This is a genomic window from Pseudomonas brassicacearum (assembly GCF_918698105.1).
Taxonomy (GTDB): domain Bacteria; phylum Pseudomonadota; class Gammaproteobacteria; order Pseudomonadales; family Pseudomonadaceae; genus Aquipseudomonas; species Aquipseudomonas brassicacearum_F.
Map to the genome: position 1 here is coordinate 1 of NZ_CAKKMI010000037.1, position 57,671 is coordinate 57,671.

Genomic DNA, 57,671 nt, shown 5'->3' on the forward strand with positions numbered 1-57,671 from the left:
CCCCAGGTACAAATGGACGAATTCATCGCTGCCGCCCGGGGATGGAAAATACCGGGTCATCGGCCAGAGCGCAGCGAAGGCAAGCCCAGCTTCCTCCTGCGCTTCACGATGAGCAACTTCTTCCGGTTGCTCGTCCTTGTCGATCAGGCCGGCCACCAATTCCACCAGCCAAGGGTTGGCGACCTTGCCCATGGCGCCGACGCGAAACTGCTCGATCAACACCACTTCATCGCGCTGCGGGTCGTAAGGCAGCACGCACACCGCGTCATGGCGCACGAACAATTCACGGCTGATTTCGCGGCTCATGCCACCGGCAAACAATTCGTGGCGCAAGTGCACGCGGTCGAGTTTGTAGAAACCCTGGAAGCAGCTCTCGCGCTTGACGATCTCCACGGCGTTCGGTGTGGCGTTGGCGAAATCGGTCATGACAATCCTCGTGTGCAGTCGATCAATACGAGGTTCCAACCTCGGCTTCGCGCCATCCTAACGCGCCCGCACCCTTTGATGCAGCCCCTTTCCACTCATCGGGATGGACGGCAGAAGGTGAAAGAACTCTAATGAGCTTAGTGGCGAACTGATTGTCCTGCTGGCAGTCGAAGCGGGTAACTTTTCGCCTTTCCCTGTTCCATGAAGGACGCCCATGTCGCTTTTCAAAACTGCCTCCGTGGCCGCCATTGCCCTGACCCTGGGCGCTTGCCAAAGCCTGTTCCAACCCAATTACCGCGCGCCGCTGGAAACCACCCGCGATGCGTCGGAGCAACTGCAACCAGGTTGCGCCAGTGCCGACTGCCCGTTGGTGAACATCGATACCCTGCACTTTCCCACCGAGCCGGCCCTGGACGGCATCGTCGAAAAACGCCTGCTGCAAATGACCCGCACCACCCCGGACGCCCCGGTAGCGCCGACGCTTGCCGCCTATCGCGAGCAGTTCCTGCGCAGCGCCGCGCCCCGCAATAGCAGCTATTTGCAGGCCAAGGTACGTGAGCAACATGACGGCCTGGTGATCATCGAATTGTCCAGCTACCTGGACACCGGCGGCGCCCACGGCACACCGGGTCGCGGCTTCATCAACTATTCGCGCCAGCAACACAAGGTGCTGACGCTGTCGGACATGCTGCTGCCGGGCCAGGAAGAAGCGTTCTGGAAAGCCGCCCAGGTCGCCCACAACAGTTGGCTGATCAGCACCAAGCTGGATCAGGAACCCGAGTTCCTGAAACAGTGGTCCTTCCAGAAAACCCCACACGTGGCGCTGACCTACGGCGGGGTGATCCTCAAGTACGAAGTGAGCACCATCGCGCCATACGCCCTGGGCCACATCGAATTGAAGATCGCTTACCCACGCCTCAATGGCATCCTCAAGCCCGAGCTGTTCCCTGGCCGTAGCTGAAAGCCCGGCCCAGCAACAGTTGCAGCAACCCTGCCAGGATCAGCGACGGCAGGGTGGCGCCGATGTCCGGATAGAAGTTGGCCAGCAAGTGATAAGTGCTCACCCCGCCCAACCAGGCCAACAGCGCCGGCCAGCGCAACGCGGCTGACAGCACTTGGCTGCTGCGCTTGCGCAGGATGAAGTGGTCCACCAGCACCACGCCGAACAGCGGCGCGAACACCGAGCCGATCAGCAACAGGAAGTTCTGGTATTGCGCCAACGGCGCAAAGCACGCGATCAAGGTGCAGAGCACGCCGATCGCCAAGGCCAGGTGTTCGACTTTCAGGCCCGACAACATGCCACTGGAGACCGCCGCCGAGTGAATGTCGGCGAAGGCGTTTTCCGACTCATCCAGCAGAATCAGCAGCAGCGGAATGCCCAACCCGGCGCCTGCAAGGGCCAATAGCAACGCGTTGACTTCACCGCTTGGCGCGAACGCCAGGGTGTAGGCCACGCCCAGGCTCATCAGCCAGACGTTACCGATGAAGAATCCCACGGCAGTACCGCCGAAGACATTCTTGGCGCGCTTGCCGAAGCGCGAGTAGTCGGCGATCAGCGGCAACCACGACAGCGGCATCGCAATGGCGATATCGAAACCCACCGCCAGCGGCATCGAGCCGTCGCCCGCTTGGGCCCACAGCGCGGCCAGGTCGGCCTTGGCGAACAGGTTCCAGGTCAGCCAGATGCACGCCGCCAGCAACAACCAGATGCCCCACTTGCGCAGGACCTTGCGCACGAAGGTCAACGGCCCGCTGACCGCAAGCAGGGTCGCCAGGGCGCCGAAGAACAGTGTCCACAGCAGTGGGTTGGAGCCCAGGCTGCCCTCGCTGAAGGCACGGGCACCGAGCAGGCTGGCGGCGTCACGCATGACGATGATTTCGAACGAGCCCCAGCCGATCAGTTGCAGCAGGTTCAACACCGCTGGCACGCTCGCGCCCTTGCCGCCGAGGCTGAGCTTGAGGGCCGCCATCGCCGACAGGCCGGTGTCGCTACCGATCACGCCGACGGCTGCCAGCAGCAGGACGCCCACCAGCGTGCCGAGGAAAATCGCCAGCAACGAGCCACTCAAGCCCAGGCCCGGCGCGAGCAAGGCGCCGACCTGCAAGACCATCAGGCCGATGCCGAGAGAGAACCACAGGGAAAACAGATCGCGGGCGCCGAAGACGCGCTTGTCCAGGGGGACGGCGGTGTCGGGGGAATAGGTGCTGGGTTGGATGTTCACAGAGATATCTCAGGGGAGATTATTGTTTTGGGTCGCTGATGTGGCGAGGGAGCTTGCTCCCGCTGGCCTGCGTAGCAGGCCCAAAACCAGTCACCGCGTTCTGGTAGCCAGAATGGTGGTGCCTGGTTTTGCGGCTGCTTCGCAGCCGAGCGGGAGCAAGCTCCCTCGCCACGGGGTGAGCGCCGCTTAAACTTTCTTGTAAAGCTGACTACCTTCCTTCTTGAACCGCTCTGCCTGCTCCGCCAAACCCTGGGCAACGTCCACGTCCACCGCCTCGATGCGCTGGTTGGCCGCGTACTCGCGCACTTCCTGGGTGATTTTCATCGAGCAGAATTTCGGCCCGCACATCGAGCAGAAATGCGCGACCTTGGCCGAGTCCTTCGGCAGGGTTTCGTCGTGGTACGAACGGGCGGTGTCCGGGTCCAGGCCGAGGTTGAACTGGTCTTCCCAACGGAACTCGAAACGCGCCTTGCTCAAGGCGTTGTCGCGGATCTGCGCGCCCGGGTGGCCCTTGGCAAGGTCGGCGGCGTGGGCGGCGATCTTGTAGGTGATGATCCCGGTCTTGACGTCATCCTTGTTCGGCAAGCCGAGGTGTTCCTTCGGCGTGACGTAGCAGAGCATGGCGCAACCGAACCAGCCGATCATCGCCGCACCTATGCCGGAGGTGATGTGGTCGTAGCCCGGCGCAATGTCGGTGGTCAGTGGGCCGAGGGTGTAGAACGGCGCCTCGTCGCAGCACTCGAGCTGCTTGTCCATGTTCTCCTTGATCAGTTGCATCGGCACGTGGCCGGGGCCTTCGATCATGCATTGCACGTCGTGCTTCCAGGCGATCTTGGTCAGTTCGCCGAGGGTTTCCAGCTCACCGAACTGCGCTTCGTCGTTGGCATCGGCAATCGAGCCCGGACGCAGGCCATCGCCCAGCGAGAAGCTGACGTCGTAGGCCTTCATGATTTCGCAGATGTCTTCGAAGTGGGTGTAGAGGAAGTTCTCTTTGTGGTGCGCCAGGCACCACTTGGCCATGATCGAACCACCACGACTGACGATACCGGTGACGCGCTTGGCGGTCATCGGCACATAGCGCAGCAACACGCCGGCGTGGATGGTGAAGTAGTCGACGCCCTGCTCGGCCTGCTCGATCAGCGTGTCGCGGAACAACTCCCAGGTCAGGTCTTCGGCCACGCCACCGACTTTTTCCAGGGCCTGGTAGATCGGCACGGTGCCGATCGGCACGGGCGAGTTGCGGATGATCCACTCGCGGGTTTCATGGATGTGCTTGCCGGTGGACAGGTCCATGACCGTGTCCGAACCCCAGCGGATGCCCCAGGTCAGCTTCGCCACTTCTTCTTCGATGGACGAACCCAGCGCACTGTTGCCGATGTTGCCGTTGATCTTCACCAGGAAGTTACGGCCGATGATCATCGGTTCCAGTTCGGTGTGGTTGATGTTGGCCGGGATGATCGCGCGACCACGGGCGATTTCATCGCGCACGAATTCCGCGGTGATGACTTTCGGCACGCTGGCGCCGAAGCTGTGGCCAGCGTGTTGCTGGTCCAGCAGGCCAGCGGCGCGGGCGACCTCCAGCTTCATGTTTTCGCGGATGGCGACGTATTCCATCTCGGCGGTGATGATGCCTTTGCGCGCGTAGTGCATCTGGCTGACGTTGGCACCCGGCTTGGCGCGACGCGGGTTATTCACGTGGGCAAAGCGCAGCTTGGTCAGCTCGGGATCGGCCAGGCGTTCCTGGCCGAAGTTGGAGCTCAGGCCCGCCAGGCGCTCGGTGTCGCCACGGGCTTCGATCCACGGCGAGCGCACGTCGGCCAGGCCTTTGCGCACGTCGATGATCACATTCGGGTCGGTGTAGGGGCCCGAGGTGTCGTACACCACGACCGGCGCGTTGATTTCGCCGCCGAAGTCGGTGGGGGTCACGTCGAGGCTGATTTCGCGCATGGGCACGCGGATATCCGGGCGGCTGCCCTGGACATAGATTTTTTGCGAGCGGGTAAAGGGCTGAACCGATTGCTCATCGACCTTGGCCGAATCACTGAGGTTGGTCGCGTTTTTTGATTTTGTCGTCATCACGGGCTCTCCAGACACACATCCAGGCAGTGGATTTTTGTCGGAGCGAACCTGTAACGAGTGGACGCGTCCCTGCACGAAAGTGCGGACGCTGTGCTTGCTGCTCGAGCATGCTCGAAAATCGAAAGTCGATGGTCGAACAACATCCCGGACGAAGCACAAGAGGACTCGCCGGGTGACGAGAAATCTTGTTCCCTACGCAGGCGCTAACCTGATCAGGTTCAACGGGATCCGAAATTATTCGATCTCAGCCTCATAGCAAGGCACCCCGACAAGAACCCGGCCAGTCTAGACACAACCACGAGAGAACGCCATCGCCAGGGCAAAAGGCGTGATGAATGGCGCATATACAGGATTGTTGCCGTGCCCAGGCGCAACTACACTCGCTACGCCGCGCCTCTTGTGCGCAATCATTTGAGAAGTAGGGATCGCCTCATGCTGCGCAAACTCTCACTGGCCCTTGCCGTGTCTTGTGCGTCCAATGGAATGGCCTGGGCTGCCGAAGCGCCCATCACCACCAAAACCGATCTGGTGAGCGTGTATCAGGAAGCGGTGGACAACAACGCCGACCTTGCCGCTGCCCGCGCCCAGTACGGCGCCCAGAAGGAAGTGGTGCCCCAGGCGCGTGCCGGGTTGTTGCCGAATCTCTCGGCCGGTGCCGACCTGAACAACACCCGTACCGAGCTCGACCAGCCGGCGATGACCGCCAACCGCAGCTCTACGGTTTACCAGGCCACGCTGTCCCAACCGATTTTCCGCGCCGATCGCTGGTTTCAGTTACAGGCTGCAAAGTCCGTCGACGAACAAGCGTCGCTGCAACTGTCGGCCACCGAACAGAACATGATCCTGCAAAGCGCCGAGAGCTATTTCAATGTGCTGCGCAGCCAGGACAACCTGGCCTCGACCAAGGCCGAGGAAGCGGCGTTCAAGCGTCAGCTCGACCAGTCCAACGAGCGCTTTGACGTGGGCCTGTCGGACAAGACCGATGTGCTGCAATCCCAGGCCAGCTACGACACCGCCCGGGCCAACCGGATCCTCGCCCAGCGCCAGGTCGACGATGCCTTCGAAGCCTTGATCACGCTGACCAATCGCCAGTACAACTCGCTCCAGGGCATCGTCCACACCTTGCCTATCCTGCCGCCAGCGCCGAACGATGCCAAGGCCTGGGTTGATACGGCGGCCAAGCAGAACCTGAACCTGCTGGCCAGCAACTACGCCGTCGATGCCGCCGAGGACACCCTGCGCCAACGCAAGGCTGGCCATGCGCCGACCCTCGACGCGATAGCCCAGTACAGAAAAGGCGACAACGACGGCCTCGGTTTCACCAACCCGAGCCCTACCGGCCAGCGCTACGGCGGCGATGCCGAGCAACGCACCATTGGCCTGCAACTGAGTATCCCGCTCTACAGTGGCGGACTGACCAGCTCCCAGGTGCGCGAGTCCTACTCGCAACTCACCCAGACCGAGCAGCAACGCGAAGCCCTGCGCCGGCAGGTGGTGGAAAACACCCGCAACCTGCACCGTGCGGTCAACACCGACGTGGAGCAGGTCCAGGCCCGGCGCCAGTCGATCATCTCCAACCAGAGCGCGGTGGAAGCCACGGAAATCGGCTACCAGGTGGGCACCCGCAACATCGTCGACGTGCTCGATGCCCAGCGCCAGCTGTACACCTCGGTGCGCAACTACAACAACGCTCGCTACGACTACATCCTCGACAACCTGCGCCTCAAGCAAGCGGCCGGAACCTTGAGCCCAGCGGACTTGCAGGACCTGTCGCGCTACCTCAAGCCCGACTACAACCCGGACCGCGACTTCCTGCCGCCGGACCTGGCCGAGGCAGCCTCGCAGCAGTTGCGCTCGCGGCCGGCGCAGTAGTGCACCGAGCTCACAAGTAACAGTTGACCTTTGTGGCTAGGGGATTTATCCCCGCTGGGGTGCGGAGCGCCCCCAATTCAAATTACCTGACACACCGTACGGTCAGGTTTTGGGGCTGCTGCGCAGCCCAGCGGGGATAAATCCCCTCGCCACAGATAATCCCTGCCATAGGTGCAGGACCCGCGCTCAGTCGAGCAACCGCCCCAACCCCTCCAGTAACCGCTGCAACGCACCCTGGTTGCGGCGCATCACCGCAAGTCCTGCCTCGGCCATACGATGGGCATCGCGGGGTAGTTCGAACAGGCGCTGCACCGCCAAGGCCAGGCTTTGGGCATCGTCCACTTCCGCCAGCGCACCGGCAGCGCGCAGTTGCGCGGCGATTTCAAGAAAGTTGAACAGGTGCGGTCCGCTGAGCACCGGTTTCGCCAGCGCCGCCGGCTCGAGCAGGTTGTGCCCACCGTTGGGCACCAGGCTGCCACCGACAAACGCGCTGTCGGCCAACGCGTAGAGAAACAGCAATTCACCCATGGTGTCGCCGAGCAACACCGAAGCCTGCGCGGTCACGGGCTGCCCGCTGGAGCGCCGCACCGTGGCCAACCCTTCGCTTTCACACAGTTGGTGCACTGCGTCGAAGCGCTCGGGATGACGCGGCACCAGGATCAGCAACGCATCGGGGTAACTGTCGAGCAACTGACGGTGGGCCGCCAGCACTACTTCGTCCTCACCCTCATGGGTACTGGCGGCGATCCACACCGGGCGCTCGGTTGCCTGCCACTGACGGCGCAACGCGCTGGCGTCTTCGAGCAGTTGCGGGGCGATGGTCAGGTCGAACTTGATCGAACCGGTGACCTCGACGGTTTCCGCCCGCGCGCCCAACTGACGAAAACGCTCGGCTTCGGCTTCGGTCTGCACGGCGAACAGGCTCATTTCGGCGAGCATCGGCCGGGTGAGCTTGGGAAAGCGTGCATACCCCCGCGCCGAGCGCTCCGACAACCGCGCGTTGGCCAGGGCCACTGGAATGCCGCGCCTGGCGCATTGGTGGATATGGTTGGGCCACAGCTCGGTTTCCATGATCACCGCCAGGGACGGCCGGACCCGGTCAAGAAAACGCTTGGCGGCGCAAGGCAAGTCGTAAGGCAAGTAGCAATGCTGGATGCGCGGCTCGTTGGCGAACAACGCCTGGATCCGCTCCGAACCGGTGGGCGTCATGCACGTGACGGTGATCGGCAGCTGTGGATAACGTTGCAGCAAGGCGCGGACCATTGGCGCGGCGGCGATGCTCTCGCCCACCGATACGGCGTGGACCCAGATGCCCCCCGGCACCATGTCCGGCAGCCCCCAGGAGAACCGCTCGCCAATGCGCCGGGCATACGCCGGTGCCTTGCGGGCCCGTAACCACAGCCGAATCGCTACCAGTGGCAGCCCCAGGTAAAACAACGCGCTATAGAGAGTTCTGTTCATGGCGGCGGAGTTTATCGGTTTTTCAGCCGATCGCCTGCAACTGCACGGCAAAACGTTCCGCCAGCCAACGGGCGGCCGGGCCCAGGGGTTCATCGCGGCGCCAGACCAGTTCCACCACCAGGGCCGGCGGAGTCCATTCGCTGCTGAGTTCGACCATGTCGCCCAGGTACGCCGGGTATTGCACCACGTGCCGTGGCAGCCAGGCCCAGCCCAGGCCACTCCTCAGCCACTCGGCCAACACATAGAAACTGTCGGCCCGCCAGACCTGCGGGCTGGCCTGCTCGCTGCCGGGGTAGACGCTGGACTGGGTCGCCATCAACAACTGGCGGTGCCGGGCCATTTCCCGACAGGTCACGTAATCATGGTTCGCCAGCGGATGGCCCCTGCCGCACACCGTGACCATCTCGACACTGCCCAGCACCCGGCGCTCCAGCGCCTCGGGGATCTGGTCGTGATAGAACAGCAAGCCGAGGTCGGCGCGACGTTCCACCAGTTTGCGCGCCACATCGCCCTGGGCGGCGCTGGCCAGTTGCACTTCGAGGGTAGGAAATCGTTCGGCCAAAGCCGCCAGGCTGTCGATCACCGGCTGATAGGGCATGGCTTCGTCCTGGGCCAGGCGCAGCGACGCTTCCTGCCCGCGCATCAGGGCCAGGGCCCGGCCATTGAGGCGCTCGCACTGGCGCAGCACTTCCCGGGCCTCTTCAAGCAGAGCTTCACCAGCGTCGGTGAGCCTGGGCTGACGGCCGCTGCTGCGCTCGAACAGGCTCACGCCCAAATCCGCCTCCAGCGAGGCAATCGCGCTGCTGATGGCCGATTGGGCCTTGCGCTGGTCCCGGGCCACGGCGGAAAACGAACGTTTCTCGGCGACCCCGACAAACAGCTGCAATTGCTCCAGGTTCCACTGAACGTTCACGGCTCAACCTATCTTGATTACAGATAGGTAATGACTTTACCGCATCTGAGCGATCTCTAGAATGGCCCCATCGAAAGACGCTACCGTCGAAGAGGAACCGCCTATGAACGCCTACTACTACCTGGCCATCGCCATCTGCGCCGAAGTGATCGCCACCGTTTCGATGAAAGCCATCAAGGGCTTGAGCACACCTTTGCCTTTGCTGCTGGTCATCGTCGGCTACGGCACCGCGTTCTGGATGCTGACGCTGGTGGTGCGCACCGTACCGGTGGGCGTGGCCTATGCGGTCTGGGCCGGGCTGGGGATCGTCATGGTCAGCGTGGCGGCGCTGTTCATCTACGGGCAGAAACTGGACGTGCCGGCGATGCTGGGGATGGCGTTGATTGTGTTGGGGGTGGTGGTGATCCAGCTGTTTTCCAAGACTGCCGGGCACTGAAAACCCACTGATCATCAAGCTGGAATGCATGTTTATTGAGCTGGAATGCACTTTCTATTGAGCTGTGGTGCACTTGTGGCGAGGGAGCTTGCTCCCGCTGGGTTGCGCAGCAACCCCATTTTTTATGGGCGCTTCGCACCCAAGCGGGAGCAAGCTCCCTCGCCACAAAAGCCTTCTAGCCAGCTGCCGAGGTTGATCGCCAGCAAATTCCCTCTGCATCGAGTCTGTATACTGCGCCCTCGTCTTGAACACTGAGGTCGCTCATGCCATCCGTTATTTCCACCGACATTCTGATTGTCGGCGCAGGCGTCGCCGGCCTCTGGCTGAATGCACGCCTGCGTCGCCAGGGTTTTTCGACCGTGCTGGTGGAAAGCGCCAGTCTCGGCGGCGGGCAGAGTGTCAAATCCCAGGGCATCATCCATGGCGGCGCCAAGTATGCCTTGCATGGCGCCCTGACCGGTGCCTCGGAAGCCATCGCCGACATGCCGCGCCGCTGGCGCGAAGCCCTGAAGGGTGAAGGTGAGCTGGACCTGTCCGGCGTGCGCATGCTGTCCGATGCCCATTACCTCTGGTCCCCCGGCACCCTGGCCGGCAACCTCACCAGTTTCTTTGCCAGCAAGGCCGTGCGCGGGCGGGTCGATCAGGTCAAGGGCGACCAGCTGCCGCCGGCCCTGCAAGACAAGCGCTTCAAGGGCAAGGTCTATCGCCTGGCCGAACTGGTGGTGGACGTGCCGAGCGTGATCGCGCGCCTGGCGGAACTGGCCGGCGACAGCTTGCTGGCCGGGCAACACATCGAACCGCTGCGCGAAGCTGGCGAGCTGATCGGACTCAAGGTCGATGGCCGTGAGATTCGCGCGCAACGCATTGTCCTCAGCGCCGGGGCCGGCACCGCCGACCTGCTCAACGCCTTGGGCCTGGACCAGCCGGCCATGCAGCGCCGACCGTTGCACATGGTCCTGGTCAAGGGCCCCAGCCTCAAGCCGCTCTACGCCCATTGCCTGGGCGGCGGACCGAAGCCGCGCGTCACCGTGACCACCCATCCGGCCGTCGATGGCCAATGGGTCTGGTACGTGGGTGGCGATCTGGCCGAAGGCGATGGCGTGACCCGCGAGCCTGCCGCGCAGATCGCCGCCGCCCAGAAAGAACTCGGCCAATTGTTGCCTTGGATTGACCTGAGCACCGCACAATGGGCCACGCTGCGGGTGGATCGCGCCGAACCGTTGCAGTCGGGCCTGACCCGCCCGGACAATGCCTTCCTCGCCGAGCAGGATCGCCTGCTGGTGGGCTGGCCGACCAAACTGGCGCTGGCCCCGGACTTCGCCGATCGGGTGGTCAATGCCCTGCAACGCGACGGCATCCAGCCAAGCCACCCGGCCCCACTGCCGGACCTGCCGAAGCCGCCGATGGGCGTCCCCGCCTGGGAGCAACTGCTGCCATGAGCCAACCGACCCTGCATGACCTCTATCGCCCCCTGGGCCATGACGGCCCGCGGGTTTCTCCCCTGGGCCTGGGCACCGTCAAGCTCGGCCGCGACCAAGGCGTCAAATACCCCAACGGCTTTCGGATCCCCGATGACGACGAAGCGCGCATGTTGCTCAAACTGGCGCGCGACCTGGGTATCAACCTGATCGACACCGCCCCGGCCTATGGCCGCAGCGAAGAACGCCTCGGCCCGCTGCTGCGCGGCCAACGCCAGGACTGGGTGATTGTCAGCAAGGTCGGCGAAGAATTCAGCGACGGCCAGTCGCGCCACGACTTCAGTGCCGCCCATACCCGATTTTCGGTGGAACGCAGCCTCAAGCGCCTGGAAACCGACTATATCGACCTGGTGCTGGTACATTCGGATGGCAACGACCTGGCGATCCTCAACGACAGCGAGGTGTACCCGACCCTGGCGGCGCTCAAGCGCGAGGGCAAGATCGGCGGCTTCGGTTTTTCCGGCAAGACCGTCGACGGTGGCCTCAAAGCCTTGGAGCAAGGCGATTGTGCGATGGTCACCTACAATCTGAACGAACGAAACGAAAAGGCTGTCATTGACTACGCCAGCGAGCACGGCAAGGCGATCCTGGTGAAGAAAGCCCTGGCCAGCGGTCACGTGTGCCTGAGCCCCGGGGTAGACCCGGTTCGCGCCAGCTTCGAACTGTTGTTTGAGCATCCTGGGGTCGCCAGTGCTATTGTCGGCACCATCAATCCGCTGCACCTCGCCCATAACGTCGCGACCGTAGCCAAGGTCCTGCGTAAAAACTGACGCCGCCCTACGCGGCCTTAAGGAAGGAGCCGACATGCCGCGTACGCTCATCAGAAAGAACCCGAGCAACTTCAAGACCCTGCCCCTGCTCGTCGAAGCGACACCCGAAGGCCTGACTTACCAAAGTGTCGGGATGCCGCTGAACTTCGCCCAGACCCTGCAGCGCCGCAAGCCTGTAGCCGTGGCCGATGCCGAGCGTTTCTCCCTGGAGTTGGCAAACCTGGGCGTTTCCGTGCGCCTGACCCTGCATTGGCAGAACCGCGACTATTGGGTACTGGTGCGCCAACGTCGGCAGGATCGCGGCGATGTGGTGCTCAAGCTGATTTCCGGCTACGTCCCGGCCCACGAGCTGAACCTGCCGCTGCTCACCGCCATCAGCGAAATTGCCGAGGAATGCCTGCTGGAAACCCCGGAAGGCTGGCTGGGCGGGCGTTTCAACGACACTTGGCTGCCGGCCCCCTACGCCACGGCCTTGCACTACCGCGAAGCCTTGCCGTTTCGCCTGACGCCACTCTCGGGCTCGGCACGCCCGGTGCGCAGCGCCAACCTGCAACTGATCGAACGACCACGGGCCTACGTGCACCTGCCGACGGCATCGCTGCAACTGATCTATGACTTGCGCCTGGATGTGCCCAAGGAAGCCAAGTCCCTGAGCCTGTTTCACGTTGATGAGCGTCTGGAAGGCGACCAGTTGGTCGCGCGGCTGGATCGCAAACGGCCTGATCTATACTTGATGCCGCTTGAAGATGGCAAACCGATTGGTGAGCTCTATACGCTTAAACGTGATCAGTTGATTGCGGCCAGTACCCGAGGCCTGCACCTGGCCGAAAGCTTCGCCAGCCAAGAGGGCTGGGTGGTTCGCGACGAACGCATCCGCTGGAAGGATTGGCTGGTGAAACAAGGCTTGGAAGTGCACAAGCCTCGTCGCCAAGGCCTGACCAACTTGCATAAAAAGGCCATGGGCCTGATGCGCATGGTTCGCGGGACGCTGCACAAATAGGTCAGCTGGAACGCCGTTTATCCAGATAAGTTCGCCACCGCGCAAACAGATGGAAATAACGATTTTCACGCTTGCCCATGCCACGTTTGGGCGAGAACGACTCTTCGGCGAAGGTGCCATCGATTCGTACCCGCGACGCCGTGGTCGGCAGGGTGCACACCTTCACCCGCGCTTGTTGCAACGCGTATTTGAGCAGCCGTTCGGAATGCAGTTTCCGGCCCGTCGCCTCGCAAAAATCGAAAATACGCTCGATACGCTTGCCATAGGCTCGGTAGGCGTCACGCCCGCAAATAGCGAAACGGTCGTTCAAGCCCCCCCACCACTGCCAGTCCGGAATGTAGGCATTCAATCTGCGGGCAACAGGGTGAGCAAACACGTACGCCGGAAGCGCTGTGTGATAGAAATTGTCAGGACGCACAAACACGACGAAATCCGGATCAAACGGTTCCATCATGGCCGTCACGGCGTTCAGGGAATTGAGCTGGTAGATCAGGTTTCTGAGCGAAGCATGCTCATCTCCCCAGGTATCGCCCAAGGACTTGACCCGCTCGAAGTCCCAGCGTTCCAAGACCCCCTCGGTAGAGTCGAGGCGACCGGTCATGGTGCTGAATGGCGCATAGTTGTCCGCTTTCAGTTCACCTTGCTCGCCCGAGCGCGAATTGCGGATTTCATCGATTTTGTACAGATGATAAAAACACTGTACTTCGCTCCCGGCAGGAATTTGTGCCAGGACGTTCTGTTGGATAGAGGGAAAACAGATTTCCGAGTTTCTCGGAATACCAAAAAAAGCCAGCGCAACTTTCAACACGCGTCCTGCCCTTGTCGTAGAAAAGAATTGCCCGGCGGCATCGCATCAGATGGCTCAACTGGCCAATGCGACTCAAGGGCGACGAAACCACCTTTGCCACCAACGGCAGCGTTGCAACGGCACAACACTCACATCGGCCTTGAGCAGCCACTGCCGCTCATATTCCCAAGCGTGCCCGCTCCAGAACTTTCCCGCCTCGTTGGAAAAACCCAAGGTCATGATTTGGTAGGTATACCCGACATGGTCGCGCAACCAATCGAACAGCACCAGCGCATTGAAGCCCGTCGAAGGCCCGACATACCGCTTGCCCCCCTCCCTGTTGACCGGGTAGTTCCACAAAGGTGGTAACGGAATGCGCTCCCAAAACAAGGCCACGCCCGGCAGTGGCGACATATCCCCGGTACACCCCACCAACATTGTGAAGCAGCGTGCGTCGGGTTGGTCGAACAATCGCTGGACCTCGGCGTTGTAAGGCAGGCCGAAGAAATAGGCGTCGGGAGCATTAAAGCCATGGACGAACACATTAACGCTGCGCGGGCTGAGCAGTGCCGACTTCACACAGGTATTGAAGGTCACGACCACGTCGTCACTGCCGATATCGAGCGCCTGGAAATCGGCCGCAGTGATCGCCGGATTATTCGCCACCAGCACCACCCGTGACGCCCTTGCCAAACAGTCCTTCAACGCCTGGGGCAACGCTTCCACCAGCGATTGATGACCGCCCGGCAATCTATCGAGCACCATCTCATCATTGATTTGAGGTTCACGATCCGCCATGTCGTTTACCCCGGCACATTCATGCCATAACGCAGCTTGACCCATCCGCGAGTGAATACCGAGGGGGCTTGCCAGGGACGCATTTCACGCTGAATTTCCTCGGCCAGGACACGCCCGACACGCGCAAAAGAATAGCGGCTCTCGGCGAAGGCTTGGCCGTTGCGGGCGATCCGCGCGGCCAGTTCCGGATCACTTTGCAGCAGCTCGAGCTTCTGCACGGCCTCGTCCTCGGAACGATAGAAAACGGTGTTCTCCATGTCCTCAAAACCCAGCAATCGATCTTCCTCGCCCTGACTCCAGGCCAATAACACGCAACCGCAGGCCATCGCCTCGAAGTTCTTGATCATGAACTCCCCCATGCCCAGGTCGGCGCTGACAAAAATCTTGATGCGATTGAGTGTTTCCAGATACTCGCGACCCGATTGGGTGCGTGTCACAAGCATACCGGTGCGTTTTACCAAGGATTCAAGCAAGGCTTTGCGTTGAGCATATTCAGTGCTCTTGAGACTACCGAGAAAACCAATGGGGATATCGCGGACACTGTCGGTATTGCGCAGCATCTGTTCGTCATAACCTTTGGAAACGAACACCGCATCGATGTGCTCGGCTTGCATCCGGCGAGCCACCACAGCCCCTGACACCAAGGCGCGGCAACTGGGCAAGCGGCGGTACAGACGCGAATAGACACCGTGGTATTTACTTTCGCGCATGTAGTTCTGATAAGCGTCGTGCTCAAGGAAGATCAGCCCCGGAATACACTTCAATACGCTTAATTGTGGTGCCAGACGCTTGACCCGCGAAAAAATCACCACCCGGTCGAAATCTTCATAATTGACCGAGGCCAGGAACTTGCCGAGTTTCATTTGTTGCTGCTTACTCAAGCGATAGATGGTGCAGTCGTCGCAATTCTCTCGCACGACTTCATACAGTCGATCGAGGATCACACGCTGTTCATCCATAACCAGGAGCATGACTTTCATAAACTAACTCGACAACGTAACGGAGATAGTAGAGGCGATGGATGTATCCATCATCGGGGGGGGGGGTGAGGCGCACGCCTTGCACAGCTCCCCCCGGGATATAACTGTCGTCAACTCAACGACTGCGAATCTTCTCGACAATCGCCGTCGTCGAACTGTTTTCCACCAGCCCTAATACCTTCACGGTACCCCCGTATGCCGTGACGATGTCTGCGCCGACGACCTGGTCAATCCCATAGTCACCGCCCTTGACCAGCACATCCGGCTTGACCTGGCGCAGCAGGTTTTCCGGCGTGCCCTCGCTGAAACTGATCACCCAGTCCACCGCGCCCAGGCCGGCCAGGACCGCCATGCGCCGGTCGACGCTGTTGATCGGGCGCCCCGGCCCTTTGAGACGGCTCACGGATGCATCGTCGTTGACCGCGACGATCAAGCGATCGCCTTGGGCCCTGGCCTGCTCGAGGTAGGTCACGTGGCCGGCATGCAGGATGTCGAAGCAACCGTTGGTGAAGACGATGCTTTCGTTGTGGGCACGGGCGTCGTCAACGGCCAACAGCAGTTGCTCCAGGCCCAGCACGCCTCGCTCGGAGCCTTCTTCGCGCTGGATGGCGCGGCGCAGTTCGGGGGCGCTGATAGCCGCCGTGCCGAGCTTGCCGACGACAATGCCTGCCGCCAGGTTCGCCAGGGCGACCGCATGGGGCAATTCCTCGCCGGCAGCGATCGCCGCGGCCAGGGTGGAAATCACGGTGTCGCCGGCACCCGTCACGTCGAACACTTCCCGAGCACGGGCCGGCAGGTGCAATGCAGGGTGATCGGGGCGTAGCAGGGTCATGCCATGCTCGCCTCGGGTCACCAGCAAGGCGCCGAGATCGAGGTCTTGCATCAACTGGGCGCCTTTGCTCACCAAATCGTGCTCATCGACACAACCGCCGACGATGGTTTCGAACTCGCTGAGGTTCGGCGTGATCAGGCTGGCACCACGATAGATGGAAAAATCCTTGCCCTTGGGGTCGGCCACTACCGGAATGCCACGGGCGCGGGCGGCCTGGATCAGCGCCTGGTGGTTTTTCAACGCGCCTTTGCCGTAGTCCGACAACACCAGGACCTTGATGCCTTCGAGCAGGTTGTCGACCTCGGCACCGAGGGCCAAAGGATCGGTGGCGAAAGGTTCTTCGAAGTCGATGCGCAGCAGTTGCTGGTGTCGGCTCATGACCCGCAGCTTGACGATGGTCGGCTGGTGCGCGATGCGCTGGAATATCGCCCGCACGCCCGCGCCCTTGAGGCTATTGGTCAGGCTGTCGGCAGCCTCGTCGTCGCCGGTCACGCCCACCAGGGAAGCTGGCGCGCCGAGGGCGGCGATGTTCAGGGCAACGTTGGCGGCACCACCGGGGCGATCCTCGATGTGCTCGACCTTGACCACCGGTACCGGCGCCTCAGGGGAAATCCGTGAGGTACCGCCATGCCAATAGCGGTCGAGCATGACATCGCCGACCACCAATACAGGGGCTTGATCGAATCGCGGCATGGACAACTTCATGGAGCATCCCACATACAAAATGAACAGGGCGGGGATATTAGCACAGGCTTGGCGCAAGGCTCGTCCATGGCTGCAACAGGCCGCCGGAGGGGTGCTCCATCAGTTCTACAGCAACGCCAATATTCGCTCACAGGCCTGGGTCAGCTCCACCTCGCTGGTATCGATCTGGCATTGCGGCGCTAGCGGCGCTTCGTAAGGGCTGTCGAGCCCTGTGAAATGCTTGATTCGCCCGGCACGGGCTTCGCGGTACAGGCCCTTGGGGTCACGCTGGGCGCAGATGTCGAAGGGTGTACTGACATAAACTTCCACGAAGGTGCCGCCAGGGAACAGCTGTCGGGCCGCTTCCCGGTCGTCCCGAAACGGGGAAATGGCCGCAACGATGACGATCAGGCCGGCGTCGACCATCAAGCGCGCCACCTCGGCAATGCGACGGATATTTTCCTTGCGGGCCTCTGCATCCATGCCCAGGCCCCGACACAACCCCTGGCGCAGGTTGTCGCCATCAAGCAGGGCGGTGTGCAAGCCCTGCTGATTGAGCTGCACTTCCAACGCATTGGCCAGCGTCGACTTGCCCGCCCCCGACAACCCGGTCAGCCAGATACAGCGAGGGCGCTGGGCTTTGATGGCGGCCCGATCCTCGGGCGTGAGCGCCTGCACACCAGGACGAATCTGCACCTGGTGCATCGATACCTTTGACGAATCATTCATATCCAAGCATCTCGTAGTCACGTTGGTGCACCCGTCGCACCAACCGACGGGTCCGTACCGAGCAGATTTCCCGTACCGGCATCACAGCGCGCTGCCGGGTGCGATTCACATGGGGCAACGTCGCGGCCAGCCCCAGATGCTCGCATACGCGCTGAAAATCCCGACCGAGGTATTCCTGATAACCGATGAAGTCCATCGCCAGATGGCCGAGGGAATCGATAAGGAAGTCCGTCTGGGCAGCGAAATGCATTTGCCGGGTGATGTTCTCCGGATGCAGCCAACGCGCGACGAAATCATCGAAATCGCGGTATTGGCCGACCAGTTTCTGGGCCGCATGATCGCGGGCGCCCAACGTGTTGCCCCGCAGCAAAGCATAGGCCGAATATGCACGCTCCAGCGGATCACGAACAAAGGCAAACTTGAAACTGGCAGCGTACTGCTGTGCGAACTGCTCTTCGTACCAATACAACGGCAGGTGGCCCGGGCTGTAGCCATCGAAAAGCCCCACGCAAATACTGCTGCCGGCGCATTTGGGCACATGGATGAACAGGCAGCCGCGCCGGGCGAAAGCTTCGGGGAAACGGCAATTGGCCGACATCGATTTGTTCACGACCTGCCGATCGACAACCGATAGGCGCCCCAACAGAAAGGAGCGCTGCGACTTGGGCAGTAGCTTCCAGAGATAACGTTGCAGCATTCAAGTACTCGCGCGAAAGGATGGCCCCTCAATGACAGAAGTGAGCCCAGGAAAGTCCTGTGGCCAGAACCTTACCAAGCGCGAGTCGTAGATTTATGGTGGATTGGTCAATAGAGGTATCGACCTTGTTACAAATACCTTTGGGGGGGCCGAGCCTGCCCGCTCCCCCCAGGTTCCAATGGTATTCAGGCGATATCCTGGGCCGGAGTGTCCAGCCCCATGGCGTTCAGGCGTGCGTAATAACCGTTTTGTGCCAGGAGTTCCCCATGGGTCCCGCGCTCGACAATACGCCCCTGATCCATCACTAGGATCAGGTCGGCTTTTTCGATGGTCGAAAGACGGTGGGCTATCACCAGGGTCGTACGGCCTTTCATCACTTGGTCCAGCGCAGCCTGGATGTGCCGTTCGGACTCGGTATCCAGTGCGGAAGTCGCCTCGTCTAGAATCAACAGTGGGGCGTTTTTCAACAAGGCCCGGGCAATGGCCAGGCGCTGGCGTTGACCGCCGGAGAGCAACACGCCGTTTTCCCCGACCTGGGTGTCCAGGCCTTGCGGCAGCTGCCTGATGAAGTCCATGGCATAGGCATCTTGGGCTGCCTTCTCGATATCGACCCGTGGCGCACCGGCCAGGTCGCCATACGCGATGTTGTTGGCCACTGTGTCGCTGAACAGCGTGACATGCTGGGTCACCTGGGCAATATGACGGCGCAGGTTCAATAGCTTGTACTGTTCGATTTCAACACCGTCGAGCAGTATTTCGCCTTGGTCATGGTGGTAGAAACGCGGGATCAGGTTAGCCAGGGTCGATTTACCGCTGCCCGAACGCCCCACCAAGGCAACCATCTGCCCAGGCTCGACCGAGAAGCTGATGTCGTTCAGTACCTGCCGGTCGGTGTCCGGGTAGGTGAAGCTCAGATGGCGCACATCCAGCCGCCCGCTGACAGCATCACGCTCGATGGTACCGGTATCGGTTTCCGGCTTGACATCCAACTGCTCAAAGATGCTTTCGGCCCCCGCCACGCCTTTCTGGATGGTGGAACTGACTTCCGACAGCTGGCGAATCGGCTTGGGTAGCAGACCGGCCAAGGTAATGTAGGCCACCATGTCGCCCGCCGAGGCATCTCCACGCAAATACAAGACGAGGAACATCAGGACAGACATGGCGCTGTAAATCACCAGTTGCAACACCGGCGTGTAGATCGCTCCGGTACGGGTCATGCGCAACTGCTTGTCGGTATTGCCCTGGCTGGCCTGGAGGAAGCGTTTCTGCTCGTAGACCTCGCCACCGAAACTGCGCACGACGCGATAACTCTGGATGGTTTCGGAGGCAACATGGGTCACATCCCCCATCGCGACCTGGATTTTCTTGCTCTGCTTGCGAAACTTCTTGCTCGCGGTGCGGACCATGAGCGCAATCAATGGCAGGATCGCCACCATCACCAGGGTCAGGCGCCAGTTCATGAACAACAGTGAAGCGAACAGGAAGATCACGGTCATGCCTTCACGGATAACGACCTTGATCGCATCCGTTGCCGCCCCCGTCACCATGGTCACGTTAAACGTGATACGGGAAATCAGGTGGCCCGAGTTATGTTTGTCGAAATAGCGATTGGGCAGGGTCAGCAGGTTGTTGAACAACTGCACCCGCAAGTCGTGTACCAGCCCCAACGAAACCTTGGCCAGGAAATAATTGCCCAGATACGAGCCCAATCCCTGCCAGGCGGCAATGACGATGATCAGCAGCGGCACGGCCTGCAATAACTGCAGGTCGCGCAGGTAAGGGACCGTCGGGAACAGTACCGCGTTCGGATTGGAGAGGCCGTCGACGAAATACTTGAGGATGTAGCCAAGCATCGGCTGGGTGGAAGCGAAAATCAGGAACCCGATGATACTCAGCCCGAACAAGCCTATGTAGGGCTTCACGTAGCCAAGCAGGCGGAAATAGATTTTCAAGCTCGAAGGGCTTTCGGGAAGACTGGAGTCGGCCATATCACGCGAATGTCGATAAAAAGGACGCTGACTTTAACACAGCTTCTCCAGTGTTCTGGCAAACCGCTAAGGCTGTTATTGTTATGCGTCTGCAAAACACCAAAAAGCCATCACCCCGAATGGCCAACCGATTTCAGGAATGAATTCCTAAGCATGTTATCCAAGCACGCCGCCACGTCCCATAGAGTCTTCGACTTCATCTGCCAGTGGATTCTTCCGCTTGGTTTCCTGCTGCTTCTGTGCGCCCTGTTCTTTCTGCCGGGGCGCAGCCAACACCATAAATTATTCTATGGCTTGTTCAGCATCCCGGCCCTGATAGCCCTGTGCCTGAGGCCGAGCGTGCTGAAGGAACTGATCCGCGAGCCGATTTTCATCGCGCTCCTGATGTTCGCGGGGTGGGCGCTGATCAGCTTGTTGTGGACACCCGGGAGCGAAGATATCTCGCGTCCGATCAAGATCACGTTGCATACCACATTCTTGTTCGTCGGCTCCTATCTGCTGGTGCGCTATCGCAGCGACCTGCTCCACCCTCTGCTGTTCGGCGCGGCGACGGTCGCCCTGGTCGCCACGCTCTACAATTTGTATGTGTTTACCCAGGTCTACCGACCGGGGATGCGACTGATCGGCGGCGGCGCCTTCGACAATCCACTGCTCGCCTCACACCTGTACGGGTTCTTTTGCGTTTACTGGTTAAGCCTGAGCATGCTCTGGAAAAATCGCCACATTTTCTGGCTGAGTGTCCCTGCGGCCCTGGTCATGTTCACCGCAGTCGTCGCGACTGGCTCAAGGACTCCCTTGGTCGCATTGTGCGCCGCCGCCATCTGGATAGGCATCCTTTGCTGGGATCGTCGCTCGATTGTCCTGTGTGGTCTCCTGATCATTGGCGGCGGCCTCACAAGTGTATTGTTTAACCAGATGATCCTCGCCCGCGGAGACTCCTACCGGTTTGAGATCTGGCAGATAGTATTGAAAAAGATCGCCGAGCAGCCATGGATCGGCCACGGCTATGGCGCAGATCTTGTTGTTGATCCAGGCATAGGACGAATGCTCGGAGAACCCCATAACTTCGCCCTCGGCGTCCTGTACTACGTCGGGATTATTGGCTTTCTTCCATGGATTTTTTTCCAGGCCTGGGGTTTGCTGAGCAGCTGGCGTTATCGGGCCCAGCCCTTGCTGGTAGTCGCTTCCACCTGGCTGGTATATGGCATGGCAGCGGGGCTGACTGAAGGTGGAGGTATTCTTTCCCGGCCGAAGGAGCATTGGTTCCTGCTGTGGATCCCCCTGGCCCTGATCGCCGCCTTGAGCATCAATTACCGCGCCAGGCGCTTGCTGGTCACGCCAGTGCAACGACTGACACCGCAAGCCCTGGATAGCCTTACCGCGGGAGCCCAGGTCATCGAGTCCGATGGCCTGGGACCCAAAGTCCTGCGCCTGGAAGGGGGAGACTTTCTCAAACTGTTTCGGGCACGCCGCTGGTTCACCTCGGGCGGCTTCAATCCTTATTCCGAGCGTTTTGCGGTACACAGCCAGCAATTGCGAAACCTGGGGATACCGAGCCCGACAATCCTTCACGTGTACCATCTCAAGGACGGTAGCAGCGCGGTGCACTACGTTCCCCTGCCAGGGATGACCTTGCGCCAGGCGCTGCAAGCGACTTCTACGCCCGCGGAGCGCCACGCCCTGGTCGAGCGTTTCGGTAAATTCATGGCGCAATTGCACGAGCGAGGCGTTTACTTTCGCTCGCTGCACCTGGGCAATGTGCTGGTATTGGAAAGCGGTGAATTCGGCCTGATCGATGTAGCCGACCTGCATCTCTATCCGTCCTCCCTCAGGAACGCGCTTCGCCAGCGCAATCTGCGCCACATGCAGCGCTACAAGGAAGATTACGGCTGGCTTTTCGAACAACACCTCGAGGCGCTGCTTGGCGGTTACGCCATGGTTGCCTCAAAACCGGAAGTCGATAACTTGCAAAAGCGTATTTTGTCGGGGAGCAGCCCAGCTCGGGCATGATGCCTCCCCTTCGAACGTCAATCTTCTAGCCCAGGCCGCTCTTCAGCAATGAATGCAGCGGCCCCGGTCTTTTTCGGAGCCGCCGATCGGCGGCTCAGTGTTTTTCCAGCGGACAAAAAAACAGGCGACCCAGGCCTCGCCAGGTTTTCTTGTTCCAGGCCCTGAAAGGAATCTGTGCCAATAATTCGCGAGCGAATGTGTGGTCGCGGTTGGACGTTTTCAGGAACATGGAATTGAGGAACTTGTAGCGCACCTGTTCATAAAGCGGATGATCGCTGAACAAGGCATAGGTGCGCAGGATACTGTCGGTCATGAACCGATGGTTCTTGTAGGAGTTGGTCGCGTGCTTGCGATAGCGTGCCATCAAGACGCTCAGGCCATCGATGAAATAACCGGCCCGGGTCACTTTAAGCTCGATCAACAGGTCTTCCAGGCGAATCTGCGGATCGAACCCACCCACCTTCTCCAGCGCCTCGCGACGAATCATCAGGGTCGGTGCCGGCGGGTAGGGTTTGCGCTCCATGAACATGTCTTCGAAATCCAGGCGCCGGAAAGGTACCTCGCGATTCTGACGACTCTCGGGGAAAAGATTCCCGTCCGCATCGATCAGTTCGATATTCCCCGCACAGATACCGACCTCGGGCTTGCCGTCCATGTAGGCCACCTGAACGGCAATCCGCTCTGGCAGCATAATGTCGTCGGAACCAAACGGCACGATCAGACTGCCTCGGCAGCGGACGATGGCTTCATTCAGCGTATTGGTCAGCCCCTGGTTCTGCTGGACTCGAAAGTCGAAGCCGTGGACCACCTGCAAGCGCTGGATACGTTCGACGCTGTCATCCGTGGAGCCATCATCGATGACCAGCAACTCTATGTTCGGATAGGTCTGTTCCAGCACACTGAGGATGCATTCCTCAATGTAGCGGCCATGGTTATAAGACGCGATGATCACGCTTACGACAGGTTGCGCGGCACTCATGGCTGTTCCTTCTTGGCTTCATTCAGGCCGGTCTCGATCAACTCAAGGTATTGCCGACGGAATACTTCGATGTCGTGCTGCTCCACAAGGTACCGATAGGCGCGCTCGCCACAAGCCTTGAGCTCGATGTCAGAAAGCCCCAGGTAAGTGTCGAGTGCCGTTATCAGGCTCGGCACATCGGCGGGCGTCACCGCCAGGCCACCGGCCCCCTCAATCAATGGCAACATGGCCGGTACGTCCGAAGCGATCACCGGCAGATGTCCACTCATGCCTTCCAGCAGCGCCAGGCCCAAGCCTTCGGCCAGGGAGGGCATGGTCCAGATATCGAACGCCCTCACATATTGCAGAGCGTTTTCCTTGAAGCCCAACAGGTGGGCGCGATCCTTCAGGCCCAACTGTTCGATCTGCGCCGCCAACCGGGACTCCTCCCGTCCGGCGCCGATGATCGCCAGTTGGGCCGAAGGGTATTTATCCTTGAGCGCGGCAAAGGCTTGCAGCAGGTATGTATGCCCCTTGACCGGAACCAACCGACCCAAGGCACCCACCAGCCTCACCGAAGGGCTGATACCCAACAGTTCACGGGCGCGCTCACGCGAGTGCTGCAAGGCTTCAGCCTGTTCGATATCAATGGCGTTGGTGATGGCGTAGGTATTGGGATCGGTAAAACCGCAACGACAGTCCAGCAGATACTGCTTGACGGCCGGCGATACGCCGACAAATCGCCAGTGGCGATCCACCAGCCGCTGCGTCTGGCGGCGGCGATAAAACCGGTCATATTCCCCGAACCCGTGGGAAATGCCGATGCACAGCGGGACTTTCAACCATCGATTGAGCTGCAGCATCATGTTGACGGGTTTGAAACGATTGCACACGACTACATCGAATTTTTCCCGGCGGCAGAACTGGTACAACTGCCACATCGCGCGAAGGCGCATTCCCTTGAGCGCCTTGTCGGAAAATTCGAAATAAACCGAACGGTCCGCCCGACTGACGGCTTCGCCAGGCCCCGGGCGACCTCTTAAAAAAGCCGCTGTCACCTCGTAGCGTTCACTGGGCAGGGCCTTGACGATCTGTTCCGCAAGATCGGCGAAGTCATGCTGTTTAACGTTGTAATCCGGCTGCAGCTGCAGCACCTTCAACCGCTGACTCATAATTCTCCTTGGTGCAAACCCGCCGCATCAATCATCCAGGCAGGCGATGTCGCCAGCCGTTGTATCTCGGCAGGATCTGGCTCGGGCAGGGCCGACCACTCGTTGCGCTTCCAGCAGACGAAATGAAAATAGGGGAAAACGCGATCCCCATCCCGATCATTCGTCAGGCGACCATTACGCCAGTACCAGCGAAGGGGGAAATTCTCTGAACCGTCATGCCACTTTATGCAACCACCCGGCGTGCTGAACGCTTCTGTGAACTCACTGCGTCGACGCCATGGATTGAATTTACCCACCAGGGTAAACAGCGGCTCGGGAAAATTCTTGCGCCACAGGAAAATACGGCTGAACGCGCCTTCGTCCAACGCGTGGTGCTGATCATCGGTAAAACGTTCTTTCCAGTGTTTGATCAGCTTGAACACTTCCCGTGCACGGGCCGTGTTGCGTATCAAGCACAAATGGCCAGCGACACGTCGCTCATGGGTGGAGAACACGTCACGGCCGGCCAGGCGTTCAGCGGTGAAATACTGCCGAAGATCACCGTACACCAGGTCGATATCGCCAAAAGCCCAAAAGTCATAGCCGTCGAGACGATCGCTATGAATGTACCCGAGGGCAGGCTTGATATCACACAGCTTGTAGGGCTGTTTCGGCCTGAATTCGATCTTCAATCGCCGGGAAACCAGCTGGCAATAGGCCTCGAACGTGGTGCTTTCGACCGTTACGTTCGGTGGAAGATTTTCCGGAACACCGCAATCACTGAACAACAGCCAATCAATATCAGCGTTACGCCGGCAACTTTCGAGAAACAAGGGCATCCAGAACGGCCAGCGTCCGAAATACGGAATGATAAAAAGAATACGCGGGCATGGATTGATCACAGCAAGCTCACATTCATCAAGGACGAAGGACGCTGGAGGTGGTTATGCGTCATTTACGTGTTACCTGTGTTTCGCAGGTGTCAGCAGCCAGAGGAGCTCGTGACGCCTGACCGCTTTGCGGAAAAAATCGTTCTCGCCATAAACAGACCTCACTCTACGAGTCAGGACATATTGTATCCATCGCCTCAACCGGCGTTTCAGAGGCGCACGCGGTTGCAGGTCATGCATCATGCCCAGCGCCATGGCCTTGTCCCGCTGGGCAACCGATGATACGGGCAAGCTCAGGGGTTGCATCAACTGACCGGAATCAAAGACCGGCGGCAACGCCACGCCTTCCCCGGCATGCCCCATGGGCCAACGGTCATTGTCGTGCAGGTGATTGGCATAGCCCAACAGCGTGGTCGGTTGCCACTCCAGGCCCTCGAGGGCTTGCAGGACGGCATGATGGGCGCAGAGATGGTCCGGGTGCGGATCCAGGGTCGGATGCGGCAACACGATGACCTCGGGACGTGCCTTGAGCAGCAGTTCACGCAGGTCCGCCAACAGGTTGTTCCAGGTCGGCGCGCCGTCGGCATCGCCAGGCAGCAGGAACGGGTTCAACTGACGGAACAGCCGGGTATCGCTCAGGTCAGCCTCGCGAGAACCTTGGGGTTGGCTCGGCGCCGCCTGCATGGCCGCCAGTTGCAGACAGAAGTAACCCAGCTGCACGCAATGCGCTTCAGGCACCCCGGCCCAACGCGGTACAGCAATGCTGTCCCAGGCACGCAAACGGCCCTTGAGCCGCGCCGCTTCGACGCGGTCCAGCCCCATCTGCTGATAATGCTCGGCTTCGATTTCACCAGCGGTCAGCGTGACGATCCAGGCTTCGTCAGCCTGGCTGTACAAACCGTAGGCAGCCAGCTCCGCATCATCGGCGTGGGGAGCGATGACCATCACCCGCTGGCGCTGCACTGGCGGCGCCGTGAAGGACCATAACGTCGGCTCGCCCAGCAAACGGCAGAAGCGTCCGCGCAGGCGCAGCTCGCCCCGGGACAACGCGGCGCCCTGCTCGCTGAGATTGAGATAGCGCAGGCCGTTGACCCCGCGCTCGAAGGTTTGCAGGTCCCTTTCACCGCCCGACAATTCGACAACCGGATCGATGAAGCGCCCCAGCCAGGTGCTCTTGACTCGCAACGCGAGAATCAGCGTCGCGCCATCGTCCAGAATCACGCCGTCGTCCAGCCGCAGCCGCCCGGCGTTGAGGTGCACCTTGGGTTGCTGGGTGAACGGTGGGAAGCTGTACTGGTAATCCTCCCTGGGCGAGTAGAACAGATGATCGGCGAACCATGCTTCATGGGCGATCCAGCCCAGCACCGCCAGCACCAGGGGCAGCCACCAGGCCACGGCCACACCCAGCAAGACCAGCACGATGAGGGCCAGCAGCAGCCCCACGCGCTTGTTGCGACGGTGGCGCCGGAGCAACTGTTGCTTGCGACTCATCGGTGGGTTCATACGGTAAACACCGGCACGGGGTTGCACCAACGGTCCTTGTATTCGCGGTCCGCCCGGCCGAACGAGAAACGCAACGGCTTGCCAGCGGCACGGGCATGTTCCCAGGCGCTTTGGGTGTTGAGAAAGCTCAACACACTGCCGGGGCTGAATTCGCGAGTCTGTGGGTCAACGCCACCGTTGATGTACTCGACGCTGATCCACTCGGGCGCTTCGACGCGATATACCAACTGGATGGCAATCGGCGCATCGTTGAGGAAGATCACCGAACCGATCAGCCATTCACGCAGCAACTCGATCACCTCGCCCATGCGCTCGGCACCGGTGGCGGCAAAGCCCCAGCGACGCAGGAACAGGTCGCAGTAGATCGAAGCCAGCTCGGCACTGGAAAACTCGCCGACCGGCCGCACCACGCCGCCCGCCTCTTCCAGCAAGCGCAGCTCACGGCGCTGGTTGTAGCGAAACTTCTTGGACAGCTCTTCCGGCGTGCGGGCCATGGCCAGTTGTTCCTGCTGCAACTTCAAGCCACTGAAGCGCCCCTCGTTGAGGGCCGACAGATAGCGCCCGCGATGACGCAACGGCGCCTGTGCATCCGGCGCTGCCGGCAGGATCAGCTCGGCATTGCCCAGGTCGAACAACCCTTTCTTGCCGCTGCGCTTGAGCACGTCCTTGGACAACGCCAGGTCACGGCCCCAGGTCGGTATGGCCGCCTTGAGCTCGCCGTCCTGCTCGAACGCCAGGTAACGCACGGGGATCCCGGCCAGGGCCGCCAGGCGCTCGACCACCTTGGGATGGGTCGCCACGCTGCCGCCAAACCGTTGCCAGGCCTGGGCATAAATCGACGCGTCTACGGCTGTCCAGCCGCGCTCACGCCAGCCTTGGAATCGATTGAACATCAGGCCCTCGGCGCCAATTCGGTGACTTGGGGCAAACGCCAGAATGCCTCGCGTACGGCGCGATCCGAGAAACGTTCGCGCAAGCGCTCGAGCATCAGCTCGGCGCATTGGCGACGCTGCAGATCGTCCATGGCCGCCAGGTGTTGCAGCCCCTGGGCCATGTGCTCTGCGTCACCCTGCGGAAACAGGATGCCGACGCCTTCGACCACTTCCTTGGCGCCACCGCAAGCAGTGGCCAGCAACGGTACGCCGGCAGCCATGGCTTCGAGCAGCACCATGCCAAACGGCTCATGGTCGGAACTCAGGGCAAACACATCGAACGCGCGGAAATAACGGCGCGCCTCGGGCACTTGGCCGAGTAACAGCACACGGTCGGCAATGCCCAGCTCCAGCGCCAATGCCCGAAGCTCCCGCTCCCGACGCCCCTCACCGAGAATCGCCAACTGGCTGTTGGCCGGCAGATACGCCAGCGCCGCAGCAAAGCCGCGCAGCAGCGTGGCCTGGTCCTTGTCCGGGTGCAGGCGCCCGACATTACCGACAATCCAGGCATGTGCGTCCAGCCCCAGGGTATGCCGCGCCTCCTCGCGGGAGACCAGGCTGGCCTGCGTGGCGTCGAGGTCGATGCGGTTGTAGAGGGTCTGGATCCGGGCAGCCGGCCATTTCGGCAGGCAGCGGCGCATGTCGTCACGCACCGCATCGGAAACCCCGAGCAGGCTCAGGCGTTTACGAAAAACATGGGCGAACAACCGGCGGGTACGCCGCTTGTAGTCACCGAAGGCATGATGAACGCCGATCACCGGCAGGCGAGTGCCGAGCAGGACGATGTAGATCGGCTTGAAGCGATGGGCAATGCAGAAACTGAAATTGCGCGAGGCGGCAATCTTGCGCAGGTCGCTGATGGCGCCCAGCTTCAGGCCACGAATGGCGCTGGAGCGGTACTCCATGAACAGCACCTCGTCCGAGCCACAAGCGGCGGCAACTTGCGCATCCGCCGCTCCGGTGAGAAACACCGTGGTCACGCGATAGCCAGTGCCCGCGAACAGGCTGGCGTACTGACGGGCGCAGTCCAGGAACGGCCCGTCATAACCGTGGCAGAACTGCAGCACATGTCGCTCAGCCGAGCGTGTCATAAGCGTCCACGCCGTCTTTGACCACCAGGATGTCTTCCATGATCAAGTATTGCAGATCGGAACCGAAGAACATGTTCAGCGCATCGGTCGGCGAGCAGATCATCGGTTCGCCACGACGGTTGAGCGAGGTGTTCAGCGACACGCCGTTGCCGGTCAGGACTTCCAGGGCCTTCATCATGTCGTAGTAACGCGGGTTGTATTCGCGCTTGAGCACCTGGGCCCGGGACGTGCCGTCTTCATGGACGACTTCCGGCACGCGGGTTTTCCATTCTTCGGCCACTTCGAAGGTGAAGGTCATGAATGGCGCCGGGTGGTCGACCTTGATCATCAGCGGCGCAACGGTGTCGAGCATCGACGGGCAGAAAGGCCTCCAGCGTTCGCGGAACTTGATCTGTTCGTTGATCCGATCGGCCACGCCACTGGCGCTTGGGCAACCGATGATCGAGCGACCGCCCAAGGCACGCGGACCAAACTCCATGCGCCCCTGGAACCAGGCCACCGGGTTGCCGTCGACCATGATCTTGGCGATGCGCTCGGGGGTGTTGTCGATCTTGCGCCACGCAGGCTTGCTCGGATGACGGGCGCACGCGGCGATCACATCTTCGTTGCTGTAGGCCGGGCCGAGGTAGACGTGTTCCATCTTCTCTACCGGCACGCCACGGGCGTGGGACACATAAGCCGCCGCACCCACCGCCGTACCGGCGTCGCCGGAAGCCGGTTGCACGAACAGCTCCTTGACGTCGTCCCGGGCGATGATTTTCTGGTTCAGCTTGACGTTCAGCGCACAGCCGCCGGCGAAGGCCAGCTTGCCGGTTTCCTTGAGCACGTCGCCCAGGTAGTGGTCGATCATTTGCAGCGCAAGCTTCTCGAACAGCGCCTGCATGCTCGCCGCGTAGTGAATGTACGGCTCGTCGGCAATGTCGCCTTCACGTTTCGGGCCGAGCCATTCGATCAGCTTCGGCGAGAAGTAGAAACCCTTGCCCTTCTCTTTATAACGACGCAGGCCGATCACGTTGGCGTAGTCGGTGTTGATCACCAGCTCGCCGTTTTCGAACGAGGCCAGGCGCGAGAAATCGTACTTGGTGGCATCGCCGTAGGGCGCCATGCCCATGACCTTGAACTCGCCGTCGAGCATTTCAAAACCGAGGAACTCGGTGATCGCACCGTACAGGCCACCCAGAGAGTCCGGATCGAAAAACTCCTTGATCTTGTGGATCTTGCCGTTTTCGCCGTAACCAAAGAAGGTCGTGGCATATTCGCCCTTGCCGTCGATGCCCAGGATCGCCGTTTTTTCCTGGAAGCCCGAGCAGTGGTAGGCGCTGGAGGCGTGGGCCAGGTGATGCTCGACCGGCTCGATCTTGATCTTTTTCGGATCGAAGCCCAGTTGCTCCAGGCACCAGACGATCTTGCGGCGATAGCGTTTGTAGCGACGGTTGCCCATCAGGATCGCGTCGAGGGCCCGGTCCGGGGCGTACCAATAACGCTTGGCGTAGTGCCAGCGCGCCTCGCCGAACAGGCTGATCGGGGCGAAGGGGATCGCCACCACATCGACATCGGAAGGCTTGATGCCGGCCTGTTCCAGGCAGAACTTCGCCGATTCGTAGGGCATGCGGTTCTTTGCATGTTTATCGCGTACGAAGCGCTCTTCCTCGGCCGCCGCGATCAGCTTGCCGTCAATGTACAGCGCGGCGGAAGGATCATGGCTAAGGGCGCCGGACAGGCCAAGAATCGTCAATGCCACAGGGTCTAGCCTCTTATGTCTGCATACGGGCGACAAGCGCCGCGAAAAATGGATGTGCCGCGCACCAGGGGTGCGGGGCAGCTAAAGGGCGGGATTATAGCTTAAAAGCGATCTTAAGCCTCTAGCGGTGAGTGGGGAGCTTGTGGGCTTTGCCGCTCGACTCTGTAGGAGCTGGCGAAGCCTGCGATGTTTTGATCTTTTGATCTTTCGCTTGGGATTCAAGTGTCTGGGGGAAGATCGCAGCCTCGTTGCACTCTACAGCTCCTACACGGCTCCTACACAGCTCCTACGGGCGCAGCCCAGCGGGAGCAATTTCTGGCCGCGACGATCGGTTACAAGACAGATGGCGTGCTATCGGCTTCCTTGGGCAACCGCTCATCGATCACCCGATACAGCGCACTGTCCTGCGGCCAATTACGCATGAACCGCGCGCGATCCCGGGCGTAGGCCGGGGCGAAGCTGGCGTGGGTGCGGTGTTGGCACATCGAGTCGAGGTCGATCAGTGCCCAGCGGTCGTGCTGCCAGAACAGGTTGTGGCCCTTCAAATCACCATGGCTGATACGCTCGCGGATCAGGTCGGCGAACAAGCGATCCAGCGCCAGCAATTCCGTCTCGGGGGCGTCACCGTTTTGCACGTAAGGGCCGAAGCGCTCGATGATGTCCGGGCCCGCCAGGTGTTCGGTAACCAGGTAAGCGCCACGGCGCAGCCACAGGAAGCGCTTTTCCAGCAGTGCCAGGGGCTTGGGCGTGGCGATGCCGAGAAAGGCCAGGCGATGGCCTTCGCGCCAGGAATGCCAGGCGCGGCTCGGGCGCCAGAAGCGCTTGAGCCAATGGGCAAAGTTCTTGATGTTGTAGCGCTTGATCACCAAGGGACGACCGTTCACCTCGACTTTACCGACACTGGCCGCGCCGCCGGTCTTGTACAGGTGGCCCTGGTCCAGCAAGGCATCGGCCTGCTCCAGCACCGGCATCATGGCCGCCTCTTCATCACGACGGATCGCCCGCAGGCCGAACGGCCCGCGCCGCACGCTGAACAGGCTGCACTCGCGCCCGACTTTTTCGAGGAAATCCTTCAGGCGCCAGGCTTGCACCTTGTCGATCTGTTTTTGCAGCGCTTCCATGGGCAGCGCGTGTTCGGCGTTGCCCAGCAGGTAATACACCAACAGTTCTTCATTGAACGGCTGGAGGGTTTTGGGAAGCTGGGCGAAAAATACGCCCAGGTTTTCCAATACTTTCTGCCGCGACAACGGTTGGCCTGGGGTTTCAGCGCGGATGCCGGCGCCGTCGATCAAGTAGAGCTTGCCGTCGTGACGCAGCAGATTGTCCAGGTGCAGGTCTTCCTGCCACAGGCCTTTGCTGTGCAATTGCGCGATAGCGCCCAGGGCTTCGGCCAGCACCGCCGTCTGTTCGTCGGCCAGCAATGGCAGCTGTTCGACCTGTTTCCAGGCATCCCCCAGGCTCTCGGCGCCTTCGAGCAATTCGAACAACAACCAACCGCCTTCACCCTCTTTCAGGCCATCGGCCAGCAACAACGGCGTGGTCAGCCCCTGCGCTGCCAGCAGGCGCACGCCTTGCAATTCGCGCTGGAAATGCCGGGCGGCCTTGTTGCCCACCAATAATTTGGCCAACACCGGCCGGCCACGCCAGACGCCCGCGCCGACATAGCGCTGCCCCGGCAACACCCGCAACAGCGAAAGCAGCTGCAACTTCGCCGGGCCGGCGGCATCGGCCAATTCCAGGCTCAGGGGCAGGCTGGGGCTGCGGCCGGCATTCTTCAATTCGGACAAATGCATCAACGGGCTTCCTTGTGGCTACGCCGGGCGTTCAGACGGGTCATCCAGCGGTCGACCAGTCCACTGTCGAGCGGCTGGTCCAGATAACTGGACAACAACTGGCGCACATCGGCATCACTCCAGACAGAGGCGCGCCGCAGCAAAGGCTCCAGGTCCTTGACCCGATCCCGCAGGCCGAACAATAACGGCCGGGTCTTTTCCAGGTCGATCAATTGCGCCTGGAAGCCGTCGGCGGTGGCTTGCAGGAAGATGTGTTTTGGATAGAAGCAGCCGTGCACCTGATGCATGCCGTGCAGGCGTCGAGCCAGCAAACCACAGGCCTTGAGGATGGTGGTGCGTTGCGCCGCCGTCAGGCTCGACCAGCGCTGCACCAGCGAATCCAGGTCATCCCAGCCGTCCAGGGCACGGGTCAGCAGGATCGCCCGCACCTCGCCGTTCACCTTGCGCTGACCATAGAACACCGCTTGCAGGGCGGGAATGCCCAGTTGGCGATAGCGGCTGATGTTGCGAAACTCCCGGGAGAAGCTTGGCTCGCCAAACGGGTGGGACAAGGTCCGGGTCAGGTAATTGCTCTGGCGCTTGAGGTAATAACCCTGCCCCTCCAGGTCCAACCGGAACACACTGCTCCAGCCGTCACCCGAGGTGTTGGGTTCGTCCACCGCGTCCAGCTCCCTCGCCCACAAGGCCTCGAAGCTGTCCAGGCCATGACGTTGCAACAACGCCCGGTCTTCAGCGGCCAGAAAATCAGTCATTCACGCCCCTCGAAAAATCTCACCACGTGACGGATGCGTTTCTTGTCGCACGCATCGAGACGGTCGCGCTGGCGGTATTGCAGGTAAAAACGCAGGCGCTGCGTGGCCGACAAATGGTATTTGGCCACTTTATCCAGGCACGCCAGATCCTTGGTGATGCGGTACTTGAGCCAGAAACCGCGCCAGAAGTCGCCGTTCGGGCAGTCGATCAGGAACAGCCGCGAGCGGTCATCGATCAACAGGTTGCGCCACTTCAGGTCGTTATGGGTGAAACGATGATCGTGCATGGTTCGCGTATAGCCGGCCAGTTGCCGGCTCACGTTGTCGACCCAGGCGCGGTCGGCCAGCCGCGGATCGTGACGGTCGGCCAGGGCCGAAAGGTCTTCGGTATGCGGCAGTTCGCGAGTGATCAGCGCGCCACGGGCATAGGTCGCGCCGCTTCGTTCCAAACCCCAGCCCACGACTTCGGCGGTGGGAATGCCCCATTTGGCGAAGCGCTTGAGGTTCTGCCATTCAGACTTGACCCGCGGCTTGCCCAGGTAGCGCCGCAAGCCTTTACCGGCCCCGACGTAGCGCTTGACGTAGTAATTCACGCCGTTTCGCTGCACCCGGATCACCTCTGACAACGGATCACGGGTCAAACGCTCCCCTTGCAAGGCGAACACCGCCTCGAGGCTGCCGAAATCCTGCGCCAGGTCGGCGTAGGCCGGTTCCAGTTTCCAGCCTGACATCAGAGCGCGTCCCCGTATCGCTGCTTGCGGGCATACAGCTTGTTGGCCTTGCCTTCGAGCCAGGCCAGCAAGGACGCCTCTTCGGCGAGGATCCGGCGCAGTGGCTGCTGGAAATAGCCCTTGAGGAAACGCAGCTTGTCGCGGCGGGTCAGGCCGATGTCCAGCGCCGAGAAATACAGCGCCGCCAGGTCCTTGTTGCGCCAGCGAGTGGTAATGGCTGGACGGGTCTGGGCGCGGTGCAGGTCGATCACCGAAAGCTTGAAATCGGCAGGTGTCACCGGCTTGTCGGTGTGCAGCAGGAAGTGGCAGATGTAGCAGTCACGATGGTTGACCCCGGCGCGGTGCATCATGCCGGTCATGCGCGCCACTTCGGCGATCAGGGCACGCTTGAGTGCCGGTTGTGGCGGCTGCTTGACCCAGTCGATGCTGAAGTCTTCGAGGCTGACGGTCGGCGCCAGCTCTTCGGTGACGATGAACGAGTGCTGGTCCGCCGGGTTGCTGCCCTTCTCGCCGTAGGCAACGGCGGTCATGGTCGGCACGCCGACTTCCTGCAAACGCTGGATGGCTTTCCATTCCTGCCCGGCGCCGAGTACCGGCAGCTTGGCGGTGAACAGGTTCTTGAAGATCTCGCCCCAACCGATGCCGCGGTGGATCTTCACGAAAAAACCGCGACCGTCCACCTCCGTGCGCAAGGTGCGCCGGGCTTCCAGTTCGCGATAGACCTCGCCCTTGAGCGCCTCGACTTCGGCGAACGCATCGCGCCCGGCCCAAAGGCTCTTGAACGGTTCGGCCAGCATCAACTTCATTGTGCGTGCTCCGCCAATATCACATCGGCCGCGTGCTGCGGCATGCTGTAGAGGTCGGCCGTCTCGGCGAAGGCCAGACCGTTGCGGCTCCAGGTCGCCCGGGCATCGGCATCGTTCAACATGCGCCCCAGGTACTCGGTGAGCTGTGCTTGTTCGAATGGCTCATCCAGCACCAGGCCACTGTCGGCCTCGGCGATGTAATGGGCGTACCCACACACCGCGCTGACCAGCACCGGCAACCCGGCCACCAGCGCTTCGAGCAATACGGTGCCGGTGTTCTCGTTGTACGCCGGATGGATCAACAGGTCGGCGCCCAGCAGGAAACGCGGGATGTCGCTGCGGCCCTTGAGGAAGCGCACGTTGTCACCGAGCCCCAGTGCGGCGCTCTGCAATTGGAATACCTTGGGGTCGTCCTGGCCGATTACAAATAGCCGGGTGCGTTTTCTCAATTCGGCGGGCAGCGCGGCCAGGGCCTTGAGGCTGCGATCCACGCCCTTGGTCTTGAACCCGGAACCGATCTGCACCAGCAGCAGGTCGTCATCGGCCAGCTCGAATTCAGCCCGGAACGCCGCGCGGATCTGGTCGGCGTCGGCGGGCCGCCGCCGGTCCTGGGCGATGCCCGGCGGCAGCAGGTGAAAGCGCTCGAGCGGCGTGCCGTAGTGCTTGATGAACAGTGGCTGCTGGACTTCGGAAATCATCAGCACGTCGGTCTTGGCGTCCTTGGCGAAGACTGCCCGTTCGTACTCGGCGAAATGCCGGTAGCGGCCCCAGCGCCGGTACAGCGAATTGCGCAGGTTCTGCGCCTTGTCTTCAAAGCAGCCGTCGGCGGCGTAGTACACGTCCAGGCCGGGCATTTTGTTGAAGCCGATCAAGCGGTCCACCGGGCGCTTGGCCAGGTCGGCCTCCATCCACGCACTGAGCTTCTCGTTGCGGCGATGATTGAACAGCGCCTTGACCGGCGCCACCAGCACTTCGAAGCCGGGCGGCACGTCACCTTCCCAGATCAGCGTGTAGACGCGGATCTGGTGACCGCGTCGCTGGCATTCCAGGGCGATGCGCATGAAGTCACGCTGCAGGCCACCGAAGGGGAAGTACTTATAAAGGACAAAAGCCAATTGCATCAGCGCGGCTCCTCAGCCAATAACGTGCTCAGGTGGCTGGCAACACGCTCGGGGTTCAGACGCGTGAAGCACAGGGGCTGCTCGCGTTTCAGGTCAAACCGCCGGGCATCTTCGGCGGTCGGCGGGTAAGTGCATTGCTTCTGCATGCACGGCGCGCAAGGAAAATCACTGGCGAGGTGAATCTGGCCCTTGCCGTAGGCGCCGGTCAGCACCGGATTGGTCGGGCCAAGCAGCGAAATGGTCGGCACGTCCAGGGCCGCGGCCAGATGACCGAGACCGGTGTCCACGGCCACACAAGCCTGGGCCCCGGCAAGCACCTTGCCCATCCCGCCGAGGTTCAGCTTCGGCAGTACCAAGGCGTTGCGCAGCCCACTGGCAATACGTTCGGCCCGGGCCTTCTCGGCCGGGTTGCCCCACGGCAGTTTGACGACCACGCCGAACTGGCCCATGCGCTCGGTGAGCTGGCGCCAGTAAAGTTCGGGCCAATGCTTGGACTCCCAGGTCGTGCCGTGCAGGAACACCACATAAGGATAAGGGCGTGGCAACTCCACCAATCGGTCGACGCTGAGGCCATAGCTACCCAGCGTCTGCGGCAAGTCATAACCCAGCGCCAGGGCAAATAGCTGCCGTACGCGCTCGACCGCATGCTGACCGCGAGCCACCGCCAGACGCCGGGAATAAAAGCGCGCCGCCAGGGGCTCACGCGCCGAATCTTTATCCAGACCAGCCACCGGGGCCTTGACGTAGCGGGTCAGCCAGGCGCTTTTCAGCAGACCCTGGGCGTCGATGACCAGATCGTACTTTTCGGCGCGCACGCTCTGCTTGAAGCGTCGCCATTCGCCACTCTTGATGGTTTGCCAGAGGTTCTTGCGCCAACGACGGATCGCTACCGCAATGACTTTGCCCACGGCCGGGTGCCAGGAGGGGATTTCGGCGAAGCCTTCTTCCACCACCCAATCGAACTTGATGCCCGGAATCGCCCGCGCCGCGTCGGTCAGCGCCGGCAGGGTGTGGACCACATCTCCCAGCGAAGAGGTCTTGATCAGCAATACCCGCAAGTTACCGAACCTCCACGGGTGTGCCCTGCAAACGCTCCAGGGCCTCGTTCACCGACGACGGCATGAGCTGGCGCAGGCAATTGTAATGACCGAAGCGACAGGTGCGGTCGAAGCACGGGCTGCATTCGATGCCCAGGCGCACGACTTCGACCTTGTCCGCCAGCGGTGGCGTAAAGCCCGGCGAAGTGGAACCGTAGACCGCCACCAATGGGCGATTCAGGGCCGCGGCCACGTGCATCAGGCCGGAGTCGTTGGAGACCACCGAATCGGCGCAGGACAACAGGTCGATCGCCTCGGCCAGGGACGTGTCGCCGCTGAGGTTCACCGACTCTTCCCGAAAGCCCGGGATCAGTCGCGAGCGAATGTCCTCGCCCACCGGATGATCTTTCTTCGAGCCGAACAGCCAGACCTGCCAGCCTTCGCGAATCTTCGCCTCGGCAACCTGAGCGTAATGCTCCGCCGGCCAGCGCTTGGACTCACCGAACTCGGCCCCCGGACACAGGGCCAATACCGGACGGTCCAGGCTCAGGCCGAACTTGGCCAGCGCCGCTTCGCGGGTGATCGGGTCGATCTGCAGGCTCGGTCGTGGATACGGCTTGGGCAACTCGGTCCCAGGCTCATAGGCCAGGGCCATGAAGCGCTCGATCATCAGCGGATATCGTTCTTTGTCCAGCGTGCGCACGTCGTTGAGCAGGCCGTAGCGAAACTCGCCACGCCAGCCGGTGCGCTTGGGAATGCCGGCGAAGAACGGCACCAGCGCCGATTTCAACGAATTGGGCAGCAGGATCGCCTGGTCGTACTGACCGGCCAGGGATTTGCCGATGCGCCGACGGGTCGCCAGCTCCAGCACGCCGTGGCCGAGCGGGAAGCTCAAGGCCTTGCGTACCTCGGGCATGCGTTCAAGGATCGGCCGGCTCCATTCGGGGGCCAGGACGTCGATTTCGCACTGCGGATGACGCTGCTTCAGGCACTGGAACAGTGTCTGCGCCATCACCATGTCACCGACCCAACTGGGCCCAACGATCAGAATATTCATGTGCTTTCCAAAAGCGATACGGGGAGGCCTACGCCTCCCCGCCTCGAGAATCACTGTGGCTTAGGTCGTTGCCTGTTGCCCTAATCTACAACACACCACCCATCAACTGTGGGAGGGGGCTTGCTCGCGAAGGGGCCGGCACATTCAACATCTATGTCGCCTGACACTCCGCTATCGCGAGCAAGCTCGCTCCCACAAGGGTTCTGCATAAGTTTCCAGCACGGTGCAACACCGCAAATCCACTGTGGGACCGAGCTTGCTCGCGAAGAGGCCGGCACACTCGACATCAATGCTGCCTGACACTCCGCTATCGCGAGCAGGCTCGCTCCCACAAGGGTTCTGCATAAGTTTCCAGCACGGTGCAACACCGCAGATCCACTGTGGGAGGGGGCTTGCTCGCGAAGGGGCCGTCACATTCAACATAGATGCCGACTGACACTCCGCTATCGCAAGCAGGCTCGCTCCCACAGGGGTTCTGCATAAGTTTCCAGCACGGTGCAACACCGCAAATCCACTGTGGGAGCGAGCTTGCTCGCGATGAGGCCAGCCAATTCAACATCACTGTCGCCTGACCCACCGCCTTCGCGAGCAGGCTCGCTCCCACATTCATTCAATACTCAGCTCAGCCCCAGCTCCTGCCAGATCCGCAGCACCTGCCGACGCTCATCCACGAACTGGTCGCCCGGGATCACCCCGGCATCCTTCTGCAAGGCCTGGCGGTGAGCGGCGGAGCGGTAGGCTTTGTAGGCTTCGCGCAACAGCGTGGCATCTTCGGCCCGCATCAGCCCGACCTCCTGCAACCCGTCCAGAATGCGGATGTTATCGGTGTAGCGCACCAGCGACGGGTGTTCCTCGGACCACGCCAGGGCCGCGTATTGCACCATAAATTCAATATCGACGATACCTCCGGCATCCTGCTTGAGGTCGAAGGGCGCCGAGGCCTCGAAGGCGTTCGGCGCGGTCCCGGCGGCGGTGGCCTTGCTGCCAAGATTGTCGCGCATCTTGGCGCGCATCTCGCTGACCTCCTGGCGCAGCGTCGGCAAGTCACGCTTGCGCCCCAGCACCTGGGCGCGGACTTTCTCGAACGCCTGGCCCACGTCCTGGCTGCCCACCAGCACCCGCGCCCGCACCAACGCCTGATGCTCCCAGGTCCAGGCTTCGTTCTCCTGGTAACGGGCAAACGCCCCGAGGGAACTGACCAGCAACCCCGACGCCCCGGATGGCCGCAGGCGCATATCCACTTCATACAGCTGCCCGGAGTTGGTCTGGGCGGTCAACAGGTGAATGATCCGCTGGCCGAGCCGGGTGAAGAACTGCGCGCCGTCGATGGGTTTTGGGCCGTCGGTTTCCGCATGCGGGTCGCCATCGTGGATGAACACCAGGTCCAGGTCGGAACCATGCCCCAATTCCAGCCCGCCGACTTTCCCATAACCGACAATAATGAAGCCCGGATCGCACAGGCTGCCATCGGTGCGCAATGGCACGCCGTGCTTGGCCACCGTCTGGCGCCAGGCCAGGGCCAGCACTTGTTCGAGAATCGCCTCGGCCAGCCAGGTCAGGTAATCGCTGACTTTCATCAGCGGCAGGCTGCCGGCGATTTCCGAGGCGGCGACCCGCAGGCGGTGCGCCAGCTTGAAATGCCGCAGCGCCTCCATTTGTTGCTCAAGGTCATCCTCGGGGATGCGCGTCAGGCGCTCACGCAACTCCGCCGCCAACTCCGGCGCCAAGGGCGGCTTGAACAGCCGGCCCTCGTTGAGCAACTCATCGAGCAGCAAGGGGAAACGGGTGATTTGTTCAGCAATCCACGGGCTCGCCGCGCACAACGTCAACAAACGACGCAGGGCGCCGGGGTTTTCCGTCAACAGCACCAGGTAGGCCGAACGGCGGGCCACCGCCTCGACCAAGGGCAGCACCCGCTCCAGCACCAGGTCTGGATCGGCATGTTCCACGGCCTGGGCCAACAGGCGTGGAATGAAGGCATCCAGACGCTCGCGCCCCAGGCGCTGCATGGCGCGCAGTTGCGGGCTGCCGCGCAGGGCGGCCAAGGCCTTGAGGGCTTTGGGTGCATCGACGAAGCCGCCCTCTTCCAACTGACGACACGCCGCCTCTTCATCCTGGCTGTCTTCCCACAACGGCAACCATTCGCCGCCCACCACCACTTCGCTTTCGCCACCCGCCTCTTCATCCGGGTCGGCGATGACCTGGCCGAAATGCCAGGCCACACGGCCGCGCCAGTACATCAATTGCTGGTGAAAGGCCGACCAGTCGGCAAACCCCAGCATGAACGCAATGCGCGCCTGGTCCTGCGGGTTGTCCGGCAACATCTGGGTCTGGCGGTCGGCAATGGCCTGGATCGCATGTTCGGTATAACGCAGGAATTCGTAGCCTTGGCGCAGCTCGTCGATCACCTTGGCCGGCAGATAGCCCTGGCCTTCCAGGGTCTCCAACACCTTGAGCAGCGGACGCTGTTGCAAGCTCAGGTCGCGGCCGCCATGGATCAGCTGGAACGCCTGGGCAATGAACTCCACCTCACGAATGCCGCCCGAGCCCAGCTTGATGTTGTCGGCCATGCCCTTGCGCCGCACCTCCTGCTGGATCAGCTGTTTCATGGTGCGCAGCGCTTCGATGGCGGAAAAATCCAGGTAACGGCGATAGACGAACGGGCGCAGCATGTCGAGCAATTGCGCACCCGCCACCTGGTCACCCGCCACCACCCGCGCCTTGATCATGGCGTAGCGTTCCCAGTCGCGGCCCTGGTCCTGGTAATACTGTTCCAGGGCATTGAAGCTCAGCACCAGCGCCCCGGCCGAGCCGTAGGGGCGCAGGCGCATGTCGACGCGGAACACAAACCCGTCGACGGTCATCGGGTCCAGGGCCTTGATCAGGCGCTGGCCGACACGGATGAAGAATTCCTGGTTATCCAGCGGTCGCTTGACGCCAACGGTTTCGCCGCCCTCGGGGTAGGCGAAGATCAGGTCGATGTCCGACGACAGGTTCAGCTCCACGGCTCCCAGCTTGCCCATGCCCAGGATGACCATCTGCTGCGGCTCGCCGCTGCGGCGTCCGGTGGGTGTGCCGAATTGCTGGCTGAGGCGCTGGTACAACCATTGATACGCCTGGTCGATGCAGGTGTCGGCCATGTCCGAGAGGTCGCGGCAGGTCTGGACCAGGTCGGCCTGGCGGGTCAGGTCGCGCCAGATGATCCGCACCTGCTGGCGGGTGCGCTGGCGGCGCAGGACGCGGCCCAGTTCGTCTTCGGTTTCGGCGGCCTGCACGGCGGCGGCAATCTGCGCGCGCATTTCACCGGGCGCCAGGCTGCGGTCCAGTTCGCCGCTGCGCACCAGCTCCAGCAGCATCACCGGGTCACGGAGACTCTGCTCGATGACAAAGTCGCTGGCAGCGGCAATACGGTTGAACGCCTCCCAGCGCTGCGGGGTCCAGGCCGACAGCCCGTGGTCGTCGTCGAGCAAGGCGACCACCGCACGGAACGACTGCTCGGCACGACTGACCAATGACTGGAGAATGGCCGGTAGTTCGGCAAGCGAGGGCAGGCTCATGGTCTATCCTTGATCGGCGCGGGGGAGGCTGGATGTAGTGTTTTTTCGAAAGACACTACCTGATCGACTGTCGAACAAAGATGATAAATAGCTGAAAATCTGATTTTATTGGCAGCCGGCATCAAGTTTTTACCTGTTCGAGTTGGCTAAAGACCAACAGTAACGATTATTCTCACAACGAAACGAGGGGCCATAAGCCGCTCATGTGTAGTTTTACTACTCGTCTATACATTCGAAAGGCTGAAACGGTCGACGATTTGTAGTAAAACTACACGCCGCCGAAACAACCTTCGGCAATCCAAGAATTTATATCGTCTGCCCACAAGGCCAGTCGCAAACTCAGGCAACCGATTCTGGTAGCCTTTCCGCCCTGGAGCAAGCCATGCAAGACCTCGATCCCGTCGAAACCCAGGAATGGCTGGACGCCCTGGAATCGGTTCTCGACAAAGAAGGCGAAGACCGTGCTCATTATCTGATGACCCGTATGGGCGAACTCGCAACCCGCAGCGGTTCGCAACTGCCCTACGCCATCACCACGCCGTACCGCAACACGATCCCCGTTACCCACGAAGCACGCATGCCTGGCGACCTGTTCATGGAACGCCGCATTCGCTCGCTGGTACGCTGGAACGCGTTGGCCATGGTCATGCGTACCAACCTGAAAGATTCTGACCTGGGCGGTCACATCTCCAGCTTCGCCTCCAGCGCGACGCTGTATGACATCGGCTTCAACTACTTCTTCCAGGCCCCGACCGACGAACACGGCGGCGACCTGATCTACTTCCAGGGTCACGCATCGCCAGGCGTCTACGCCCGTGCGTTCATGGAAGGCCGCATCTCCGAAGACCAGATGAACAACTTCCGCCAGGAAGTGGACGGCAACGGCCTGTCCTCGTACCCGCACCCTTGGCTGATGCCGGACTTCTGGCAGTTCCCGACCGTTTCCATGGGCCTGGGCCCGATCCAGGCGATCTACCAGGCACGCTTCATGAAGTACCTGGAAGCCCGTGGCTTCATCCAGCCAGGCAAGCAGAAAGTCTGGTGCTTCATGGGTGACGGCGAGTGCGACGAGCCGGAATCCCTGGGCGCGATCTCCCTGGCCGGCCGCGAGAAGCTGGACAACCTGATCTTCGTCATCAACTGCAACCTGCAGCGCCTCGACGGCCCGGTTCGCGGCAACGCCAAGATCATCCAGGAACTCGAAGGCGTGTTCCGTGGCGCCCAATGGAACGTCAACAAAGTCATCTGGGGCCGTTTCTGGGACCCACTGCTGGCCAAGGACGTCGACGGCATCCTGCAACGCCGCATGGACGAAGTCATCGACGGCGAGTACCAGAACTACAAGGCCAAGGACGGCGCGTTCGTCCGCGAGCACTTCTTCAACTCGCCTGAACTCAAGGCGATGGTTGCCGACTTGTCCGACGACGAGATCTGGAAGCTCAACCGTGGCGGCCACGACCCGTACAAGGTCTATGCGGCGTACCACCAGGCAGTCAACCACAAAGAGCAGCCAACCGTCATCCTGGCCAAGACCATCAAGGGTTATGGCACCGGCGCCGGCGAAGCGAAGAACACCGCGCACAACACCAAGAAGGTCGACGTCGAGAGCCTGAAGCTGTTCCGCGACCGCTTCGACATTCCGGTCAAGGACAGCGAGCTGGAAAACCTGCCGTTCTTCAAGCCCGAAGAAGGCAGCGCCGAAGCCCGTTACCTGGCCGAGCGCCGTGCCGCGCTGGGCGGTTTCGTACCGCAGCGTCGCGCCAAGAGCTTCAGCCTCCCGACCCCGCCACTGGAAACCCTCAAGGCGATCCTGGACGGCTCGGGCGACCGTGAAATCTCCACCACCATGGCCTTCGTGCGGATCCTCGCGCAACTGGTCAAGGACAAGGAAATCGGCCAGCGCATCGTCCCGATCATCCCGGACGAAGCCCGTACCTTCGGTATGGAAGGCATGTTCCGTCAGTTGGGCATCTACTCGTCCGTCGGCCAGCTCTACGAGCCAGTCGATAAAGACCAGGTGATGTTCTACCGCGAAGACAAGAAGGGCCAGATCCTCGAAGAAGGCATCAACGAAGCGGGCGCCATGAGCTCCTTCATTGCCGCCGGTACTTCGTACTCCAGCCACAACCAGCCGATGCTGCCGTTCTACATCTTCTACTCGATGTTCGGCTTCCAGCGTATCGGCGACCTGGCCTGGGCGGCTGGCGACAGCCGTACCCGTGGCTTCCTGATCGGCGGTACCGCCGGCCGGACCACCCTCAACGGTGAAGGCCTGCAGCACGAAGACGGCCACAGCCACATGCTGGCCGGGACCATCCCGAACTGTCGCACCTTTGATCCAACCTACGGCTACGAGCTGGCGGTGATCATCCAGGACGGCATGAAGAAGATGACCGAAGAGCAACAGGACGTTTTCTACTACATCACCGTGATGAACGAGTCCTACCAGCAGCCAGCCATGCCGGCCGGTGTCGAGGCAGGCATCGTCAAGGGCATGTACCTGCTCGAGGAAGACACCCGCGAAGCGGCGCACCACGTCCAGTTGATGGGCTCGGGCACCATCCTGCGCGAAGTGCGTGAAGCAGCGAAGATCCTGCGTGAAGAGTTCAACGTCGGCGCCGACGTCTGGAGCGTCACCAGCTTCAACGAACTGCGTCGCGACGGCCTGGCCGTAGAGCGCAGCAACCGCCTGCACCCTGGCCAGAAGCCAAAGCTGAGCTACGTCGAAGAATGCCTGAACGGCCGCAAAGGTCCGGTCATCGCCTCTACCGACTACATGAAGCTGTTCGCCGAGCAGATCCGCCAGTGGGTTCCTTCCAAGGAATTCAAAGTGCTGGGCACCGACGGTTTCGGCCGTAGCGACAGCCGCAAGAAGCTGCGTCACTTCTTCGAAGTCGACCGTAAGTTCGTTGTGTTGGCAGCCCTGGAAGCCCTGGCTGACCGTGGCGATATCGAACCTAAAGTGGTGGCCGAAGCCATCGCCAAGTTCGGCATCGATCCGGAAAAACGCAACCCACTGGACTGCTGAGGAGAATTTTCGTGAGCGAACTCATTCGCGTACCTGACATCGGCAGCGGTGAAGGTGAAGTAATTGAACTGTTTGTGAAGGTCGGCGACCGTATCGAAGCCGACCAGAGCATCCTGACGCTTGAATCGGACAAGGCCAGCATGGAAGTGCCTGCGCCGAAGGCCGGTGTCATCAAGAGCCTGAAAGTGAAGCTGGGCGACCGCCTGAAAGAAGGCGACGAACTGCTGGAGCTGGAAGTCGAGGGCGCCGCTGCGGCGCCTGAAGCGCCCGCCCCTGCTGCGGCCCCGGCCGCGGCTGAAAAGCCTGCCGCCGCACCAGCAGCCGAAGCGGCTCCCGCGCCAGCTGCTGCGCCTGCCGCGGCCACCGTCCAGGACATCCATGTCCCGGACATCGGCTCGTCGGGCAAGGCCAAGATCATCGAAGTACTGGTCAAGGTTGGCGACACCGTCGAAGCCGACCAGTCGCTGATCACCCTGGAATCCGACAAGGCCAGCATGGAAATCCCATCGCCGGCCGCCGGTGTGGTGGAAAGCGTCGAGATCAAGCTGGAAGACGAAGTTGGCACCGGTGACCTGATCCTGAAGCTCAAGGTCGCTGGCGCTGCGGCACCTGCCGCACCCGCGCAAGCCGCTGCACCTGCTGCCAAGGCCGAAGCGGCCCCGGCTCCAGCCGCCGCGCCTGCCGCCAAGGCCGAGACTGCCCCAGCCCCTGTCGCCGCCGCGCCTGCGCCAAGCGGTGCCAAGGTGCACGCCGGCCCTGCGGTGCGTCAGTTGGCCCGTGAATTCGGTGTCGAGCTGTCCGCCGTCGGCCCAAGCGGCCCTCACGGTCGCGTGCTCAAAGAAGACGTGCAAGCCTACGTCAAGGCCATGATGCAGAAGGCCAAGAACGCACCGGCCGAAGGCGCCACTGGCGGTGCGGGCATTCCGCCGATCCCGGCGGTGGACTTCAGCCGCTTCGGCGAAACCGAAGAAGTGGCCATGACGCGCCTGATGCAGATCGGCGCGTCGAGCCTGCACCGCAGCTGGCTGAACATTCCACACGTGACTCAGTTCGACCAGGCCGACATCACCGAGCTGGAAGCTTTCCGCGTTGCGCAGAAGGCCGTGGCGGAAAAGGCCGGCGTGAAGCTGACCGTGCTGCCCCTGCTGCTCAAGGCTTGTGCGCACCTGCTCAAGGAACTGCCGGACTTCAACGCCTCCCTGGCGCCAAGCGGCAAGGCTGTGATCCGCAAGAAATACGTGCACATCGGCTTTGCCGTCGACACCCCGGAAGGCCTGCTGGTACCGGTCATCCGCAACGTCGACCAGAAGAGCCTGCTGCAACTGGCTGCCGAAGCCGCTGCCCTGGCCGAAAAAGCCCGGAACAAGAAGCTCACCGCCGACGACATGCAAGGCGCCTGCTTCACCATTTCCAGCCTCGGCCACATTGGCGGCACCGGCTTCACGCCGATCGTCAACGCGCCGGAAGTGGCGATCCTGGGTGTTTCCAAGGCCACCATCCAGCCGGTCTGGGACGGTAAAGCCTTCCAGCCGAAGCTGATGCTGCCACTGTCGCTGTCCTACGATCACCGTGTGATCAACGGCGCCGCCGCGGCACGCTTCACCAAGCGTCTGAGCGATCTGCTGGGCGACATCCGCACTATCCTGCTGTAACACCGGGCGGCCCTCCCTTGCGGAGGGCCATTCGGCGCACTGTTTTCCGAGCGCCACGCTCGTACCTCAACCCCGCCCGTTTGGCGGGGCTTTTTTTGCCTGGAATTCCAGCCAGGCAGTCAGGATGCTGGATGTGCCGGCCTCATCGCGAGCAGGCTCGCTCCACAATGGACTTGTGGTGCTGCACCTTACTTTGAAACCAACAAAGTCCCCTGTGGGAGCGAGCCTGCTCGCGATGGCGGTCTGTCAGGCACTCCGGCAGTTTCCTACCCCGCAGGTTTTAAATGACCACGCCCCCTGTTAGTCATTTCCCACAACTTGCGCCCCCTCCCCTATCGATATTTATGGCGCGCCGGGCTTTAGCATCAAGACCGCCAAGGCCACTAGATGCCTGCACCCACCGACTAAAACTTCGAATGGATTCGAATATGTTCAAACCTACCGTTGGCCCCATTGTCGGCCACACGACAACGGACCATGCCCGGATATTCCTGCGCGGCGATCGCGGCAACACCCGGGTATTCGCCGGTATTCGCCACCGGCGCCAAGGCGATACACGCTGGTCAAAAGGGCATTTTGTCCAATTGGAGGCCTACCGCGACATGTCCGATGTCATCGTGTTGAAGGGCCTTGAACCCGATACCGCCTACGATTACCAGGCCGGCTGGTTCAGCGTCCTGAGCCCGACCCATACCGTGGAAACCGTCCAGGAACTGCCGCTGCAATGGCCCGGGGACAGCTACTGCTTACGCACGCCGGCCAGCAAAATCGATACTCCACGCGCTTATATCGTAGGCTCTTGTCGCTACTTGCGAATCGCCGCCGCCACCCCGTTGCTGCCAGGGCTTGGGGACCGTACCTTTGCCGGCATCAACCGCATCGTGGCGCAGGCCGACCCACCGATCAGCGCGGTATTGATGACCGGCGACCAGGTTTATCTGGATGACCTGAATCTCATCGGACCGGACCGAAACTATCAGAACATCCTTTTCAGATACCGAACGGTATTTAACCAGCCACATATCCGGAAACTGATGTCGGGCACCCCCATCTACATGATCCTTGACGACCATGAGATCGAAGACAACTGGCCCGCCAGGAAAACCCCTAACGACGACGTTCTATACGCCAATGCGATGGACGCCTATGGGCTTTATCAGGCCAGCCATGGACCTGCCCATGAACTGTCGAACGAGGGAACACTAAACAAGTCGTTAACCCGCTACTGGTACACCTTCACCCACGGCGATATCCAATGGTTCGTCACCGACAGCCGGACGCAACGCAACCTGTCGGCGCAAGACCGGCGCATCCTCGACAAGGAACAGGAACACTCCCTGCTCCAATGGCTCATTGACAGCCCCGCCCGGGTCAAACTGGTCGTGACGAGCGTCATGTTCTTCCCAGACAGCAAGCACGATGACGGCGATGCCTGGCAGGCCTTCCCGGAACAACGCCTGCGCCTGCTGGAAACCATACGTCGCCACCGGATCAAAAACGTGGTTTTCCTCTCGGGCGATGTCCACGGTTCCATGACCAGCCGCCTGCGACACAGCGAGGATCCTGATTTCGAGGTCAACACCGTCGTTTCCTCGCCGTTCTACAACAGTAAATTGCTGCCTTTTGCAAAAGCTTCGGATTTTATTTTCCACAGGCCCATGGCCCACACCCAAAGCGGTGAGTACCACTATGAACTGACCAGCAAAGTGGTGAGCCAGGACAATTTCGCCCGCCTGGATGTTACGGCGCAGAGCCTTCAAGTCACCTTTCACGACCGGGATGGCAACCCCTTGCAGACCATCGATATCCCCCTGCAATGATCTTCCATGCCCTCTGATCGGTCGGCGACTGGAGAAATCCTCTCGTCGGCCGATAAAAGGTTTATAGCACTTGGCCTTCATCTCTCTTGTCAGCCAGTGCCGCAATGATGCAACCTTGCGCCAATCCGTAATAACGAGGGCGTCAGCCCGGCGCGATCAGCATTTTCGAAGCGAGTTTCCCCATGAAAAGCCAACCCGATGCCGCCAGCCGTATGGCGGCCGAGGTAGTGACGCAGTTACCGGTGCCCTCGCGGCTCGGTATGCTGCGTTTCGAACGGCTGAATGAAGCAAGCTGGGCGCTGTTGTTCCTCGACCCCAACTGCGAGCGATACTTCGGCCTGCCGGCGGTAGAGCTGTGCTCGCTGGTCAGTGCGCCCTACGCCAGCTTGATGGAACCCGAAGTGCGCTATCAGTTGCACGATGCCATCCAGCAACAACTGGCCCAGGCCTCTCATTACCAGATCCGCTACACACTCCACACCGCCAAGGGCCCGATGAACGTGCTGGAGACGGGTGAAGCCTATAAGCAACACAATCGTCATCTGCTACGCGGTTACCTGATGGCAGTGGACAACTTGCTGCAAGGCGAACCCTCCGTGCCGGCCCTGGACCTGGAAACCCAGAATTCACGCCTGCAGATCGCCCTGGAACTGAACCAGCGCGCCCAGCAAGAGCAGCTCCAGCACCTGGACCGGGTACGCGCCCAACAGGACCTGATCCTGCTGCTGACCCGTCAACGCTACAGCGCCAACAACTCCCTGCTCGAAGCGGCCGAACTCATCACCCGCAGCGCCTGCGACATCTACCAGATCGACTGCGCCAGCCTCTGGAATCTGGACGACGGCAAACTGGTACCGATTTCCGCCTACAACCGCGCATCCCAGGAGTATTTCCTGCCAGCGGTGATCGACGCCAACGACTTTCCCGACTACATGGAGGCGCTGCAGACCTGCCGCGCCATTGACGCCCACAATGCGATGCGCGACCCGCGCACCCGGGAAATGGCCGAGAACCTGCGCGCCCGTGACGTCAACGCCGTCCTCGATGCCAGCGTGCGTATCGACGGCCAGGTGGTGGGCGTGCTGTGCCTGGAGCAAGTGGGTGTCACCCGCGCCTGGCAGTCGGATGAAATCGCCTTTGCCGGCGAGCTGGCAGACCAGTTCGCCCAGGTCATCAACAACCACAACCGACGCACCGCCACCAGCGCCCTGCACTTGTTCCAGCGCGCCGTGGAACAGAGTGCCAACGCGTTCCTGCTGGTCAATTGCGACGGTGTGGTGGAGTACGTCAACCCGAGCTTCACCGCGATCACCCAGTACACCACCGACGAAGTCCACGGCCAGCGCCTCTCGGAACTGCCAGCCCTGGAGAACCTTAGCGAACTGCTGTTCGACGCCCCCTCGGCGCTGGCCCAGAGCAACAGTTGGCAGGGTGAGTTCAAGAGCCGGCGCAAGAACCTGGAGCCCTACTGGGGCCAGTTGTCGATTTCCAAGGTCTATGGCGATAACCGCGAGCTGACCCACTACATCGGCATCTACGAAGACATCACCCAGACCAAGCTGGCCCAGCAGCGCATCGAGCGCCTGGCGTACACCGACAACCTGACCAACCTGGGCAACCGTCCGGCGTTCATTCGCAACCTCGATGAACGCTTCGCCCGGGACAGTGATTCGCCCATCAGCCTGCTGCTGGTGGACATCGACAACTTCAAGCGCATCAACGACAGCCTCGGCCACCAGACCGGTGACAAACTGCTGATCAGCCTGGCCCGGCGACTGCGCAACAGCTTGAGCCCCAGCGGCAGCCTGGCGCGATTTGCCAGTAACGAGTTCGCGGTCCTGCTGGACGACACGAGCCTGGAAGCCGGGCAGCAGATCGCCAGTCAGTTGCTGATGACCCTCGACAAACCCATGTTCGTCGATAACCAGTTGATCAGCGTGACCGGCTCCGTGGGCCTGGCCTGCGCGCCGTTGCACGGCCGCGATCCGCAGACCCTGATGCGTAACGCCGGCCTCGCCCTGCACAAGGCCAAGGCCAACGGCAAGCACCAGGTCCAGGTATTTACCGAGGCGCTGAATGCCGAGGCCAGCTACAAGCTGTTCGTGGAAAACAACCTGCGTCGCGCCTTGACTCAAAACGAGCTGGACGTGTTCTACCAGCCCAAGTTGTGCCTGCGCAGCGGCCGTCTGCTGGGCATGGAGGCGTTGCTGCGCTGGAACCATCCGGAAAAGGGCATGATCCGCCCGGACCAGTTCATCAGCGTCGCCGAAGAAACCGGCCTGATCATCCCCATCGGCAAATGGATCGCCCGCCAGGCTTGCCGCATGAGCAAACAGCTGACCGCAGCCGGCCTGGGTAACTTGCAGGTGGCGATCAATCTGTCACCCAAGCAGTTTTCCGACCCGGACCTGGTCGCCTCCATCGCCAGCATCCTCAAGGAGGAACAACTGCCGGCGCGGCTGCTGGAACTGGAGCTGACCGAAGGCCTGTTGCTGGAGGCCACCGAAGACACCCACTTGCAACTCGACCAGCTCAAGCGCCTGGGGCTGACCCTGGCCATGGACGATTTCGGCACCGGTTACTCGTCCCTCAGTTACCTGAAGAAATTCCCGATCGACATCATCAAGATCGATCGCAGTTTCATCCACGAAATCCCGGACAACCAGGACGACATGGAAATCACCTCGGCGGTGATCGCCATGGCCCACAACCTGAAACTCAAGGTCGTGGCCGAAGGCATCGAAACCGCCCAGCAACTGGCGTTTTTGCGCCGCCATCGCTGCGACGTCGGCCAGGGCTACCTGTTCGACCGGCCGATCCCCGGCGCCGAGCTGATCGAAAAGCTCAAGCGCTATCCTCGTGGGCCGCTCGTCTGACGGCCATAGCCACCCCTACGTCCATCCCCTCGCCACGGTTGTCGCTTTCTTAACGAATCGGCATTGGGCACACTGACGGTCTATTTCGCTCAACTCAATCTGACTGAGAGGACTGATAAATGGTCTTGCGCTCGGAAATCCTGGTGAACAAAAACGTGCTCCCTACTCAAGAACAAGCCCTGCCTGGCCGTGAAACCCCAATGACCGTGCCGGAAAAACACTTCGTCCACGACGCGCCGCTGCTGGGCCCGTTTGCCATGGACGTGGATTTCGCGATCTTCGGCCTCGGCTGCTTCTGGGGTGCCGAGCGCAAGTTCTGGCAGCGCGAAGGCGTGGTCAGTACAGCGGTGGGGTACGCCGGCGGCTTCACGCCGAACCCGACGTATGAAGAAGTCTGTTCGGGCCTGACCGGCCACAGCGAAGTGGTGCTGGTGGTCTATGAGCCGGCAAAAGTCAGCTACGAGCAGCTTCTGAAAATGTTCTGGGAGCTGCACAACCCGACCCAGGGCATGCGCCAGGGGAACGACATCGGCACCCAGTACCGTTCGGTGATCTATGCCACCACCCCGGCTCAACTGGCGGCTGCCAAACACAGCGAGCAAGTCTTCCAGGCCGAGTTGACCAAGGCCGGCAAAGGCACTATCACGACCGAAATCGAAGAAGCTCCGACGTTCTACTTCGCCGAGGCCTACCACCAGCAGTACCTGGCGAAGAACCCTGAGGGCTATTGCGGGATTGGCGGTACGGGCGTGACCTGCCCGATCTGACTTTTACACCCAGACCCAGCGTGGGAGCTGGGCTTGTGGGAGCAAGGCTTGCCCTCGATGCGGCGGCACATTCAACATCAATGCAGCTGAACCACCGTCATCGCGAGCAAGCTCAGCTCCCACAGGGATTTGTGTCAATTGCAGTTCTGTGAATACCCCACAACCCATGTGGAAGCGAGCTTGCTCGCGATGCGGCGGCACATTCAACATCAATGCAGCTGAACCACCGTCATCGCGAGCAAGCTCAGCTCCCACAGGGATTTGTGTCGGTTGCAGTTCTGTGAACACCCCACAACCCAAGTGGGAGCGAGCTTGCTCGCGATGGCGATGTGTCAGTCACCAGGATGCTGGGTGTACCGGCCTCATCGCGAGCAAGCTCGGCTCCCACAGGGATTTTTGTCAGTTGCTGTTCTGTGAACACCGCACAACCCATGTGGGAGCGAGCCTGCTCGCGAAGGCGTCCTTCCAGACAACCTGAATGCATTGGCTCAATGATCAGCTCTCAGCGATCAACCAATCCATCTGCCACCCACCCTGGGTCTGCCCTAGCTTTTTCGACAGCCACGGCAGCAGTTCACGCAACTCTTGCTCCAGCCCCCACGGCGGATTGGCAATCGCCAGGCCGGAGCCGTTCAGGCTGTTGGGCGTCGCCAATGGATGCACCAGCAGCTCCACGCGCAACAGCTTTGGCGCGCCCGTGCCGGCCAGGTCCTGATAGAAGCGGCGCAACATCCGCTGGTCCTTCACCGGGTACCAGATCGCCGCCACCGTCTGGCGCATCCGGCCAATGGCTTCCTTGAGGGAGGCGGCGCAGCGCTGCATCTCATCCAGCTGTTCGAAGGGCGGATCGATCAGCATCAGGGCACGCTTCTCTGCCACCGGCAGCAGCGCCCGCGGCACATGCCAGCCCTCCCCCAGGTGCACCGCCACGCGACGGTCGCCTTTCATGTTGTCCTTGAGCAACACGCCATCTTCAGGGTGTTTCTCATTGAGCAGCACACGGTCCTGGGAGCGGGTCAGGCGCCGCGCCAGTTCCGGCGAGCCCGGGTAATAGCGCAACTGCCCGTCCGGGTTCATCTCATGCAGCACCTTCATGTAATCGGCAGTCAGCGGCGGCAGATCGCTCTCGCCCCACAACCGCGCAATGCCTTCCAGGTACTCACCGGTACGGTTGGCCTGGTCACCCTGCAGGTCGTACAGCCCGATGCCCGCGTGGGTATCGAGGTAGGCGAAGGGCTGCTCCTTGCGCGACATCAAGGCGATGAGGCGGGTCAAGGTCAGGTGTTTGAACACATCGGCGTGATTGCCGGCGTGGAAGGCGTGGCGATAATTCATGGCGGCTCCTGCGAAGGGCGACGAGTTTACCTCGAAGCGCGTCGGACGTCAGGGGTTCGCAGCCTAGCGGACAGGCCACCATCAGCCCAGCTCTCGCAGCAAATACGCCTGCAATGGCGCCATTTGCGTCTCAACCGCCGCCGATCGCTCAAGAAAGTGGGCAATCTTGCAGCGCAGGATGCTGTGGTCGACCCGCTCGAACACATGCGGATGCTCTTCACCCAGCCAAGTGAGCACGTTGTCCAGCAGACAGTCCGTCGGCTCCTCGGCCATTGCCTCCAACAGTGCCACGGGTACCTGCCACCAGGGAAAAGCCTGGGCCGGCCGCTGGGCATTTCCCACGACCTCAAGAGATTGCCCATTGATCAGGCAGCGCTTGATGACTGGCAAGAGTTGCCCGGCCTCCACCTCCGTCGATTGCAGGATCGGCCACACGAAGCGCCCATCCCAAAAGCGCAGGAAGACGGGTTTGCCACTGGGCAACAGCACCTGCGTGAGCCCTCGCAAGTGTTCGGCAAGGATTTGCTGGCTTACACACGAAACCGCCAGCCACCCCCAATCCAGGGAGTCGGTGGCGGCAATCCAATCAATAAACCCACTGTCTACGCTGACCAGTCCTACATAGGGCATGACCGCTTCCCAATCGGCGTACGGCGTATCGGCCCAGATCGGGCTGGCTGTCGAGTTCATCGAGCGCCTCCAGGCCGACAACGCCCCGGCGCTGCTGGCATTGCTGAAAATGGCGAAAAGTTGTTCGGAGGCCTGCAAAGGGTGGGCCTCAAGCCAGGCGCGGGGAGATTGATCGCTGTTCATGGACACCCCGAGGCATCGACAGGTTTGTGAAAGACCGACGGCGCTGCACAGGCGCCGTTTCTGCAACGCTCACATTCCTCGCAGAACGGCGCCGAGCCTTGAAAACTAAGGATCTGCGCAAGGGAAAGCGCAGGCGCCGCCGCAGCGACCAGCGTCTCGGCGCTGCCTGGAGCGCCGGACGCCGCGCTCATGACCGCCATCGGCGCCCCACCGACCTCGATGGGTACGCTGCTGGAAATCCCACCGGCGCCGATGTTGATCCAATGGCCGCCGGCCTGAAGGGTCACGCTGGCGCCCCCTTCCAGGACCACATGCTGGCCGGCGCTGACATGAAACTGCTGGCTGGCACTCAGGACCTGGCTGGTGACACGAATATGCCGCTCGCCACTCACCAGCAGATGATCGTCCTGCCGTACTTCCGCCCGGCGCGCACCATGGGTAAGGCGCTGCTCATCAGCCTTGAGCTCGTGCCGTGCCGTACCGGCGACAACGATGCTGCGTTCATGATCGACCTGCACCCGCTGGTCATGCAGCACATGCTGGGTCCAGTTGCGCTGGGCCCGCAGGTAGATCTCCTCGGCGCCCTTGCGATCCTCGATGCGCAATTCGTTGTAGCCTCCCCCGCCGGGGCTGCTCTGGCTGCGCAACACGCTGCGGGTCTTGTCCGCCGGCAGGTCCAGCGGCACCGGGTTGGCGCCGTTGGGCAGGCACCCGACGACCAACGGCTTGTCCACGTCGCCATCGATGAACCCCACCAGGACTTCCATCCCGACCCGGGGGATCATCACTGCGCCATAGCGATCGTGGGCCCAACCGGAGGCCACGCGCAGCCAGCAGCTCGAATGCTCATCGCATTGACCGTCGCGATCCCAGACCAGTTGCACCTTGACCCGTCCGAATTCATCGCAATGGATCTCGCTGCCGACCGGCCCGGTGACCATCGCCGACTGATAACCATGGGCGCGGGGTTTTTCGTGATGCTGGGGTGGCCGAAAGAACACGTCCCATGGCGTGGCGAGAAAGGTATTTTTGTAGCCTTGGAATTCATCCGCGCCGACGGCGGCTGTTTCTTCCAGCACCTGCGGTTGACGGCCATGATGGTCGATCTGGGTCAGGAGCCAAAGATCATTCCACGGTTCCCGGGGATGCTCCTTGATACGCATGAAGTGTCCGCTGACCAGGGCGCTCTCATCGCTGCAGCCTTCTGCCACGCAGTGGTCGGCGCCATGGCGTTCAAGGGCGCGCCGGGTCAGATGCTTGCCGTCGTCACGGGCAGCGAAACCGCCGGGGTAGTGATAGTCCTCGAGCACAGGGCGCTGCCGATTGTCGAGGTGGGTTTGCAGTAACAGTCCGGGTTTGCGGAAGTCGTAGTCACGCAACGTCACGGCCGTGGTACGGGTCTGGAGCCGTACCGCCAGGCGCTTGATGGCCGGCCCGGCGGCGGCCATGCCGCTGTCCGGCAGGTATAGCGTCGGCTCAGGCAGGCGGGGAAACACCGTCTGGTCGTCACCGAACACCAGCAGATGGCTATCAGGGCAGTGCCTGAAGTGATAATGGATGCCGACTTCGGCGCAGATCCGCTCGATGAACGCCAGGTCGCTTTCGCCATACTGCACACAATACTCGCGCTCGGGGTATTGTCCGCCAAGCGTGAACTGGCAGGCATCCGCCAGGATCCCATGTTCCTTCAACACCCGGGCGACGATATCGGGCACGCTCAGGTGCTGGAAAATCCGCTGGTTGATGCGATGGCGCAAGTAGGCCAGGCGGGGCACCAGGCTGATCTGATAACGGGTCAGGCGCTTGCCCGAATCCCCCTGGGCCACGCTATAGATCTGACCGTGTATGCCACCGCCGAAATCATCGAACCCCAGAAATGCCTGGCAATGCAGGAGCTCTTCCAGCGCCAGGTCAGACCGCTCGCTGACCAGGTCCAGGTCGAAGCGATAGGGCTGGCTGATGGCTTCCTTGCCCTTGAATTCAAGCACCTTGAGCTCATTCGGCCCGCTGTCGAGTGTCAGCGTGAAACGCGGTTGGTTGGCAGGCGGGAACATCCGATGTGCCTCTGCGAAATGGAGGCCGGCGATTCTGCACGAGCGATAGGGGCAGTGGATTGAAGGTCAGGAAAAACAGATTTGCCCTACACCCAATAAGCTAAAAGCCGCAGAACCTGATGCATTTTCCGATAGACATTCCAGGCATCGCCGCCAACCGCAACCGCCCTACAAACGAATCAGCCGTTTCCTGCAACGTTGGCGATTTCTGGGTTTTGGTGGGCGTGATAACGTGCCTTGGTCGCAAAAAAGCAAAGGACGCACGGCATGACGACACGTTACGCAAAAATCGCAATGACCCTGGCGCTCGCCGCATTCGCCTTCATGACCGTGTTCAATAACGTCACGGACTACAGCTCCAACTTCAATTTCGTCCATCACGTACTGAGCATGGATACTACCTTTCCCGACAATGCCGCCCGGTATCGGACCATCGATCAACCGTGGATGTGGCACGGCGCCTATTGGCTGATTATCCTCGGCGAAGCGATGACGGCAGGGTTGCTGGGCTACGGCGCACTGGAACTGTGGCTGGCACGCCAGGCCGAGGCTGCGGTTTTCGCCCGCGCCAAGCGCTGGGCCGTTGCCGGCCTGACGGTGGGCTTCTTCGTCTGGTTCTTTGGTTTCATGGTCGTCGGTGGCGAGTGGTTCCTGATGTGGCAATCAGAAATTTGGAATGGCCAGGACGCTGCGTTCAGGTTCTACATGGCGATTTTGGGCGTGTTGATCTTTCTCAACCAGCCCGACGCCAACCCGGACTGACATCCATAAAAAACGGCCCGCCTCCATTGGAGACGGGCCGTTTTTCATGCAAACCCTCCCGCGAGCCATCGGGGGCTCGCTGAAGGCCTTACTGGTTCAGGCGAAAATCTTTTTCCGCCGCGTCGAAGCGCTGCAGCATACCCGCGGTAGGCGAGCCCATCTTGCTGACAATGTAGATGGCCAGGCTGGCGAAGATGAAGCCCGGGATGATTTCGTACAGGCCCAGCAACGCGAAATGCTTCCAGACGATCACGGTGATCGCACCCACCAGGATGCCGGCAAGCGCGCCATTGCGGGTCATGTTCTTCCAGATCACGGAGATCAGGACAACAGGGCCGAAGGCGGCACCAAAACCGGCCCAGGCGTAGCTCACCAGGCCCAGTACACGGTTTTCCGGGTTGGCGGCCAGGGCGATGGCGACCAAGGCCACCAACAGCACCATGGCACGGCCGACCCAGACCAGTTCCAGCTGGGAAGCACCTTTACGCAGGAAGGTCTTGTAGAAGTCTTCGGTCAGGGCGCTGGAGCACACCAGCAACTGGCAGCTCAGGGTACTCATCACCGCCGCCAGGATGGCCGACAGCAACACACCGGCAACCCATGGGTTGAACAGGATCTTCGCCAGCTCGATGAACACCCGCTCAGGGTTCTCGGTCACAGGACCGGCCACGTCAGGGTGTGCCGAGAAGTAAGCGATACCGAAGAAACCCACGGCGACGGTGCCGCCCAGGCAGAGGATCATCCAGGTCATGGAGATGCGACGCGCCTTGGCGATCGACTTGACCGAATCCGCCGCCATGAAGCGCGCCAGGATGTGCGGCTGGCCGAAGTAGCCCAGGCCCCAGCCCATCAGCGAGATGATGCCGATGAAGGTGGTGTTTTTCAGCATATCGAACGACGTAGGGTCTTTTGCTTCGATGGCCAGGAATGTGGTGTCCACACCACCGGTAGCCAGCAGCACGATGATCGGCGTGAGGATCAGCGCGAAGATCATCAGGGTCGCTTGTACGGTGTCGGTCCAGCTCACGGCCAGGAAACCACCGACGAAGGTGTAGGCGATGGTCGCCGCAGCACCGGCCCACAGCGCGGTCTCGTAGGACATGCCGAAAGTGCTTTCGAACAGGCGGGCGCCGGCCACGATGCCGGAAGCGCAGTAGATGGTGAAGAACACCAGGATCACTACCGCAGAGATGATCCGCAGCAGGCCGCTCTTGTCTTCGAAACGGCTGGAGAAGTAGTCCGGCAGCGTCAGCGCGTCACCGTTGTGCTCGGTCTGTACCCG

44 protein-coding genes and 1 riboswitch (1 of these 45 running past the window's edge) are annotated in these 57,671 nt (G+C 61.4%); of the genes, 13 read left to right on the forward strand and 31 right to left on the reverse strand.

The window, feature by feature from the left end; all coding sequences use genetic code 11:
• Positions 1-426: NUDIX domain-containing protein (locus LQ215_RS15975; RefSeq protein ID WP_230151291.1), on the reverse strand; the 426-nt coding region annotated here is incomplete at its 3' end.
• Positions 427-640: 214 nt separating this feature from the next.
• Between LQ215_RS15975 and LQ215_RS15980 the strand changes: the two genes are divergently transcribed.
• Complete coding sequence (locus LQ215_RS15980) at positions 641-1,387, forward strand: DUF3298 domain-containing protein (protein ID WP_230151292.1); 747 nt, start codon at positions 641-643, stop codon at positions 1,385-1,387.
• Here LQ215_RS15980 and cytX read toward each other — a convergent pair.
• Positions 1,356-2,648, reverse strand: a complete 1,293-nt coding sequence (gene cytX, locus LQ215_RS15985; protein WP_230151295.1) for a putative hydroxymethylpyrimidine transporter CytX — start codon at positions 2,646-2,648, stop codon at positions 1,356-1,358. The two genes, LQ215_RS15980 and cytX, sit on opposite strands and share 32 nt — an antisense overlap.
• Before the next feature lie 186 nt (positions 2,649-2,834).
• A complete protein-coding gene (gene thiC, locus LQ215_RS15990; RefSeq protein WP_230151297.1) occupies positions 2,835-4,724 on the reverse strand; it encodes a phosphomethylpyrimidine synthase ThiC in 1,890 nt (629 codons plus the stop codon).
• A gap of 175 nt (positions 4,725-4,899) precedes the next feature.
• A riboswitch (TPP riboswitch) is annotated at positions 4,900-5,005 on the reverse strand.
• Positions 5,006-5,159: 154 nt separating this feature from the next.
• On the opposite strand from thiC, the gene LQ215_RS15995 reads away from it, so the two are divergent.
• Entirely contained in the window at positions 5,160-6,599 is a 1,440-nt protein-coding gene (locus tag LQ215_RS15995; protein ID WP_230151300.1) for a TolC family outer membrane protein, read from the forward strand.
• 186 nt (positions 6,600-6,785) lie between these two features.
• On the opposite strand, the gene waaA is transcribed toward LQ215_RS15995, so the two are convergent.
• Together waaA and LQ215_RS16005 are read right to left on the reverse strand one after the other, a co-directional pair.
• Positions 6,786-8,060, reverse strand: coding sequence for a lipid IV(A) 3-deoxy-D-manno-octulosonic acid transferase (gene waaA, locus LQ215_RS16000; protein WP_230151303.1), 1,275 nt, complete (start codon positions 8,058-8,060; stop codon positions 6,786-6,788).
• Between the two features lie 22 nt (positions 8,061-8,082).
• Positions 8,083-8,973, reverse strand: a complete 891-nt coding sequence (locus LQ215_RS16005; RefSeq protein WP_058543052.1) for a LysR family transcriptional regulator — start codon at positions 8,971-8,973, stop codon at positions 8,083-8,085.
• A gap of 103 nt (positions 8,974-9,076) precedes the next feature.
• Here LQ215_RS16005 and LQ215_RS16010 point away from each other — a divergent pair, with 103 nt between their 5' ends.
• The 4 genes from LQ215_RS16010 to LQ215_RS16025 all read left to right on the forward strand — a co-directional run bounded on the left by LQ215_RS16010 (position 9,077) and on the right by LQ215_RS16025 (position 12,657).
• Entirely contained in the window at positions 9,077-9,409 is a 333-nt protein-coding gene (locus tag LQ215_RS16010) for a DMT family transporter (protein WP_003197153.1), read from the forward strand.
• A 263-nt stretch (positions 9,410-9,672) separates the two neighbouring features.
• On the forward strand, positions 9,673-10,848 hold the full coding sequence (locus tag LQ215_RS16015) for an NAD(P)/FAD-dependent oxidoreductase (protein ID WP_230151306.1): 1,176 nt from the start codon (positions 9,673-9,675) through the stop codon (positions 10,846-10,848).
• Positions 10,845-11,657, forward strand: coding sequence for an aldo/keto reductase (locus LQ215_RS16020; protein ID WP_013692125.1), 813 nt, complete (start codon positions 10,845-10,847; stop codon positions 11,655-11,657). The genes LQ215_RS16015 and LQ215_RS16020 overlap by 4 nt, the downstream gene beginning before the upstream one ends.
• 34 nt (positions 11,658-11,691) lie before the next feature.
• Entirely contained in the window at positions 11,692-12,657 is a 966-nt protein-coding gene (locus LQ215_RS16025; RefSeq protein ID WP_230151309.1) for a metal ABC transporter ATPase, read from the forward strand.
• A gap of 1 nt (position 12,658) precedes the next feature.
• Here the strand turns inward: LQ215_RS16025 and LQ215_RS16030 are convergent, their stop codons facing one another.
• From LQ215_RS16030 to msbA, 7 genes are all read right to left on the reverse strand, one after another.
• Positions 12,659-13,465: a hypothetical protein gene (locus LQ215_RS16030; RefSeq protein WP_230151312.1), complete on the reverse strand. Its 807-nt coding sequence runs from the start codon at positions 13,463-13,465 to the stop codon at positions 12,659-12,661.
• Between the two features lie 72 nt (positions 13,466-13,537).
• Positions 13,538-14,242 carry a hypothetical protein gene (locus LQ215_RS16035; protein WP_230151315.1) on the reverse strand — a complete coding sequence of 235 codons (705 nt, stop codon included), beginning with the start codon at positions 14,240-14,242 and terminating at the stop codon, positions 13,538-13,540.
• Between the two features lie 5 nt (positions 14,243-14,247).
• Positions 14,248-15,222 (reverse strand): glycosyltransferase, encoded by a 975-nt coding sequence (locus tag LQ215_RS16040; RefSeq protein WP_230151317.1) that lies wholly within the window; start codon positions 15,220-15,222, stop codon positions 14,248-14,250.
• Positions 15,223-15,337: 115 nt separating this feature from the next.
• On the reverse strand, positions 15,338-16,759 hold the full coding sequence (gene hldE / locus LQ215_RS16045; RefSeq protein WP_230151319.1) for a bifunctional D-glycero-beta-D-manno-heptose-7-phosphate kinase/D-glycero-beta-D-manno-heptose 1-phosphate adenylyltransferase HldE: 1,422 nt from the start codon (positions 16,757-16,759) through the stop codon (positions 15,338-15,340).
• A gap of 105 nt (positions 16,760-16,864) precedes the next feature.
• Positions 16,865-17,467 (reverse strand): adenylyl-sulfate kinase, encoded by a 603-nt coding sequence (gene cysC, locus LQ215_RS16050; protein WP_230151320.1) that lies wholly within the window; start codon positions 17,465-17,467, stop codon positions 16,865-16,867.
• Positions 17,460-18,164: a sulfotransferase family 2 domain-containing protein gene (locus tag LQ215_RS16055; RefSeq protein ID WP_230151321.1), complete on the reverse strand. Its 705-nt coding sequence runs from the start codon at positions 18,162-18,164 to the stop codon at positions 17,460-17,462. The genes cysC and LQ215_RS16055 overlap by 8 nt, the downstream gene beginning before the upstream one ends.
• Before the next feature lie 185 nt (positions 18,165-18,349).
• Positions 18,350-20,152, reverse strand: a complete 1,803-nt coding sequence (msbA, locus tag LQ215_RS16060) for a lipid A export permease/ATP-binding protein MsbA (RefSeq protein ID WP_230151323.1) — start codon at positions 20,150-20,152, stop codon at positions 18,350-18,352.
• Positions 20,153-20,305: 153 nt separating this feature from the next.
• Between msbA and LQ215_RS16065 the strand changes: the two genes are divergently transcribed.
• Positions 20,306-22,162: a bifunctional O-antigen ligase/aminoglycoside phosphotransferase family protein gene (locus LQ215_RS16065; RefSeq protein WP_230151324.1), complete on the forward strand. Its 1,857-nt coding sequence runs from the start codon at positions 20,306-20,308 to the stop codon at positions 22,160-22,162.
• A 94-nt stretch (positions 22,163-22,256) separates the two neighbouring features.
• Here the strand turns inward: LQ215_RS16065 and LQ215_RS16070 are convergent, their stop codons facing one another.
• The 15 genes from LQ215_RS16070 to glnE all read right to left on the reverse strand — a co-directional run bounded on the left by LQ215_RS16070 (position 22,257) and on the right by glnE (position 41,282).
• Positions 22,257-23,141, reverse strand: coding sequence for a glycosyltransferase (locus LQ215_RS16070; protein WP_230151326.1), 885 nt, complete (start codon positions 23,139-23,141; stop codon positions 22,257-22,259).
• Positions 23,138-24,292, reverse strand: a complete 1,155-nt coding sequence (locus tag LQ215_RS16075) for a glycosyltransferase family 4 protein (protein WP_230151327.1) — start codon at positions 24,290-24,292, stop codon at positions 23,138-23,140. Before LQ215_RS16075 ends, LQ215_RS16070 begins: the two co-directional genes overlap by 4 nt.
• Complete coding sequence (locus LQ215_RS16080; RefSeq protein ID WP_230151329.1) at positions 24,289-25,173, reverse strand: DUF6625 family protein; 885 nt, start codon at positions 25,171-25,173, stop codon at positions 24,289-24,291. The genes LQ215_RS16075 and LQ215_RS16080 overlap by 4 nt, the downstream gene beginning before the upstream one ends.
• A 60-nt stretch (positions 25,174-25,233) precedes the next feature.
• A complete protein-coding gene (locus LQ215_RS16085) occupies positions 25,234-26,652 on the reverse strand; it encodes a PIG-L deacetylase family protein (protein WP_230151331.1) in 1,419 nt (472 codons plus the stop codon).
• An 8-nt stretch (positions 26,653-26,660) separates the two neighbouring features.
• A complete protein-coding gene (locus LQ215_RS16090; RefSeq protein ID WP_230151334.1) occupies positions 26,661-27,557 on the reverse strand; it encodes an antimicrobial resistance protein Mig-14 in 897 nt (298 codons plus the stop codon).
• Positions 27,557-28,687, reverse strand: coding sequence for a glycosyltransferase (locus LQ215_RS16095; protein ID WP_230151336.1), 1,131 nt, complete (start codon positions 28,685-28,687; stop codon positions 27,557-27,559). The genes LQ215_RS16090 and LQ215_RS16095 overlap by 1 nt, the downstream gene beginning before the upstream one ends.
• Positions 28,671-30,428, reverse strand: coding sequence for a carbamoyltransferase family protein (locus LQ215_RS16100; RefSeq protein ID WP_230151337.1), 1,758 nt, complete (start codon positions 30,426-30,428; stop codon positions 28,671-28,673). The genes LQ215_RS16095 and LQ215_RS16100 overlap by 17 nt, the downstream gene beginning before the upstream one ends.
• Positions 30,429-30,760: 332 nt before the next feature.
• Positions 30,761-32,221, reverse strand: coding sequence for a lipopolysaccharide kinase InaA family protein (locus LQ215_RS16105; RefSeq protein ID WP_230151339.1), 1,461 nt, complete (start codon positions 32,219-32,221; stop codon positions 30,761-30,763).
• The gene (locus LQ215_RS16110) at positions 32,221-32,973 is read right to left on the reverse strand and encodes a lipopolysaccharide kinase InaA family protein (RefSeq protein ID WP_230151341.1); all 753 of its coding nucleotides are present in this window, start codon (positions 32,971-32,973) and stop codon (positions 32,221-32,223) included. Before LQ215_RS16110 ends, LQ215_RS16105 begins: the two co-directional genes overlap by 1 nt.
• Positions 32,970-33,704 carry a lipopolysaccharide kinase InaA family protein gene (locus LQ215_RS16115; RefSeq protein WP_230151343.1) on the reverse strand — a complete coding sequence of 245 codons (735 nt, stop codon included), beginning with the start codon at positions 33,702-33,704 and terminating at the stop codon, positions 32,970-32,972. The genes LQ215_RS16110 and LQ215_RS16115 overlap by 4 nt, the downstream gene beginning before the upstream one ends.
• Positions 33,704-34,510, reverse strand: a complete 807-nt coding sequence (rfaP, locus tag LQ215_RS16120; protein WP_003197105.1) for a lipopolysaccharide core heptose(I) kinase RfaP — start codon at positions 34,508-34,510, stop codon at positions 33,704-33,706. The genes LQ215_RS16115 and rfaP overlap by 1 nt, the downstream gene beginning before the upstream one ends.
• A complete protein-coding gene (locus tag LQ215_RS16125; RefSeq protein WP_230151345.1) occupies positions 34,507-35,631 on the reverse strand; it encodes a glycosyltransferase family 4 protein in 1,125 nt (374 codons plus the stop codon). The genes rfaP and LQ215_RS16125 overlap by 4 nt, the downstream gene beginning before the upstream one ends.
• Complete coding sequence (gene waaC / locus LQ215_RS16130) at positions 35,631-36,689, reverse strand: lipopolysaccharide heptosyltransferase I (protein ID WP_230151348.1); 1,059 nt, start codon at positions 36,687-36,689, stop codon at positions 35,631-35,633. The genes LQ215_RS16125 and waaC overlap by 1 nt, the downstream gene beginning before the upstream one ends.
• Before the next feature lies 1 nt (position 36,690).
• Positions 36,691-37,725, reverse strand: a complete 1,035-nt coding sequence (gene waaF, locus LQ215_RS16135; RefSeq protein WP_230151350.1) for a lipopolysaccharide heptosyltransferase II — start codon at positions 37,723-37,725, stop codon at positions 36,691-36,693.
• Between the two features lie 617 nt (positions 37,726-38,342).
• A complete protein-coding gene (glnE, locus tag LQ215_RS16140) occupies positions 38,343-41,282 on the reverse strand; it encodes a bifunctional [glutamate--ammonia ligase]-adenylyl-L-tyrosine phosphorylase/[glutamate--ammonia-ligase] adenylyltransferase (RefSeq protein WP_230151352.1) in 2,940 nt (979 codons plus the stop codon).
• A gap of 382 nt (positions 41,283-41,664) precedes the next feature.
• Between glnE and aceE the strand changes: the two genes are divergently transcribed.
• From aceE to msrA, 5 genes are all read left to right on the forward strand, one after another.
• Positions 41,665-44,310: a pyruvate dehydrogenase (acetyl-transferring), homodimeric type gene (aceE, locus tag LQ215_RS16145; protein ID WP_230151354.1), complete on the forward strand. Its 2,646-nt coding sequence runs from the start codon at positions 41,665-41,667 to the stop codon at positions 44,308-44,310.
• Between the two features lie 11 nt (positions 44,311-44,321).
• Entirely contained in the window at positions 44,322-45,962 is a 1,641-nt protein-coding gene (gene aceF / locus LQ215_RS16150; protein WP_230151356.1) for a dihydrolipoyllysine-residue acetyltransferase, read from the forward strand.
• A gap of 428 nt (positions 45,963-46,390) precedes the next feature.
• Positions 46,391-47,782 carry an alkaline phosphatase D family protein gene (locus tag LQ215_RS16155; RefSeq protein WP_230151358.1) on the forward strand — a complete coding sequence of 464 codons (1,392 nt, stop codon included), beginning with the start codon at positions 46,391-46,393 and terminating at the stop codon, positions 47,780-47,782.
• 182 nt (positions 47,783-47,964) lie between these two features.
• Positions 47,965-50,658: a putative bifunctional diguanylate cyclase/phosphodiesterase gene (locus tag LQ215_RS16160; protein ID WP_230151359.1), complete on the forward strand. Its 2,694-nt coding sequence runs from the start codon at positions 47,965-47,967 to the stop codon at positions 50,656-50,658.
• 119 nt (positions 50,659-50,777) lie between these two features.
• Positions 50,778-51,425: a peptide-methionine (S)-S-oxide reductase MsrA gene (gene msrA, locus LQ215_RS16165; RefSeq protein WP_230151362.1), complete on the forward strand. Its 648-nt coding sequence runs from the start codon at positions 50,778-50,780 to the stop codon at positions 51,423-51,425.
• A gap of 495 nt (positions 51,426-51,920) precedes the next feature.
• Here msrA and LQ215_RS16170 read toward each other — a convergent pair whose 3' ends face one another.
• From LQ215_RS16170 to LQ215_RS16180, 3 genes are all read right to left on the reverse strand, one after another.
• Positions 51,921-52,760 (reverse strand): 23S rRNA (adenine(2030)-N(6))-methyltransferase RlmJ, encoded by an 840-nt coding sequence (locus LQ215_RS16170; protein ID WP_072340026.1) that lies wholly within the window; start codon positions 52,758-52,760, stop codon positions 51,921-51,923.
• 81 nt (positions 52,761-52,841) lie between these two features.
• Entirely contained in the window at positions 52,842-53,573 is a 732-nt protein-coding gene (locus LQ215_RS16175) for a DUF4123 domain-containing protein (protein ID WP_436839583.1), read from the reverse strand.
• Positions 53,570-55,627 carry a type VI secretion system tip protein VgrG gene (locus tag LQ215_RS16180; RefSeq protein ID WP_230151368.1) on the reverse strand — a complete coding sequence of 686 codons (2,058 nt, stop codon included), beginning with the start codon at positions 55,625-55,627 and terminating at the stop codon, positions 53,570-53,572. Before LQ215_RS16180 ends, LQ215_RS16175 begins: the two co-directional genes overlap by 4 nt.
• A 267-nt stretch (positions 55,628-55,894) precedes the next feature.
• Here LQ215_RS16180 and LQ215_RS16185 point away from each other — a divergent pair, with 267 nt between their 5' ends.
• Positions 55,895-56,389 carry a DUF2165 family protein gene (locus LQ215_RS16185; protein ID WP_230151371.1) on the forward strand — a complete coding sequence of 165 codons (495 nt, stop codon included), beginning with the start codon at positions 55,895-55,897 and terminating at the stop codon, positions 56,387-56,389.
• Positions 56,390-56,477: 88 nt separating this feature from the next.
• Here the strand turns inward: LQ215_RS16185 and putP are convergent, their stop codons facing one another.
• Positions 56,478-57,671 carry the 3' portion of a sodium/proline symporter PutP gene (putP, locus tag LQ215_RS16190; RefSeq protein ID WP_230151373.1) on the reverse strand. Its footprint extends 291 nt past the window's final position, so only the last 1,194 of its 1,485 coding nucleotides appear in the window; its start codon lies beyond the right edge, outside the window; its stop codon occupies positions 56,478-56,480.

Coding starts and splice junctions, on each gene's coding strand:
- LQ215_RS15980 (WP_230151292.1), top strand. CDS start 641: ATGTCGCTTTTCAAAACTGCCTCCGTGGCCGCCATTGCCCTGACCCTG.
- thiC (WP_230151297.1), bottom strand. CDS start 4,724: ATGACGACAAAATCAAAAAACGCGACCAACCTCAGTGATTCGGCCAAG.
- LQ215_RS15995 (WP_230151300.1), top strand. CDS start 5,160: ATGCTGCGCAAACTCTCACTGGCCCTTGCCGTGTCTTGTGCGTCCAAT.
- waaA (WP_230151303.1), bottom strand. CDS start 8,060: ATGAACAGAACTCTCTATAGCGCGTTGTTTTACCTGGGGCTGCCACTG.
- LQ215_RS16010 (WP_003197153.1), top strand. CDS start 9,077: ATGAACGCCTACTACTACCTGGCCATCGCCATCTGCGCCGAAGTGATC.
- LQ215_RS16015 (WP_230151306.1), top strand. CDS start 9,673: ATGCCATCCGTTATTTCCACCGACATTCTGATTGTCGGCGCAGGCGTC.
- LQ215_RS16020 (WP_013692125.1), top strand. CDS start 10,845: ATGAGCCAACCGACCCTGCATGACCTCTATCGCCCCCTGGGCCATGAC.
- LQ215_RS16025 (WP_230151309.1), top strand. CDS start 11,692: ATGCCGCGTACGCTCATCAGAAAGAACCCGAGCAACTTCAAGACCCTG.
- LQ215_RS16035 (WP_230151315.1), bottom strand. CDS start 14,242: ATGGCGGATCGTGAACCTCAAATCAATGATGAGATGGTGCTCGATAGA.
- LQ215_RS16040 (WP_230151317.1), bottom strand. CDS start 15,222: ATGAAAGTCATGCTCCTGGTTATGGATGAACAGCGTGTGATCCTCGAT.
- hldE (WP_230151319.1), bottom strand. CDS start 16,759: ATGAAGTTGTCCATGCCGCGATTCGATCAAGCCCCTGTATTGGTGGTC.
- cysC (WP_230151320.1), bottom strand. CDS start 17,467: ATGAATGATTCGTCAAAGGTATCGATGCACCAGGTGCAGATTCGTCCT.
- LQ215_RS16055 (WP_230151321.1), bottom strand. CDS start 18,164: ATGCTGCAACGTTATCTCTGGAAGCTACTGCCCAAGTCGCAGCGCTCC.
- msbA (WP_230151323.1), bottom strand. CDS start 20,152: ATGGCCGACTCCAGTCTTCCCGAAAGCCCTTCGAGCTTGAAAATCTAT.
- LQ215_RS16065 (WP_230151324.1), top strand. CDS start 20,306: ATGTTATCCAAGCACGCCGCCACGTCCCATAGAGTCTTCGACTTCATC.
- LQ215_RS16070 (WP_230151326.1), bottom strand. CDS start 23,141: ATGAGTGCCGCGCAACCTGTCGTAAGCGTGATCATCGCGTCTTATAAC.
- LQ215_RS16075 (WP_230151327.1), bottom strand. CDS start 24,292: ATGAGTCAGCGGTTGAAGGTGCTGCAGCTGCAGCCGGATTACAACGTT.
- LQ215_RS16085 (WP_230151331.1), bottom strand. CDS start 26,652: ATGAGTCGCAAGCAACAGTTGCTCCGGCGCCACCGTCGCAACAAGCGC.
- LQ215_RS16090 (WP_230151334.1), bottom strand. CDS start 27,557: ATGTTCAATCGATTCCAAGGCTGGCGTGAGCGCGGCTGGACAGCCGTA.
- LQ215_RS16095 (WP_230151336.1), bottom strand. CDS start 28,687: ATGACACGCTCGGCTGAGCGACATGTGCTGCAGTTCTGCCACGGTTAT.
- LQ215_RS16105 (WP_230151339.1), bottom strand. CDS start 32,221: ATGCATTTGTCCGAATTGAAGAATGCCGGCCGCAGCCCCAGCCTGCCC.
- LQ215_RS16110 (WP_230151341.1), bottom strand. CDS start 32,973: ATGACTGATTTTCTGGCCGCTGAAGACCGGGCGTTGTTGCAACGTCAT.
- LQ215_RS16115 (WP_230151343.1), bottom strand. CDS start 33,704: ATGTCAGGCTGGAAACTGGAACCGGCCTACGCCGACCTGGCGCAGGAT.
- rfaP (WP_003197105.1), bottom strand. CDS start 34,510: ATGAAGTTGATGCTGGCCGAACCGTTCAAGAGCCTTTGGGCCGGGCGC.
- LQ215_RS16125 (WP_230151345.1), bottom strand. CDS start 35,631: ATGCAATTGGCTTTTGTCCTTTATAAGTACTTCCCCTTCGGTGGCCTG.
- waaF (WP_230151350.1), bottom strand. CDS start 37,725: ATGAATATTCTGATCGTTGGGCCCAGTTGGGTCGGTGACATGGTGATG.
- glnE (WP_230151352.1), bottom strand. CDS start 41,282: ATGAGCCTGCCCTCGCTTGCCGAACTACCGGCCATTCTCCAGTCATTG.
- aceE (WP_230151354.1), top strand. CDS start 41,665: ATGCAAGACCTCGATCCCGTCGAAACCCAGGAATGGCTGGACGCCCTG.
- LQ215_RS16155 (WP_230151358.1), top strand. CDS start 46,391: ATGTTCAAACCTACCGTTGGCCCCATTGTCGGCCACACGACAACGGAC.
- LQ215_RS16160 (WP_230151359.1), top strand. CDS start 47,965: ATGAAAAGCCAACCCGATGCCGCCAGCCGTATGGCGGCCGAGGTAGTG.
- msrA (WP_230151362.1), top strand. CDS start 50,778: ATGGTCTTGCGCTCGGAAATCCTGGTGAACAAAAACGTGCTCCCTACT.
- LQ215_RS16170 (WP_072340026.1), bottom strand. CDS start 52,760: ATGAATTATCGCCACGCCTTCCACGCCGGCAATCACGCCGATGTGTTC.
- LQ215_RS16175 (WP_436839583.1), bottom strand. CDS start 53,573: ATGAACAGCGATCAATCTCCCCGCGCCTGGCTTGAGGCCCACCCTTTG.
- LQ215_RS16180 (WP_230151368.1), bottom strand. CDS start 55,627: ATGTTCCCGCCTGCCAACCAACCGCGTTTCACGCTGACACTCGACAGC.
- LQ215_RS16185 (WP_230151371.1), top strand. CDS start 55,895: ATGACGACACGTTACGCAAAAATCGCAATGACCCTGGCGCTCGCCGCA.